Here is a 57,671-nt window from a genome sequence, read left to right as displayed (position 1 = left end):
GTGTAGGAGTGAGCCTGCTCGCGATGAGGCCCTGACAGCCAGTAAATACGCTTCATTCCCCTCCGAAATTTTACTCTAAGCCCCTCTCGTCTCCCTCAAGCCTGTCACCGGTCAACTAACTATGCTCCATGCGCGTCTGGGGGATAGGTGCGTGGCGGCTCTTGTGATAACATCCGGCGTTTTCCGAGGCAGTCCCGCGGGGTTGTCTTTACTGCGCAAATCCATGGTTAATCTTGTTGATTTGTCGTAAGTCGGTGTATGGCACTCAGCCTGCAGCGGCGAGCTTCGTTCGTCCCATATGGATGTGACGAAGTTTCACCAGAAAAAGGAATCGAGCTTCTCATGGGCGAACTGGCCAAAGAAATCCTCCCGGTCAATATCGAAGACGAGCTGAAGCAGTCCTACCTCGACTACGCAATGAGCGTAATTGTCGGGCGGGCCCTGCCGGATGCGCGCGATGGCTTGAAGCCCGTGCACCGGCGTGTGCTGTTCGCGATGAGCGAGCTGGGCAACGACTTCAACAAGCCGTACAAGAAATCTGCCCGTGTTGTCGGTGACGTGATCGGTAAGTATCACCCGCACGGTGATACCGCGGTGTACGACACCATCGTCCGCATGGCGCAGCCGTTCTCGCTGCGCTACCTGCTGGTAGACGGCCAAGGCAACTTCGGTTCGGTGGACGGCGACAACGCCGCGGCCATGCGATACACCGAAGTGCGCATGACCAAGCTGGCGCACGAGCTGCTGGCTGACCTGCACAAAGAAACCGTGGACTGGGTGCCGAACTACGACGGCACCGAAATGATCCCGGCGGTCATGCCGACCCGTATTCCCAACCTGCTGGTCAACGGCTCCAGCGGTATCGCCGTGGGCATGGCGACCAACATTCCGCCGCACAACCTCGGTGAAGTCATCGACGGTTGCCTGGCGCTCATCGACAACCCTGAGTTGACCATCGATGAGCTGATGCAATACATCCCCGGTCCGGACTTCCCGACCGCCGCGATCATCAACGGTCGCGCCGGCATCATCGAAGCCTACCGCACCGGTCGCGGCCGCATTTACATGCGCGCCCGCTCGACGATCGAAGACATCGACAAGGTCGGTGGTCGCCAGCAGATCGTCATTACCGAACTGCCTTACCAGCTCAACAAGGCCCGTCTGATCGAGAAGATCGCCGAGCTGGTCAAAGAGAAGAAGCTTGAAGGCATCACCGAACTGCGCGACGAGTCCGACAAGGACGGTATGCGCGTCGTGATCGAATTGCGTCGCGGCGAAGTGCCTGAGGTGATCCTCAACAACCTCTACGCCCAGACCCAGTTGCAAGCGGTGTTCGGTATCAACATCGTTGCGTTGATCGACGGTCGTCCGCGGATCCTGAACCTCAAGGACCTGCTGGAAGCCTTCGTTCGTCACCGTCGTGAAGTCGTTACCCGCCGTACCGTGTTCGAACTGCGTAAAGCCCGTGAGCGCGGTCACATTCTGGAAGGTCAAGCGGTTGCCCTGTCGAACATCGACCCGGTCATCGCCCTGATCAAGGCCTCGCCAACGCCGTCGGAAGCCAAGGAAGCGCTGATCAGCACTGCCTGGGAATCCTCCGCCGTAGTGGCCATGGTCGAGCGCGCCGGTGCCGATTCCTGCCGCCCGGAGACCCTGGACCCGCAATACGGTCTGCGCGACGGCAAGTACTTCCTGTCGCCAGAACAGGCGCAAGCCATTCTGGAACTGCGTCTGCACCGCCTTACCGGTCTGGAACACGAAAAACTGCTGGCCGAGTATCAAGAGATCCTCAACCAGATCGGCGAGCTGATCCGCATCCTCAGCAGCGCCACGCGCCTGATGGAAGTGATCCGCGAAGAGCTGGAAGTGATCCGCGCCGAATACGGCGATGTGCGTCGCACCGAGATCCTCGATGCCCGTCTCGACCTGACCCTGGGTGACATGATCCCGGAAGAAGAGCGCGTCGTGACCATTTCCCACGGTGGCTATGCCAAGACCCAGCCATTGGCTGCGTACCAGGCTCAGCGTCGTGGCGGTAAAGGCAAATCAGCGACCGGCGTGAAGGATGAGGATTACATCGCTCACCTGCTGGTCGCCAACAGCCACACTACGCTGCTGCTGTTCTCCAGCAAAGGCAAAGTGTACTGGCTGAAAACCTACGAAATTCCGGAAGCATCCCGCGCTGCCCGTGGTCGTCCGCTGGTCAACCTGCTGCCGCTGGACAGTGATGAATACATCACCACCATGCTGCCGGTCGAGGAATACACCGAAGGTCACTTCATCTTCATGGCGACCGCCAAAGGCACTGTGAAGAAGACCCCGCTGGAATCCTTCAGCCGTCAACGCAGCGTTGGTTTGATCGCGCTGGAGCTGGACGAAGGTGACGTACTGATTTCTGCCGCCATTACCGATGGCGAGCGCGAAGTCATGCTGTTCTCCGACGGCGGCAAGGTCACTCGCTTCAAGGAAACCGACGTTCGCGCCATGGGCCGTACCGCTCGCGGTGTTCGCGGCATGCGTCTGCCGGAAGGCCAGAAGCTGATTTCCATGCTGATCCCGGAAGAAGGCAGCCAGATCCTCACCGCTTCGGCGCGTGGTTTCGGCAAGCGTACGGCGATCACCGAGTTCCCTGAGTACAAACGTGGCGGCCAGGGCGTTATCGCCATGGTCAGCAACGACCGTAACGGCCGTCTGGTCGGCGCGGTCCAGGTGCTGGATGGCGAGGAAATCATGCTGATTTCCGACCAGGGCACCCTGGTTCGTACCCGTGTCGACGAAGTGTCCAGCCTGGGTCGTAACACCCAGGGCGTGACCCTGATCAAGCTGGCCAGCGATGAAACACTGGTCGGCCTGGAGCGGGTTCAGGAGCCATCGGAAGTCGAAGGTGAAGAGCTGGAAGGTGAAGAGGGTGCAGAGTTCATCGGCGAAGTCGTGATCGACGACGTCGTTGACGATCAGCAACTCGATGCCGCCGCTGACGAAGAGCCACAAGAGTAAGCGAACACACAGGGGGCGGATGAGAATTCGCCCCCTTGTTGTTTGTTCGTACGGAAAATTTCGATATCAGTGGAGATCCCTTGTGGGAGCGAGCCTGCTCGCGATGCAGGCGCTGCGGTACCTCTGAGACACCGCGGTGATGCATTCGCGAGCAGGCTCGCTCCCACAGGTTTTCTGCTTTGGCAGAGACTCTGTGTCGATTGATGTTGTGATTTATTGCGTGATTACCACCAAATCAGAGCGAGATTGGATGTGAGCAAGAGAGCCTATAACTTCTGTGCCGGTCCTGCGGCACTTCCCGAAGCTGTCCTGCAGCGCGCCCAGGGTGAACTCCTTGACTGGCACGGCAAGGGCCTGTCGGTCATGGAAATGAGCCATCGCAGTGATGAGTTCGTGTCCATTGCCACCAAGGCCGAGCAGGATCTGCGTGATCTGCTGAATATCCCTTCGAACTATAAAGTGCTGTTTCTGCAAGGCGGCGCCAGCCAGCAATTTGCTCAGATTCCTCTGAACCTGTTGCCGGAAAACGGTACTGCCGACTATATCGACACCGGTATCTGGTCGCAGAAAGCCATCGAAGAAGCTTCGCGCTACGGCAACGTGAATGTCGCCGCGACCGCCAAGCCTTACGACTATTTCGCTATTCCCGGTCAGAACGAATGGAACCTGTCGAAAAACGCGGCCTACGTTCACTACGCACCGAACGAAACCATTGGCGGCCTGGAATTCCAGTGGATCCCTGAAACCGGTGATGTTCCGCTGGTGGCCGACATGTCTTCGGACATCCTGTCGCGTCCGGTGGATGTTTCGCGCTTCGGCATGATCTACGCCGGCGCCCAGAAAAACATCGGCCCGAGCGGCATCGTGGTCAACATCGTTCGCGAAGACCTGCTGGGGCACGCCCGTTCCCTGTGCCCGACCATGCTCAACTACAAGGTCGCGGCCGACAACGGCTCGATGTACAACACCCCGCCGACCCTGGCCTGGTACTTGTCCGGCCTGGTATTCGAGTGGCTGAAAGAGCAGGGTGGCGTCGAAGCCATCGGCAAGCTCAACGAAGTGAAGCAGCGCACGCTGTATGACTTCATCGACGCCAGCGGCTTGTACAGCAACCCGATCAACCCGTCGGATCGCTCGTGGATGAACGTGCCGTTCCGTCTGGCTGATGACCGTCTGGACAAGCCGTTCCTGGCCGGTGCCGACGAGCGTGGCCTGTTGAACCTCAAGGGTCACCGTTCCGTGGGCGGCATGCGCGCCTCCATCTATAACGCCGTCGACATCGTTGCGGTCAACGCACTGGTTTCGTACATGGCAGAGTTCGAGAAGGAACACGGCTAATGTCTGAGCAAGAACTCAAGGCACTGCGCGTTCGCATTGATGCCCTGGACACTAAAGTCCTGGAGCTGATCAGTGAGCGCGCACGCTGCGCCCAGGAAGTTGCGCGAGTAAAGATGGCTTCGCTGGCCGAAGGCGAAGTGCCGGTGTTCTATCGTCCTGAGCGTGAAGCCCAGGTGCTCAAGCGCGTGATGGAACGTAACCAGGGGCCGCTGGGCAACGAAGAAATGGCGCGGTTGTTCCGCGAAATCATGTCTTCGTGCCTGGCGCTCGAGCAGCCGCTGAAAGTGGCTTACCTCGGCCCTGAAGGCACCTTCACCCAAGCCGCAGCCATGAAGCATTTCGGTCACGCGGTGATCAGCAAGCCGATGGCGGCGATCGACGAAGTGTTCCGCGAAGTGGCGGCCGGTGCGGTGAACTTTGGCGTGGTCCCGGTGGAAAACTCCACCGAGGGCGCGGTCAACCACACCCTCGACAGCTTCCTCGAACATGACATGGTCATCTGTGGCGAAGTCGAGTTGCGGATTCACCACCACCTGTTGGTCGGTGAAAACACCAAGACCGACAGCATCAGCCGCATCTATTCCCATGCCCAATCGCTGGCCCAGTGCCGCAAGTGGCTGGACGCACACTACCCGAATGTCGAGCGCGTGGCGGTGTCCAGCAACGCCGAAGCGGCCAAGCGGGTTAAAGGTGAGTGGAACTCGGCAGCGATTGCCGGCGACATGGCCGCAGGCCTGTACGGGCTGACCCGTCTGGCCGAGAAAATCGAGGATCGCCCGGATAACTCCACGCGATTCCTGATGATCGGCAGCCAGGAAGTGCCGCCGACCGGCGACGACAAGACGTCGATCATCGTCTCGATGAGCAACAAGCCGGGCGCGCTTCACGAGTTGCTGGTGCCGTTCCACGACAACGGTATCGACCTGACTCGAATTGAGACGCGTCCGTCGCGCAGCGGTAAATGGACCTACGTGTTCTTCATCGACTTCGTTGGCCACCATCGCGATCCGTTGGTCAAAGGTGTGCTGGAAAAGATCAGTCAGGAAGCAGTGGCACTCAAAGTGCTGGGTTCCTACCCGAAAGCAGTTCTCTAAGGGGTAGCAAATGAGTGATGACTTCCTCGCCCTGGCACAGCCGGGCGTACAACAACTTTCGCCGTACGTCCCGGGCAAGCCTGTGGACGAACTGGCGCGCGAGCTGGACCTTGATCCGGCAAGCATCGTCAAGCTGGCCAGTAATGAAAACCCGTTGGGCGCGAGTCCCAAGGCGCTGACGGCGATTCAAAATGCGCTGGCCGAGCTGACCCGTTATCCGGACGGCAACGGTTTTGCGCTCAAGACCCTGTTGGCCGAGCAGTGCCGTGTCGAACTCAATCAAGTGACACTGGGCAATGGCTCCAACGACATTCTGGAACTGGTCGCGCGTGCCTATCTGGCGCCGGGCCTGAATGCCGTGTTCAGTGAGCACGCGTTTGCGGTCTATCCGATCGTGACCCAGGCCGTCGGTGCCCAGGCCAAAGTGATTCCGGCCAAAGACTGGGGGCATGACCTGTCGGGCATGCTGGCGGCGATCGATGCCGACACTCGCGTGGTCTTCATCGCCAATCCGAACAACCCGACCGGAACCTGGTTCGATGCCGAGGCGCTGGACGAATTCCTGCAGGATGTTCCGGCGCATGTGCTGGTGGTTTTGGACGAGGCCTACATCGAATACGCCGAGGGCAGCGACTTGCCGGATGGCCTGGATTATCTCGCGGCTTATCCGAACCTGCTGGTTTCGCGCACGTTCTCCAAGGCCTACGGTTTGGCGGCGTTGCGGGTCGGTTATGGCTTGTCCACTGCTGTGGTCGCGGACGTGCTGAACCGTGTGCGTCAGCCGTTCAACGTTAACAGCCTGGCCTTGGCCGCTGCGTGCGCTGCGCTGCAAGACGTCGATTACCTGGCGCAAAGCCGTCGCCTGAATGAGTCCGGCATGCTGCAACTGGAAGCCGGTTTCCGTGAGTTGGGGCTGAGCTGGATCCCGTCCAAGGGCAACTTCATCTGCGTCGATCTCGGTCGCGTGGCTGCGCCGGTGTTCCAGGGCTTGTTGCGCGAAGGCGTGATCGTGCGTCCGGTGGCCAACTACGGCATGCCGAACCACCTGCGAGTCACTGTCGGTTTGCCGGCGGAAAACAGCCGCTTCCTAGAGGCGCTGACCAAGGTTCTGGCTCGTGGTTGATGTCACTGCACTGCAATCTGCTGCACCTATGATCGGTCGCCTGGTGGTGGTCGGTCTGGGATTAATCGGTGGTTCGTTCGCCAAGGGCTTGCGTGAAAGCGGCCTGTGCCGCGAAGTGGTCGGGGTCGATCTCGATCCGCAGTCGCGCAAGCTGGCGGTCGAGTTGGGCGTGGTGGATCGCTGCGAAGAAGACCTGGCTGCTGCTTGCGAAGGTGCTGATGTGATTCAACTGGCCATCCCGATCCTGGCCATGGAAAAAATGCTTGCACGCCTGGCGGCCATGGATCTGGGGTCGGCGATTTTGACCGACGTCGGTAGCGCCAAAGGCAATGTCGTCCGTGCGGCAACCGAAGCGTTTGGCGGCATGCCGTCGCGTTTTGTGCCGGGGCATCCGATTGCCGGTTCCGAGCAGAGCGGGGTGGAAGCCTCCAACGCCGAGCTGTTCCGTCGTCATAAAGTGATTCTGACGCCGCTGGATCAAACCGATCCGGCCGCGTTGGCAGTGGTCGACCGTTTGTGGCGCGAATTGGGCGCCGATGTCGAGCACATGCAGGTCGAGCGCCACGATGAAGTGTTGGCGGCGACCAGCCATTTGCCGCACCTGTTGGCGTTCGGTTTGGTCGATTCGTTGGCCAAGCGCAATGAAAACCTTGAGATCTTCCGTTACGCTGCCGGCGGTTTCCGCGATTTCACAAGAATCGCGGGGAGCGACCCGGTCATGTGGCACGACATCTTCCTCGCCAACCGCGAAGCTGTCCTGCGCACACTCGATACATTTCGCAGCGACCTCGACGCCTTGCGCGACGCGGTCGATGCAGGGGATGGGCACCAATTGTTGGGCGTGTTCACTCGCGCCCGGGTTGCCCGCGAGCATTTCAGTAAAATCCTGGCCCGCCGGGCCTATGTGGACGCTATGAACTCCAACGACCTGATTTTCCTGGCACAACCTGGTGGCCGCCTGACTGGGCGGATTCGTGTACCGGGCGATAAATCGATTTCCCACCGTTCGATCATGCTTGGCTCCCTGGCCGAAGGCGTCACCGAAGTCGAAGGCTTCCTTGAGGGCGAAGACGCTCTGGCGACCCTGCAAGCCTTCCGCGACATGGGCGTTGTGATCGAAGGTCCGCACCATGGTCGCGTGACCATTCACGGGGTCGGCCTGCATGGTTTGAAACCGGCACCTGGCCCGATCTATCTGGGCAACTCCGGCACTTCGATGCGTCTGCTGTCTGGCCTGTTGGCTGCGCAGAGCTTCGACAGCACCCTGACCGGTGACGCTTCACTGTCCAAGCGCCCGATGAATCGCGTGGCCAATCCACTGCGTGAAATGGGCGCCGTGATCGAGACCGCTGCTGAAGGTCGTCCACCGATGACCATTCGTGGCGGCAACAAGCTCAAGGGTTTGACCTACACCATGCCGATGGCCAGTGCCCAGGTTAAATCCTGCCTGCTGCTGGCGGGTCTGTACGCCGAAGGCAAGACTACCGTTACCGAGCCTGCACCGACGCGCGACCACACCGAGCGCATGTTGCAAGGTTTTGGCTATCCGGTCAGCGTCAGCGGCGCGACTGCATCGGTCGAGTCCGGGCACAAGCTGACCGCGACCCACATCGAAGTGCCGGGCGACATCTCGTCCTCCGCGTTCTTCCTGGTGGCCGCGTCGATCGCCGAAGGTTCGGAACTGGTGCTTGAACATGTCGGCATCAACCCGACCCGTACCGGCGTGATCGACATCCTGCGCCTGATGGGCGGCGACATCACTCTGGAAAACCAGCGTGAAGTTGGCGGCGAGCCAGTCGCGGACTTGCGCGTACGTGCAGCTAAACTTAAAGGTATCGAGATTCCCGAGGCCCTGGTTCCACTGGCCATTGACGAATTCCCGGTGCTGTTCGTGGCCGCGGCCTGTGCCGAAGGGCGCACGGTATTGCGTGGCGCTGAAGAGCTGCGGGTCAAGGAGTCGGACCGGATTCAGGTCATGGCCGATGGCTTGCTGGCACTGGGCGTCAAGTGCGAGCCGACCCCGGACGGCATCATCATCGACGGCGGCCAGATCGGCGGCGGCGAAGTGCATGGTCATGGCGATCACCGGATTGCCATGGCGTTCAGCGTGGCATCGCTGCGCGCAACTGCACCGATCCGCATCCATGATTGCGCCAACGTTGCGACGTCGTTCCCGAACTTCCTCGCGCTGTGCGCGCAGGTCGGTATCCGGGTTGCTGAAGAGGCTCAGTCGTGATCAACAAGTCGCCAGTCATTACCATCGATGGCCCGAGCGGTTCCGGTAAAGGCACGATCGCCGGGATCCTGGCGAAACGTCTGGGCTGGAATCTGCTGGATTCCGGTGCGCTGTACCGCCTGCTGGCGTTTGCTGCGCACAATCATGGTGTTGACCTGACCAATGAAGAATTGCTGAAGGCGCTCGCGGCGCATCTGGACGTGCAGTTCATCGCTGCGACGGACGGTCAACTGCAGCGAATCATTCTGGAAGGCGACGAAGTCAGTGATGTGATTCGCACTGAAAGTGTTGGCGCCGGGGCGTCCCAGGTCGCGGCATTGCCCGCCGTACGCGAGGCGTTGCTGCAGCGCCAGCGTGCTTTCCAGGAAATGCCGGGGCTGGTAGCCGATGGCCGGGATATGGGCACGGTGGTCTTTCCGGATGCGACTTTGAAGATTTTCCTCACTGCCAGTGCCGAGGAGCGTGCGCGCCGTCGATACTTGCAGTTGAAGGGCAAAGTCGATGGTGTTAGTCTGTCGAGTCTGCTAGATGAGATACGTGTCCGCGATGAGCGTGACACCCAGCGAGCGGTAGCCCCGCTTAAACCGGCGGCTGACGCCATACAGCTGGATTCCACGGAATTATCCATCGATCAGGTGCTGGAACGCATCATGAGCGAGATCGCCATTCGCGATATCGCCGGGTGACCAAGAAGGCCGCGGGGGACCAGTCATAGTCCTGCGGTGGCTTCTTTTAAATGAAACTAACCCATACCGTCTGGGGTGTGGAGATGGGCGTAGTCTTCGCCCTCATCAACAGGAATTAAAATGAGCGAAAGCTTTGCGGAACTCTTTGAAGAAAGCCTAAAAACCCTGAACCTTCAGGCAGGCTCCATCATCACCGGTGTTATCGTTGATATCGATTACCAAGCTCGCTGGGTAACCGTTCACGCTGGCCTGAAGTCTGAAGCACTCATCCCGCTTGAGCAGTTCTACAACGACGCTGGCGAACTGAACATCAACGTCGGTGACGAAGTTCACGTTGCTCTGGACTCGGTTGAAGACGGCTTTGGTGAAACCAAGCTGTCCCGTGAAAAAGCCAAGCGCGCTGAATGCTGGATTGTTCTGGAAGCAGCCTTCGCAGCCGAAGAAGTGGTCAAGGGCGTTATCAACGGTAAGGTTAAAGGCGGCTTCACTGTCGACGTTAACGGCATCCGTGCGTTCCTGCCAGGTTCTCTGGTTGACGTCCGTCCTGTGCGCGATACTACGCACCTGGAAGGCAAAGAGCTGGAATTCAAGGTCATCAAACTCGACCAGAAACGCAACAACGTTGTCGTTTCCCGTCGCAGCGTCCTCGAAGCCGAGAACTCCGCCGAGCGTGAAGCTCTGCTGGAGTCCCTGCAGGAAGGTCAACAAGTCAAAGGTATCGTCAAAAACCTCACCGATTACGGCGCATTCGTCGATCTGGGTGGCGTCGATGGCCTGCTGCACATTACCGACATGGCTTGGAAGCGTATCAAGCATCCTTCCGAAATCGTCAACGTTGGCGACGAGATCGATGTCAAGGTTCTGAAGTACGATCGCGAACGCAATCGTGTTTCCCTGGGCCTGAAGCAACTGGGCGAAGATCCATGGGTTGCTATCAAAGCCCGTTACCCAGAAAGCACTCGCGTTACCGCTCGTGTAACCAACCTGACCGACTACGGCTGCTTCGCTGAGCTGGAAGAAGGCGTTGAAGGTCTGGTACACGTTTCCGAAATGGACTGGACCAACAAGAACATCCACCCTTCGAAAGTCGTACAAGTCGGCGACGAAGTGGAAGTTATGGTTCTGGACATCGACGAAGAGCGTCGTCGTATCTCCCTCGGCATCAAGCAGTGCAAATCTAACCCATGGGAAGATTTCTCTGGCCAGTTCAACAAGGGCGATAAAATCTCCGGCACCATCAAGTCGATCACCGATTTCGGTATCTTCATTGGTCTGGACGGCGGCATCGACGGTCTGGTTCACCTGTCCGACATCTCCTGGAACGAAGTGGGCGAAGAAGCCGTTCGCCGCTTCAAGAAGGGCGACGAGCTGGACACCGTTATCCTGTCGGTTGACCCAGAGCGCGAGCGTATCTCCCTGGGTATCAAGCAACTGGAAAGCGATCCGTTCTCCGAGTACGTTCAAGAGAACGACAAAGGCGCAATCGTTAAAGGCATCGTGAAAGAAGTTGACGCTAAAGGCGCCATCATCACTCTGGCCGACGATATCGAAGCGACTCTGAAAGCCTCCGAAATCAGCCGTGACCGCGTTGAAGACGCGCGTAACGTTCTGAAAGAAGGCGAAGAAGTAGAAGCCAAGATCATCAGCGTTGACCGTAAGAGCCGTGTAATCCAGCTGTCGATCAAGTCGAAAGACGTTGAAGACGAGAAAGAAGCAATCCAGAGCTTGAAAGACAAGCCTGCTGCTGACGTCGCTGCTGGTCCTACCACTCTGGGCGACCTGTTGCGTGCACAAATGGAAAAACAGAACTAAGTTCTGTCTGACCATAGAAAAAGGGCGACTTCGGTCGCCCTTTTTTGTGCCTGCGATTTGATGGGGTCGCTGATGCTGTTTGGATGCAAAGGTTGCTTGTGAAACCAATATCCCCGATACGCTGTCTCTTTCTTTAATCGGATCAATCGTTTGTTTGCAGCTAACCTTTAGCTTGAAGTGAACGACAGTCGGGCAAGCCGCCCGGCCTAAGGAAGTGAATGAACAAGCTCATTGTCGTAATAGCAGTACTGACATTGGCGGGTTGCACCACTAATGCCAAGACTCACGTCGTGCGCGGGGTCAGTGGTATAGAGATCGACTGTTCCGGGCTGGGGTCCGGGTGGGAAAAGTGCCGCAAGCGCGCGGATAAGGAGTGTAAGGCGGCAGGGTATAAGGTCGTCGCAAGGTCTGATGACGCGAAGGATGAGGATGAATTCCCTTTTGGCTTTAATCCGGCGGGATACCTGACGCGGACCATGTTGGTTATCTGTCGGTAAATGGGGAGGTGTCGGGAGTCGGGGTTTTGTATGGCATCCCCGAGGCTTGAAAATATATGTGAAAACTCGGGCTGTTCAAATTCTTTCGAGCATGCTAAAACCTTTGAAGCGCTTTTCCTAGCTGCTTGAAAAAGAAGGGAAAAATATGACGAAGTCGGAGTTGATCGAACGAATTGTCACCCATCAAGGGCTGCTCTCATCCAAGGATGTGGAGCTGGCCATCAAGACCATGCTTGAGCAAATGTCCCAATGTCTGGCCACTGGGGATCGTATCGAGATCCGTGGGTTTGGCAGCTTCTCCTTGCACTACCGCGCGCCGCGTGTAGGGCGTAATCCTAAGACTGGTCAGTCGGTTAGCCTGGATGGCAAGTTTGTTCCGCATTTCAAGCCGGGGAAGGAGCTGCGCGATCGGGTCAATGAGGAAGAGGAGGAGGGTTTTGGCCTTCATAACTAAAGGATGGGCGCATGCGTAACCTCAAGCGCGTACTACTCGGAATAGTTGTCCTGTTGCTGGTTCTGGCAGTTTTGGCTTTCATGCTTGAAAATCAGCAATCGATTTCACTGCTGTTCTTCGGTTGGTCAGGTCCGCAAATGCCAGTATCGCTAGTCATGGTTCTTGCGTTGCTGTTTGGTATGCTGATTGGGCCTATTCTAGGGTGGTTTCTGGGGCGGGCGTCCAGATCTTCCCGCAAGCGCCTTGTCTGATCACGCAAACCATAAGGTGTATCAAGAATTCGCTTCGCAGCTTGTCTATATCCATTAGTAAAAGCGTCATTAAGCTGTAAAATGCTGCGCTTGTCCGATGATGGCACTTTCCTCCGTCGGTACAGACTGACTCTGTCAGAAGCCTCAGCTTAGTAGACGGCTTTTGCATTCATGGATTAGACAGCGCTCGGTTGGCGGCCCTGTCAGTAACTCAAAGGGTGTGTTTTCGCGTGAAAATTCTAGTAACCGGCGGCGCCGGGTTCATCGGCTCGGCAGTCATCCGTCATATCATCTCCAATACTGCCGACTCCGTCGTTAACGTCGATAAGCTGACTTACGCCGGTAACCTTGAGTCATTGGCCGATGTTAGCCAGAACGAGCGTTATGTGTTCGAGCGCGTCGACATCTGCGATCGTGATCAAATCGACCGCGTACTGCGTGAACACCAACCAGATGCCATCATGCATTTGGCCGCAGAGTCCCACGTTGACCGCTCGATTTCGGGGCCATCTGAATTTATCCAGACCAATATCATCGGCACTTACACCCTGCTGGAAGCATCACGCCACTACTGGGCTGCACTGGACGATGGGCGCAAAGCCAATTTCCGCTTCCACCATATTTCGACTGATGAGGTTTACGGAGACCTTGAAGGTCCGGAAGACCTTTTCACCGAAACGACGCCATACCAACCGAGCTCACCTTACTCCGCCAGTAAAGCGAGTTCTGACCATCTGGTTCGTGCCTGGAGCCGGACCTATGGTCTTCCGACATTGGTCACCAACTGCTCAAACAACTACGGTCCGTGCCATTTCCCTGAAAAGCTGATCCCGCTGATCATCCTCAACGCGCTGGACGGAAAACCACTGCCGGTTTACGGCAAAGGCAACCAGGTTCGCGATTGGCTTTATGTCGAAGACCATGCTCGTGCTTTGTACAAAGTTGTGACTGAAGGTGTTATTGGCGAGACGTACAATATCGGTGGCCATAACGAAAAGCAAAACATCGAAGTCGTACACACACTTTGCGCTTTGCTTGACGAATTGCGCCCGGACTCTGCCCATCGCCCGCACGCTAGTCTGATTACCTATGTGCAGGATCGCCCGGGCCATGATCAGCGTTACGCAATCGATGCCAGCAAAATTCAGCGCGAGCTAGGCTGGACGCCGGAAGAAACATTTGAAACCGGTATTCGCAAGACCGTCGAGTGGTACCTCAGTAACACTGAATGGGTAGCGCATGTGAAGAGCGGTAGCTACCAGCAGTGGATCGACCAGAACTACGCGGATCGTTCCTCGAGCAAAGCATGAAGATCCTACTCCTGGGAAAAAATGGCCAGGTAGGCTGGGAGCTGCAACGCTCCTTGGCGCCCCTTGGTGATTTGATAGCGCTTGATCGTCACAGCGTTGACGGTTTATGCGGTGATCTGTCTCAGCCTGATGCATTGCGCGCAACGATTCGTCAGGTCAAGCCTGACGTTATCGTCAATGCCGCGGCTTACACTGCAGTCGATAAAGCAGAGTCCGAGACTGAACTGGCGGATCGTGTGAACAGTCAGGCGATTCAAGTCTTGGCTGAGGAAGCCGTAACCTTGGGCGCGTGGTTGATCCATTATTCGACCGACTACGTTTTCAACGGGCAGGGTTCGTCGCCTTGGCAAGAGTCCGATGCGGTTGCGCCGGTGAATCACTACGGCGCCAGCAAACTGTCAGGTGAACAGGCGATCACTGCGTCTGGCTGCAAGCATTTGATCTTTCGCACCAGTTGGGTTTACGGCGCTCGGGGCAACAACTTCGCCAAGACAATGCTTCGATTGGCTTTGGATCGCGAAACTCTGAGCGTTATTGCCGATCAGGTTGGCGCGCCCACGGGTGCAGATCTGATCGCCGACGTGACAGCTTTGGCGATCCAGCAGGTCATGCAGCGTCCCGAACTGGCAGGCTTATATCATCTGGCTGCTGGTGGCGAGGTGTCGTGGCATGGCTATGCAAGTTATGTCATTGACTTCGCCAAGGCCAACGGTCAAACGTTGGCCGTCACCGCGATCAATCCTATTGCCACGACCGCTTATCCAACACCTGCACGTCGACCTCTGAATTCACGTTTGAATACTGAGAAGCTGCGTGACAATTTTTCTCTACACTTGCCGGATTGGCAAAGTGGTGTAACCCGAATGCTTAGGGAAGTCCTGAATAAATGACCACGACAAATCGTAAAGGCATCATCCTGGCCGGCGGCTCAGGCACTCGTTTGCACCCGTTGACTCTCGGCGTGTCCAAACAGATGCTGCCCATCTACGACAAGCCGATGATCTTCTATCCGCTGTCAGTATTGATGTTGGCAGGGATGCGAGAAATTCTCATCATCTCCACGCCTGAAGACTTGCCTTGTTTCCGAAAACTGTTGGGTGATGGCAGCATTTACGGGATCAAGCTGACCTACGCCGAGCAGCCAAGCCCTGACGGCCTGGCTCAAGCATTTATTATTGGCGAAGAGTTCATTGGCAAGGACCCGTGCTGCTTGATCCTCGGCGACAATATCTTCTACGGTCAGCACTTTTCGGACAACTTGCGTTCCGCTAGCTCTCAGCAGGTGGGCGCAACTGTTTTTGGCTATCACGTTTCCGATCCTGAACGGTTCGGCGTGGTCGAGTTCGATGCAACGGGTCGCGCGCTGAGTATTGAAGAGAAACCGCTAAAGCCCAAATCCAACTACGCGGTAACCGGGCTGTATTTCTACGACAATGATGTTGTCGAAATTGCCAAGGGTATCCAGCCGTCCGAACGTGGTGAACTGGAAATCACGGATGTGAACCGTGCTTACCTCGCGCGTAAGAGCCTGAACGTCGAGATGCTGGGTCGCGGCTTCGCCTGGCTGGACACCGGTACCCACGATTCGCTGCTGGAAGCCAGTCACTTCGTTCATACTATTGAGCAGCGTCAAGGCCTTAAAGTGGCTTGTCTGGAAGAGATTGCCTTTACCAATGGCTGGATCGACAGGACACAGTTGGCAGAGCAAGCGGACCGGCTTAAAAAGACGGGGTACGGCCAGTACCTGGCAAAATTGCTGAATTGAGATTCCTTATTGCGGTGACGGGGTCGGTGCTCTGTCATGCTTGGGTTCAATTCCAACGCGATGGACGCTATTGATTGTCGAAGCATCCGTACGAAAGAGTTGGGCAAAAGACCGTAATGCTGCGATCTCCTGTTAGATGTAGACAGATTAAAACAAGGCTCAACGACCATGCGAAGTGATGCAACAAATAACCAATACCAAGATGACATTGATATTTTTTCGATAGCACGTGGACTCTGGAATCGCGTGTGGGTAATTATTGCCGTCACATTGATCGCTGGGGTTTTGGGTCTAATGTATGCGTTCTTGAGTGAGCGTGTGTATGAAGCCAGAGCCTATTTGGTCCCTCCTACCCAGAGTGATATTGCGGATCTGAATACTGGGCGCACTGCAAGAAACGAACTTACTCCTTATTCAATTGGAGATGCCTACCGTTTGTTTTTGCGGAATCTCCAATCCGAATCGTTGCGTCAAGATTTTTTTGCTGAGGAATACCTGCCATCGCTGAGCGATGATCAAAAGACTCGGCCGCAAGACGCTTTGTACGCGGAGTACTCAAAAAAGCTTCAGGTTAATCCAGTGACTGCTGATGAGGCAGGCCGGTTTTCTGTGGTCGTTCAAACCACCAGCCCTCAACAAGCTGTTGAATGGGTGAAGAGCTACATAGAAAAAGCCGCAGTGTTGGCCGCTGATGAAATCACAAAAAACGTATCTTATGAGGCTAAGGTTCGCTCCAGGGGCATTAGCCAGGAAATAGATACTCGACGTGAAACAGGTGAGTTTTCGCGTGGGGATTCCATCGTCAAATTACGGGAGGCACTCAGTGTCGCTACGGCAGCTGGTGTGCAAAAACCAACTGTGATATTTGGCGCAGCGACGACTGCGGTGGCTGGAAAAATGGATGGTGAAGTGAGTTTCCTGAGAGGTGCAGAAGCACTCAATGCGGAAATAAAGAATCTGGAAAGCAGGTCGTCCAACGACGCGTACATCAAAGAATTACGTGATCTTCAGGCCAAGAAAAGCTTCTACGACAAGTTGGCGGTCGTGTCGCAGGATTTTAGATTGTTCCGGTATGACGGTAATGTCGAAACGCCGCAAAGCGCAGTCAAGCCTAAGAAAGCTTTAGTGATCTCTCTGGCGCTGGTGTTGGGGCTGATGCTTGGCGTGCTTTTTGCCTTTACTCTGTACCGCTTGGATGAGTCACGAAAAGTTTTACTCACGTGATATAGAATCGCAGCAGCGCTGTTTTAATAAGCGTTGCAGAGGCCGCGAAAGTCGTGCCTTTGAGTTGTTTATAAGTCATTGTCGGCAGGGCGTTTCACTGCCGTTTAAGGTGTAACTACATGAAAGTACTAAAAACCGATTTACAGGAAGTAATTATAATAGAGCCAACGGTTTTTAGAGATGATCGCGGCTGGTTTGCTGAAAGTTTCAACGAGCCGCGTTTTCATGATGCGCTGTCTCAGTCGGGATTGCCCGTGCCGAGAAGTTTTATTCAGGATAATCATTCTTGCTCTCAAAAGGGCGTACTTAGAGGGTTGCACTATCAGTTATCACCTCATGCTCAGGGGAAACTGGTCAGAGTTGTTTCCGGCGCTGCGTACGATGTTGCGGTTGATATTCGAAAGGGATCCCCTACTTATGGTCAATGGGTCGGCGTCGAATTGAGTGCAGACAACCATAAAATGTTATGGATTCCTGAGGGGTTTGCTCACGGGTTTGTAGCGCTTGAGGATGACACTCACTTTCTTTACAAAACGACAGATGTCTACTCGAAGGAGTCCGAGCGCAGTATCCGCTGGGACGATCCGGATATCGCCATAACGTGGCCGGAAGGCCTCGACTTCATCGTGAGTGAAAAAGACAGGCAAGCGAACACTTTGAGTGACGCGGATTTACCGACTTTTTACGAAGCAGGCACCACGCAGCTAATCGAATTGGCCGTGATAGGCGACAATCGTGGAAGCTTGATTGCGCTGGAGAAAGGCGGACAGATTCCGTTTGAGATAAAACGTGTCTATTATATTTTCGGCACGCTGCCAGATGTCAGCCGTGGATTTCATGCGCACAAACAGTTGCGACAACTAGCCGTCTGCGTGGCAGGGAAGTGCCGCATGCTGATGGATAACGGCGTCTCTAAGGAAGAAGTCTGGCTTGATTCTCCAACGAAAGGGGTCCTTATTAATAATCTCATCTGGCGAGAGATGCATGATTTTAGTGAGGACTGTGTCTTGGTCGTCTTTGCCAGTCAAGAATATGACGAATCGGACTATATACGCGACTACGAAGAGTTTGTAAGTGTTGTAGCAAGTCGTATGACAACGGATAGCGCGCATTGATCGGAATCCAGGCTCTGGAAACATTGCCATGGGTTTTAGTAAGACGAAAAGACAGGTGACCTGATGATTGAGTTTTTAAGTTTAAAAGATGTGAACGCAGCCTACGCTGATGAACTCAAGGCTGCCTGTGCGAGAGTCATTGATTCTGGTTGGTATATTCAGGGTAAAGAGTTGGAGCAGTTCGAGGCAGACTTTGCTGCTGCCTGTGGCGCGGAGTTTTGCTTCGGCGTAGCGAATGGTCTGGATGCGCTCACATTGACTTTGAGAGCCTGGAAGGTTCTCGGTAAGTTGAATGTTGGCGATGAAGTGATCGTCCCTGCCAATACCTACATAGCCAGTATTCTCGCCGTCACCGAAAATGGCCTGATACCGGTTTTGGTTGAGCCGGATGAGTCGTTGAATATTTCTCCTGCCCTTATCAAGGCTGCCATTGGCCCAAAAACCAAGGCGATTATTCCGGTCCACTTGTATGGACAATTGGCTGATATGCCAGCGATCATGAGTATTGCGAAAGAGCACGGTCTGTTGGTGCTGGAAGATTCTGCTCAGGCGCACGGTGCTAGTATTGACGGGAAAATTGCCGGTAGTTGGGGGGATGCATCCGGATTCAGTTTTTACCCAGGGAAGAACCTGGGTGCGCTTGGAGATGCAGGTGCCATTACCACAAACGATCCGGAGTTGGCGCGAGTTGTAAAAGCGCTGCGAAATTATGGATCACACGAAAAATATAAAAATATTTTTCAAGGTGTGAATAGTCGTCTGGATGAGATCCAGGCGGCGATGTTAAGTGTAAAGCTGAAATACCTGTCAGAAGATATTCAAAAGCGCAGAGCAATAGCAGAACTTTACATGGCGGGCATTAACAACGACCTGATTCAGCTGCCCCTCAGCAAGGCAGTGTCGCCGCTGTCTCTTCAGAGTCATGTATGGCATCTTTTCGTAGTTCGGTCGGAAAAGCGTGACCAATTACAGAAGCACTTGGCCGCCTCCGGTATTCAAACACTTATCCATTACCCGATTCCCCCTCACAAGCAGCAAGCTTATAAAGACTGGAATGAAATGTCCTTTCCTGTTACAGAAGCCATTCATGACCAAGTGTTGAGCCTTCCAATCGGACCGACGATGTCTCTGGATGATGCAGCGAAAGTCATCAGCGCTTGTAATAGCTTCAACGGTAATGGTTGAAGGATAATGACGCTGATAAAAACGAGCCTGCTGAACGGAATTGCTGTTCTCGTCAAAATGCTCACTTTGCTTGGGATCAATAAAGTACTGGCAATTTATGTTGGTCCTGTCGGCTACGCGGCGCTTGGTCAGTTTCAAAATGCCATACAGATGATAACCACATTTGCCAGTGGTGCGATCAATACTGGCGTTACCAAGTACACAGCTGAGTATCACTATAGTGAAGAAAAGCAGCAAGCCGTATGGCGCAGTGCAGGCACTATCGCCATCGCCGGTTCGTTAATATCCAGTGTCATTATCTTTGTTTTCAGCGAGGCCCTTGCTGGTTGGATACTGAAGAACAAGGAGTTCTCAGGTGTTCTCAAGTGGTTTGCAGCCACGTTGGTGTTCTTCACCCTGAATACACTTTTACTTGCCATACTTAATGGTAAAAAAGACCTTATTCGCTACGTGGCTGCCAATATTGTCGGAAGTTTGTTTGCGTTCGTGGTGACCACGGCCCTGTCAATATTTTCGGGGCTTTATGGCGCGTTGATAGCGTTGGCCATTTATCAGTCAATTAGCTTCTTTGTTACACTGATGATTTGTTGCAAGGCGCCTTGGTTTCGTTTGGCCTACCTGTATGGTCGAGTGGATAAAGAGGTTGCAAAGAACTTCTTTAAATTTACGGCGATGGCCCTTACTTCAGCAGTTTGCGTCCCAATCAGTCATATTTTGGTGCGTAACCATTTGGGCGCAACTTTGGGCTGGGAAGCCGCAGGTTACTGGGAGGCGATGTGGCGATTAAGTGCGGCTTATCTAATGCTTGTGACGACCACGTTAAGTGTCTACTACCTGCCCAAACTATCTGAATTAACTCATCAGTCGGAGATCAAGGATGAAATACTTCAAGGCTACAAGTTTATACTGCCGTGCGCGGCCGTATGCGGGCTTCTGATGTATGTGTTGCGTGATTTTATTATCCAGGTGTTGTTTACCGCTGACTTTCTGCCCATGAGAAATCTGTTCGCTTGGCAAATTGTTGGCGACACTCTGAAAATCGGTAGCTGGATACTGGCGTACGTGATGCTTGGTAAAGCGATGTTCAAGTTGTTCATTGCTTCTGAAATTTTCTCCGCGATAAGTTTTTATGTTTTAACGGTGATATTGACGAAGTACATGGGGTTGGAGGGGGTCTCCCTCGCTCACGCTTTAAATTATGCAATCTACTGGTTTATGATGATTTTATTTGTTACAAGCGCGCTCAAAAGGATGAAGCCTGAGACATTAACTGGCTGACAGTAGTTGGATACTTGATTATTTTTGCTTATTGAGGCGCAAAGTTGAACACTTATAATCCAAAAGTTTCTGTGATGATCATAACCTACAATCAATGTCACTTGATTGCAGAAACTATAGAAAGCGTAATTTCACAAGATTATAAAAATCTTGAAGTTGTGGTTGCTGACGACGCGTCGACCGATGGAACGCAGGACGTTATATTGGATTTTCAACGCAGGTACCCTAATACAGTGGTGCCTGTTTTGAACGAAAAAAATATCGGGATCACCGGTAACTCAAACGCGGCTTTTTTTGCTTGCACTGGTGAACTGGTGGCGATCCTCGGCGGCGATGATCTATTTCTGCCAGGAAAAATTACCGCTCAGGTAGCACAGTTCGAGGATCCGAAAGTAGTTCTTTCCTATCATCCCGTCGATATCTTCAATCATGCGGATGGTCGTCTTATTTTTCGGACCAATACCACCGAGAAAGAAAAAATCCATAATGCCTACGACTTGATTGCCAAGGGCGGTATACCGGGCGCATCGTCTGTAATGGTGAGACGTTCAGCGTGTCCAGCACACGGCTTCGATCCACTTATTCCTATGGTGTCGGATTGGATCTTCAACATCGAAGTTGCCCTGCGTGGTGAAGTTCGCGAGCTTCAGGGCGTTTATGGAAAATACCGTAAGCATGGCCTCGGAGCGAGTGACAGAACATTTGAACTACTCGCAGAATCCTTGTTGACTTTAGATGTCATTTCGCAACGTTATGCTGGTGACCCGCTTCTTCATGAAGCTTGTCAGCAGGGAGGCTACCGTTATCTGTTGGGAGAACTCTTCCGGCAGGTGGTCAAAAAAAATAAAGCGAATGTAGAGGCGTTGCATCCTTTGTTTTTGAAATACTCGTCCGGTAACAAGAGATTTTTGACCAATGTAATGTTTAAAGTGTTGAATAATTCTCTGATTTTTAAGTTTGTGTCTGAGCTTCTTCCAAAGCTGAAGAATGCTATAAAGCGGAATGTATAATTTATGCTAAATCCCGCATTTGTTTATATTTCCATGTGGTCTTTGGTCCTGCTGCTGTATTTTTTTGGGTTGACCAGTAATCTGGTCGCCCCATCAGTGGTAGGGCTGATGGTTATATTGATGAATATGGTAAGTATTTTTTTACTGTATGTGTTGTTGAAGAACCGGAAAAAATCAGAGCCGGTAAGTCTGGAAAGAGCAGCATTCAATATACGAGTGGTTAGTCGGTTTTTTCGTGTTTTGTTTGCTCTTTGGGTTGTAGGAACCCTTTTTGAAATTTATTACTCGGGTGGCGTTCCACTTTATTGGCGGCTTGTCGGTATCGATAAGCTGTATACAGAATTTGGCGTGCCGTCACTCCATGGCGTGATGAACGCTTGCTATTTGCAAGTACTGTCCATGGCGACTTATCTGTCAATAAGAACCAAGTCAAAATCGCTGGCGTTGTTTATAGCATTGCTGCTGTTTTGGCCTGTGCTCATGTTGGGGCGCGGGATTCTGTTAAGTGGATTGATCCAGATAGTTTGCGTCTCCCTTTTGCTTACCAAGGTTTCTTATAAAAAAATATTAAGTCTGGTTGTGGTGGCACTCTCTGTGGTCGTCGTGTTCGGCTATCTTGGGGATATGCGACAAACATCCAATCCATTTTCGTACCTGGTTTCTGGCAGGTCGGCAGCCGTATTCGATGCTCTACCTAGCGGCTTTCTTTGGTTTTATGTTTACTTAACTGCGGGGTTAAGTAATTTCTTTCATAATATCGATATCGTTACACCGGCTTGGTCGTTTTCGTATTCGATGTCCAACATGTTGCCGTCGATAGTAAGGGATTTTTTTGGATTGGATGCCAGAAACGATCTTTTTACCTTCGTTGATAGAAACTTGAATACTTCAACTATTTATGCTGGCTTCGTGTCGGATGTGGGGGCGATGGGTGGTTTCATCTTCGTTGCCGTTATTCAGTTAGTGTGTTGCTGCATTTATAATGCCTCGCTGAAGGGTAAACCCTGGGGGATATTTGCTTATTCGGTTGCTTTCCAGATTCTGGTTTTTTCAATATTCTATGACATGTTTTTCTTGCTTCCTACCCTGTTTCAGTTGTTCATCTGTTTTTCGCTTTATGTTTTTGCAAATCTGCGACTCATCCATCAGACAAAGGAAGCGGCTCCAGGCGCATAATTCGATCTGTAGGTGGGATACGAGCGTGGCAAAACTGTTTCACTGTCGATTTCTAAAGGTACCATCATGAAAAAAATTCTCATCACCGGCGGCGCAGGATTCATAGGCTCACACCTTGTTCCCAAGTTGCTGAGCACCAACCACGCTGTCAGGATTCTTGATCCTTTGACCGTGCAGGTGCATGGCCAGATCCCCGTTGATCTTGATTGGCTCAGTCAAGACGGTGTTGAATTCATCCGAGGAAGCGTCACGTCCAGAGAAGACTGGATAAAGGCGCTGGACGGTGTCGATGGGATCGTCCATCTTGCCGCCGAGACCGGCACTGGCCAATCGATGTATGAGATCGCCCGTTATAATGAGGTGAATTCGCAAGGCACTGCGCTGATGTTTGACGTGTTGGGTAAATTGCCTAGCCACCAAGTCACGCGAATTGTGCTGTCATCAAGCCGATCGGTTTACGGCGAAGGTGCCTATATCAACCCCGTAACCAACCAGCGAGTCTCACCTCTAGCGCGTTCGGCAGAGGTTCTGAGCCAATCGAAGTGGGAGCCATTGTGTCCTTCGACGGGGGCCCCGTTGCGGTTGGTGCCTACGTCGGAGTCAGATCTGATTGCGCCGTCTTCATTTTATGCTGCTACTAAATATGCGCAGGAAGATCTTGTTCGTATTGGCTGTCAGTCGATGGGCATTGATTTCACGATTTTCCGTTTGCAGAACGTGTATGGCGAGCGTCAGTCGCTCAATAACCCCTATACCGGTATATTGTCCATTTTTTCCACGAAGATCCGCCGTGATAGCGTCCTCCCACTCTTCGAAGACGGGTTGGAAAGTCGCGATTTTGTTCACGTTGACGATGTTACTGATGCATTGCTCGCGGGCTTGCTCGTCGACAAATCGCCAAACACAGTGGTTAACGTGGGCAGCGGTATAGCGACATCTGTCAAGGAGGTTGCTGAGGAGCTGACACGGGCATTCGGTAAAGAACCTAATGTAACGGTCACAGGCCAGTTCCGGGTGGGGGACATTCGGCATAACTACGCAGACGTTACTCGTCTTAAAGATTTGTTGGGCATTTGCCCGAAAGTGTCTTTGAAGGAAGGCTTGAAACGATTTGCTGAGTGGGTGCTTGCGCAGCCTCTACCTGAAGATCAGCTCGAAAGAGCAAATCAAGAGTTACGTGCCCGAAAGTTAATGAATTAAGGAATATGTCTATGGAGCAGCACGACGCCGGGATGAGAGCTTTACTGCGAGCGGATTTGGAGCGACAGAGAGTTTTGTTCAATGCGCCTCCCGTCGCATCAAAATTGAAACTGCTCTTGAGTATGTTTTCGCCACGATTCGCCCCCGTGCTGCTTTACCGACTTGCTTTCCAATCCAATACCAAGGGCCTTAGAGTCCTGGCGCGCTTTTTTTCATTGCTGAATTTCACTGTATTCGGCATTGAGATCGCAGTCGTGTGCAAGATTGGCCCCGGCTTGTTTTTCCCTCATACCCAAGGAACAGTGATCGGCGCGGTGAGCATTGGCAGCAATGCAATCATCTATCAAGGAGTGACGCTAGGCGCCAGAGATCTGGATTTTACCTACGATAGCGATCACAGGCCCGTCGTCGGGGACAACGTTGTTATTGGCGCGGGAGCAAAAATACTGGGAGGGCTGGTGTTGGGCAACAACGTAACCGTCGGTGCTAATTCGGTGCTGCTGATGAGTGTCCCATCCGATGTCATTGTGGCCGGAATGCCCGCAAAAATTGTTAAAGAACGGACGATGTTGTCGTGAATGATCTGCTTGAAAACAAGAAAGTGTTATACGTTGCTCCGGTCTTCTTTGGTTATGAGAATGAAATCAAAGGGGAATTGGAGCGCCAGGGGGCGCAGGTCACGTTTCTTTTAGATCGTCCATTTAATTCCCCGTTTCTTAAGGCGCTCACTCGTGTGCGACGTGAATGGGTGATCGGCGCTGCGGATCGTTATTACAAAAAAGAACTCGCTTCGATTAATGCTGAATTTGATTATGTATTTGTAGTGAACGGCCAGACTCTTTCTAAACCAACTCTCAGCGGATGGCGCCAACAGTTTCCTTCTGCAAAATTTATTCTTTACATGTGGGATTCATTTTCCAATCGGCAGCAAACGGTAGAGAATCTCGAGTTTTTTGATAGTGTGTTTTCTTTCGATAAAAATGACGCTCAAGAATTTGGCGTACATTTTCGACCTCTTTTCTTTTCCAAGGGGTTTGAGACGACTGAACAAGTCACTCCTGAATTTGATATAAGCTTTATTGGGACGGCCCATACCGATCGATTTTCTATCGTTCAGAAAATCGATCGGCAGTTAGGTGGTTCTGTAAAAAAATACTGGTATCTCTTTTTGCAAGCGAATTGGGTCTACTGGTTTTATCGACTCACCAATACTTCGTTTCGTCGTGCCAAACGCGCCGACTTTCAATTTGACTCGATTTCCAAAGCTGAAGTCCAGCGCGTATTTAATCGGTCTAAGGTTGTGCTTGATATTGAGCATCCTCATCAGACCGGGCTTACCATGCGAACATTAGAAACATTAGGTGCGCGTAAGAAATTGGTGACAACCAATTCCAGCGTCAAATCATATGATTTTTATAATGAAGAGAATATCTACGTTATTGAGCGCGCCGAGCCAAGTATTCCAATGGCTTTTTTTGAAAAGCCTTACAAACCAGTTGAGCCGCAGATCTACCGCAAATATAGTCTGGTTGGCTGGGTCGAAGAGATTATCAATTTGGTGAACTCAAAATGAAGATACTGGTAACTGGGGCTAGCGGATTTATAGGCCGGGCTTTATGTCTGGATCTCCAGGCCAACGGATTTTCAGTTCGCGCAGCGATGCGGCAGACGTCTTCGGCGGGCGCCGAGTATGAGTGCTGTTATGGTGCGTTGGATGACGAAAACTTTCTCCTCAAAGCGCTGGACGGGGTGGATGTCGTCATTCATCTGGCAGGGCGAGCACATCAGTTTGGTCAAGCGTCCAACAACTTGGAAGCCATGCTCGATGTGAACAAGAGACTCACGCTCGAGCTCGCTTCATCCGCGGCGAAGGCTGGGGTCAAGCGATTTGTGTTTGTCAGTTCTATCGGTGTGAATGGCGTCGAAACCGGCTCAACCCCTGTGGACGAGCTTTCAGAAGTCAATCCGGTAAAAGATTATGCGGTATCCAAGTATCAAGCTGAACTTGGGCTCGTCGAGCGTTACATAACGATTGACAGCACGATGGAGCTGGTCATAGTGCGCCCGCCGTTGGTGTATGCAGGGAACGCACCTGGCAATTTTCAGCGATTGTTAAAACTTGTCGATCTAGGTGTGCCGCTGCCGTTCGCCGGGGTCAACAATAAGAGAAGTATGATTTCTCTGAATAATCTTACTGACTTTTTAAGGACCTGTGCAGTTCATCCCGGTGCCCGCGGGCAGTTGTTCCTGGTTTCGGACGGAGAGGATCTGTCGCTGCCTGAGATAATCCAGGGGCTCGCTTCGGGAATGGGACATAAATCGCGGCTGTTTTATTTTCCCGTTTCAGTAATGTCCGCGCTTAGCAAGATGTTGGGTAAGAGTGCGCTTATGACGCAGTTGTGCGGTTCATTTGTATTGAACTCGACTAAAGCACGAGTCTGTTTGAATTGGACACCGCCATTTTCGTCTCGTGAGGAACTTGTTAAAGCGGCTCATGATTACAAAATGTCCAGTGAGGCACGTAGTTTAAAATCGGCGAAGTCCGAGTAGGGAGCAGTCTTCATGTTGTGGTTATTCTTGCTGGTCATTGCAATATTTTCTTTCGGGCTGACGTGGGTTCTTCGTCGGTACGCGTTGTCTCGTAGCTTAATTGACGTTCCTAATGCCCGCAGTTCCCACACGATCCCCACTCCAAGAGGCGGCGGTGTGGCGATTGTGCTGTGCTTTATTGCAGCTGTCGTGGTCATGAATGTGTTGAAAATGATGTCTTTCAACGATTCTCTGGCATTGCTCGGCGCGGGTGCGGCGGTAGCGATCCTTGGCTTTTTGGATGACCATGGGCATATCGCTGCCAGATGGCGTCTATTGGGGCATTTTTTGGCGGCGTTTTGGGCCCTGTACTGGATCGGCGGACTTGCGCCCATTTCTGTCTTCGGAGTGTCGATTGAATGGGGAATATTCGGTTACGTCGTAGCAGCCATGTTTCTTGTCTGGATGCTGAATCTCTATAACTTTATGGACGGTATCGACGGAATTGCCAGCGTTGAGGCCGTTACGGTTTGCGTTGGGGCCGCAGTCTTATATGAGGTGCAGGGCGGCATCTCCATCGTGGGGCCGTTATTGCTCGCTTGTTCCGTGCTAGGTTTCCTTTGCTGGAATTTTCCTCCTGCAAAGATTTTTATGGGTGATGCCGGTAGCGGTTTTCTTGGCGTTACCCTAGGCATACTCGCTCTGCAGTCGGCATGGATATCGACGAATTTATTCATGGGGTGGTTGATTCTCCTGGGGGTATTCATCGTCGACGCCACCGTTACGTTGATCCGTCGGTTGGTAAGAGGTGACAAGGTATACGAAGCTCATCGTAGCCATGCCTACCAGTTTGCTTCTCGCCAATACAAAAGGCATCTACCGGTAACGTTGGTGACAGGTGCGCTTAACATTGCATGGTTGTTTCCAATTGCCTGGCTGGTCGTCGAAGGCAAACTGGAAGGACTGATAGGACTGCTCATTGCGTATATACCTTTGATGCTTCTGGCATTAAAATTTCGCGCCGGGGATTTGGAAGGTCGCTGATCCTCGAAGCCTACGACAGTGCTGACTGATTGCCATCGACCCTGACCACCCTCAGGCGTGAGTGGGTTGATATACCAAGCGGTTGCACTGTCCATTGGCACCTCAAAGGCACGAAAAATAGTGTTAGTGTAGGCCTTATATCTCGTCCCTTTTCAGGGCTTTCGTCATTTTTAGGGGCGTGTGTTTTGCTGACCTTGGTCATTCCCGTTTATCGCAACGAAGGTTCGATTCCGCAGTTACTCTCGGCAGTTGACCAACTTAACGAGCGTTTAAAAAACGATCTGGAGGTTGTTTTCGTCGTAGATGGCAGTCCGGATAACTGTTACGAGCTTTTAAGGCACGATCTGCCCAACAGAGCTTTTCGTTCCCAGCTGATCCTCTTGTCGCGAAATTTCGGCTCGTTCATGGCAATCCGCACCGGCTTCCAGTTCGGCTCGGGTCAACGATTTGCTGTAATGGCAGCGGATCTCCAAGAACCACCCGAACTGGTACTGGAGATGAATTCGCGCCTGATGGCACAGGACGTGGACGTTGTTGTGGGCGTTCGAGAAGGGCGAGACGATCCGTTACTCAGCCGGATGGCTTCAACGATTTTCTGGGGACTGTATCGTCGCTACGTTGTGCCTGAAATACCGCTAGGTGGCGTAGACATGTTCGCCTGCAATAAGCCTTTTCGCGATACATTGCTGACGCTTGAGGAGCGGCACAGTTCGCTCATAGCGCAAATTTTCTGGCTGGGATTTCGACGGACCACGGTAAAGTACACGCGCCAAAAACGAGAGCATGGCGTGTCTGCCTGGACGTTGCGCAAAAAAATAAACTACATGATGGACAGCGTATTTGCATTTACGGATTTGCCAATTCGCCTGTTGACACGCGTAGGCGCCGCCGGGTCAATGTTGGCATTGTTGTTTGGCCTGGTTGTTGTTTTGGCGAAACTGGAAGGTAACATCACGGTGCCTGGTTACGCCGTCACCATGCTGATGATCACATTGCTGGGTAGCTTGAACCTGATGGGTTTGGGGGTTGTCGGGTCATACGCGTGGCGTACATACGAAAATACGAAAAACAGGCCACTGGCGATCCCCATGCGAGTTGATAAATTTGGAAAAGCACATGAGTGACTTGGATATACAGCAAACTACGGTGGCGGGTGTAACGCTACATAAATTACCCGAGGTCAATGATCCCAGGGGTAGTTTGTCGGTGGGTGAATTTGGTCGTACTGTGCCCTTCATGGTTTCGCGGTATTTTCTTGTTTACGGCGTTCCTGAGGATGGCGTGCGCGGTGATCATGCTCATTTTCGATGCCATCAATTTCTCATTGCCGCAAAAGGCACCATCCATGTTACTGCCGATGATGGGGTAAACAAGGAGGAGTTCATATTGGATAAAGCCAATATGGGGGTTCATATCCCACCCATGACATGGGGTAGTCAATATAATTATTCTTCGGATGCGGTGCTGTTAGTGCTGGCTTCTGATTATTACGATAACGAAGATTATGTGACAAGTTATGAGGAGTTCCTGGCGCACGTAAAGTTACGTGTGGAAGGTGGTGGTGCATAAAATAATTATGGGCTCAGGCGCGTTCGGACGGTTTTTGTTATCCGGTGGTGTTAATACGCTAGTCACGTATTTGCTATATCTGTTGCTGTTGGTTTTCTTTTCTTATCAGATTAGTTATACGATTTCTTATTGTCTAGGTGTGGTGTTGGCGTATTGCCTGAACAGGGTGGTGGTTTTTAGAAGTCATCGTGGTTTACGATCACTCCTGCTATTCCCACTTGTGTATGTTGTCCAATATTTGTTGACGAGTGGTGTTTTGTGGGGGCTGGTTGTAGTGCTGGGTGTGGACGAGCGCTTGGCTTTGCTTGTAGCTATCGCATTGATGGTTCCTGTTAACTTTCTACTGTCGAGAAAGATTTTTACTCGAAAGATTTAAATTGTCTGGAGCGATAACGTGAACAGGGTTTCTACAATATGCGGATTGGCTGTTGCGGCTTTGCTTCTACTGGCCCATCTGGTGGTTGGCTTTGTGCCAGTCGGCGATGGTGCGGGATGGGACGGTTCAGTTTATGTTCAATATATCCAAACCTTGGGCCAGGGAAACCCTATTCTGAATGACCCTTACCGGTCTGTTCGTATGTCGGGATTCCTGCCGGTAATATTTGCATCCGCTTTGGGCGCGTCCAAGGCAGGGCTGATCTGGACTCAGCTTTTTCTTAATGTAGTCATGCTGTCGGTAGGCGCTGCATTGCTTCATGACACCATGTTAAGGCTCAACGTTAAAAAATCCGTTGCCACAATATCCATAGCGATATTGACCTGCAGTTGGGTGTTTTTGTGCATGCCGATGTTCTATCCGATCCTGAGCGACAACGTCGCGTTAGCCATGGTCTGCATCTGCTTGTGGTGCTGGGTTCGTTCATATCATTGGGCGGTGTACGCTTTTTGTGCATATTTTACTTGGCTAATGCCTGGGTTGTTTCTGATTCCCTTGATACTGGCCACGTTCCCCTATGAATGTCCTCAGAAGCCAGAAAGCGGCCTTTCAAGGTCTAAGTTATCACTGTGGTTATTTACAGCAGTTGCTTTGCCGGCATCTGTTGCAATGCTGCTTATGATTTACAAGGTGCCGCTATCAGCCGTGGTTGCGCATGCTGCCAGCGCGAGCGGCAAAACCGCCAGCCTGGACATGATATTTTTGTCGGTCGCGGCGATGCTGGTTTCGCTGTTGTTGATTGTTTGGCTGGGTATAAGGTTGTTACTGGATCCCGTTACGTGGCGCGCGATAAGCTTTAGCGGTCTTCTTGCCGCAGGTTTGTCCTTTGTTGCGTCCGCAATATTGATCAAGACTTGTTTTGATTGGAGTGGTGATTTCACTGGTCCGCCGCTACTCGATTACCTGTTTTATCAGTCGCTCGCGGCTCCATTTAAACCGTTCGTTGCCCACTTCATCGGTTTCGGACCGATTATATTACTTGCCATATTTGCTTGCCTGGCTTGGGGGTTTGGATACAGACACTCGATCCCCAAGGCATTGGTCGTTGTCTGCTTTGCTTTCTTGCCGTTGCTGGCTTACGGGTCTGAAACTCGGCAGTGGGTCGGTGTACTGCCAATCGCGGTCCTTATTTTTGCCGTTTCAGACTTTGCCTGGTTGACACGAGTATGGTGCCTGGTTATTTCGGCCGTAGTCTTGGCGCCGTCCTTGTGGATCAAGGGCTACGTTGGAATGGCTGCGACAGCCGGATTGAGTTTTCAGAGCTACCAGTGGCAATTTTATTTCGGTCGACAAGGGCCATGGATGTCCATGACCGTGTATCAAATCGGCTTGATCCTGGCGCTGGGTTTTATCGCTGTGGCGGTATTGTTGCAAAAGCGGGCGAAGGGGCAGGTTGCAGTGTCTGTTCCTCCACTCAAATAAACCCTTGGCGGCGATGCGCGACTATTCTGCGCATTGCCGCCGAGCGTTGTGTTACTCGTGGGATTTCAGGATTCTTGCGGGGTTGCCTACGACGGTCACGTTGGCAGGTACAGATCGAGTGACCACGGCACCAGCACCGATCATCGCATTTTCTCCAATGGTGATGCCCGGGAGGATAGTGCAGTTGGCGCCTAAGGACGCCCCCTTGCCGATCACGGTTCTATCGAAACTGTCAGGATAGACTTTGCTTCTTGGGAATCTATCATTGGTAAAGGTCGCGTTAGGGCCGATGAATACGTCATCCGCGATGGAAATCCCGTCCCAGATTTGCACGCCACATTTAATCGTTACCCGGTCACCAATGACGACGTCGTTCTCGATGAAAACGTGATCGCATACGTTGCAATCCTGACCAATTTTCGCCTGCGGCAACACATGTGTAAAAGCCCAGATTCGAGAGCCTTTGCCTATGTTGGTGGATTCGCACAAGGCGTGGGAGTGGACGAAATAGTCTTTGGGCTCACTCATGTTTCGTTCGATCCATACAAGGTTTAGCGGCATAGTTTCCTAGAAATCATGCAGCGCTTCCAATGTTTTTCCAGCGTTGCAAACTCGCACGTTGTAAACGCCGTGAGCGATTCGCTCTATCCTTCAGGATCCACAACCTCGTGCAGAGGCGTCTACGCTCATGACGTTGACTCTTGGCGCGGAACCTGACCTTGCGACGCCTGTCGAAGATTCCAGGCAGCGAAAGCCCGTTATCGCTCAAGTGTTGTCCGATGGGCCAAATAAATGCGGTCAGCGGCGTCCGCAATAGCAGTTTTTTTCTGTTACGGCGATGGCTACCTACGTACAATGAACGTCAATGAGTTCAGGCAAGGGAGTAGGGGACATTGGGACATGGCTATATGGATAAGCTGAGGATGTTTTTGTTGGGACTTCCGCGCCGGCAGAAGCGGTTGATCCAAGTGTTCACGGACGTCATTCTCGTTTGGATTGCGCTGTGGATGGCATTCGTCGTGCGGTTGGGGGTTGATGAGATGATCAATCCCTTCAAAATTCATATCTGGTTGTTCGTCTGTGCTCCACTTGTCGCGATTCCCTTATTCATTCGATTCGGCATGTACCGCGCCGTAATGCGATATTTTGGTAACGACGCGCTTGTTGCCATTATCAAAGCTGTCAGCCTTTCATCGCTGATCCTGGCTTTGGTGGTCTATTGGTATAGCAACCACGAAGCGGTTGTTCCTCGCTCCATCATTTTCAATTACTGGTGGTTGAGCCTTGTAATCATTGGTGGCCTGCGCCTGTGTATGCGTCAGTATTTCATGGGCGACTGGTTCACGGCTGTTCAACACGTGCCTTTCACCAACCGTGATGACGGGTTGACCAAGGTTGCCATCTACGGTGCCGGAGTCGCTGGTAATCAGCTGGTTGCAGCATTGCGCATGGGGCGTGTCATGCGGCCGGTCGCGTTCATCGACGACGACTCAAGCATCGCCGATCGTTCCATATCCGGCTTGCACGTCTACAAACCCAAACACATCCAGCAGATGATCGATGTGACCGGTGCCCAGGAAATCCTTCTGGCACTGCCATCCTCTACCCGGGCTCGTCGCCGGGAAATTCTGAATGTGCTGGAAAGGTTTCCGCTTCACGTTCGCAGCGTGCCCAACTTTACTGATTTGGCCAGCGGCCGTGTGAAGGTCGAGGATATCCGGGAAGTTGACATTGCCGACTTGCTCGGGCGCGACTCCGTACCTGCGCAACCCGAGTTGCTGGAACGTTGTATTCGGGGCAAAACGGTGATGGTGACGGGCGCTGGCGGCTCGATCGGGTCAGAGCTGTGTCGGCAAATATTTGCTCTGGAGCCTACAACGCTCATTTTGTTTGAGCACAGTGAGTTCAATCTCTACAGCATTCTGTCCGAACTTGAGCAGCGTAGCTGTCGCGAGTCCGCAGCTGTTCAGCTGTTGCCGATTCTCGGATCTATCCGTCATAAGGATAAACTCCTGGATGTGATGAAGACCTGGCGTGTCGATACGGTTTATCACGCGGCCGCTTACAAGCACGTGCCTATGGTCGAGCACAACATTGCTGAGGGTGTGCTGAACAACGTAATCGGGACGCTTAACACGGCTCAGGCGGCATTGCAGACGGGTGTAGCCAACTTTGTGTTGATCTCTACCGACAAGGCAGTCCGCCCTACCAATGTGATGGGCAGCACCAAGCGTCTCGCCGAATTGACACTTCAAGCGCTCAGCCGTGAGATTGCCCCCGTGTTGTTCGGCGACAAAGCGAACGTCTCTCGCGTTAACAAAACCCGTTTTACGATGGTTCGTTTTGGCAACGTGCTGGGCTCTTCAGGTTCAGTAATTCCGCTTTTCCACAGCCAGATCAAATCGGGCGGCCCACTAACGGTCACCCACCCGAAGATCACCCGCTATTTCATGACCATTCCGGAAGCGGCGCAATTGGTTATCCAGGCGGGTTCCATGGGACAGGGTGGCGATGTGTTCGTTCTGGATATGGGCGAGCCGGTAAAAATCGTCGAATTGGCGGAGAAAATGATTCACTTGTCCGGCTTGAGCATTCGTTCAGACAAGAACCCGCACGGTGACATTTCCATCGAGTTCTCTGGATTGCGTCCAGGAGAAAAGCTCTATGAGGAGTTGCTGATCGGAGACAACGTATCGGCTACCCAGCACCCGATGATCATGAGCGCAAACGAAGATCACCTTGGGTGGGATGTTCTGAAGGGGCGTTTGACTGAGTTACTGGTCGCTGTTGATCTGGACGACTACTCACGCGTCCGCCAACTTCTGCGCGAAACAGTCAGCGGTTACAGCCCCGATGGCGAAATCGTCGACTGGATCTACCAACAACGACGCCTTGAGCCCTGATTGTTTCACATCCTGCAATAGACACATTTTTGACAAGCTCCCACCATCGCCTAAGTTTGGAGAGCAGCTTCGGAAAAGCTGCTTTCTCAAACGATGTTATGGAGCTTCATCTATGCGTACTGGCTATTTCTACTCCTTGGTTTTTGCCCTGCTCACCAGCGTTTCTGTTGCCACAATTGCTGCGCCTGCGGCGAAACCCGAAGTGGGCAATGCACCTGTGGTGCTGGAAGTTTCCCCTAAGGCACAGTCCGGCAAAGTCGATCTCAATCAAGCCGATGCACCAACATTGCAGCGTGAGCTGTCCGGTATCGGTGAGGCCAAAGCCAAGGCGATTGTTGCTTATCGTGAGAGTAATGGGTCATTTTCGTCGGTAGACGAACTGCTGGAAGTAAAAGGGATAGGCAAAGCGATTCTGGACAAAAACCGCGAAAAACTTCAGGTGAACTAAGCTTGTAACTCAACGCCAGGGGCCGGTCATTGACCGGCCTTTTTGCATTCTGGCAATAGAGGTGTGAGACGCCTTTCATCGGCTGATAAAAAATTATGGCTGTCATATGCATCTAATATTATGCCTATAATTCATTCGCGTGCCGCTGAAGCGTGCCGCTGTTCAGACGCTCACTTTCTCAAATATTTACTTGGAGCACAGTCATGACTTCCACCCAGTCCCAAGGTACGGCCCTTGTCACCGGCGCCTCTTCCGGTATCGGTGCGATTTACGCCGAGCGGTTGGCGGCGCGTGGTTTTGATTTGTTATTGGTCGCCCGTGATCAAGAGCGACTGGAAGCGGCAGCAAGCAAGTTGCGCACCGAGCACGGCGTTCAGGTGGAAGTGCTCAAGGCAGACCTGACACAAAAGGATGATGTGCTGAAGATCGAACAACGACTTCGCAGCGATTCGAGTATTAGCCTGCTGCTGAACAACGCTGGCGTCGCGTCGGATGGTCTCCTCGCGAATGCCGACATGGATTATCTGGAAAAGCTGATCCAACTGAACGTCACTACAGTCACACGCCTGGCATCGGCGGCAGCTGCCAGTTTCGCCAAGGCGGGACGGGGTTCAATTATCAATATCGCGTCGGTGGTGGCCTTGTTTCCCGAGCGCTTCAATGCGACCTACAGCGCCAGTAAAGCGTATGTGTTAAGCCTGACCCAATCCTTGAATGCCGAACTGGATGGCACCGGGGTCAAGGTCCAGGCCGTGTTGCCGGGTGTCACGCGCACCGAGATCTGGGAACGCTCCGGCATCGACGCCAGCCAGATTCCGGCGGAGATGGTCATGGAAGCCGGGGAAATGGTTGATGCGGCGTTATCCGGCCTGGACCAGGGTGAACTGATCACCATTCCATCGTTGCCGAACGCCTCGGACTGGGACGACTTTGTAAAGGCCCGCCTGGTCATGGCGCCGAATCTTTCCAAAAGTACCGCCGCCGCGCGTTACAAATGAAACACCTTCAATCGTATTGAGGTAATTACGGCATGAGTGATCGTCGAGTAGTTGTCACCGGCATGGGCCTGGTGTCTCCATTGGGTAGCGGTGTAGAGGCTGTCTGGGAGCGTCTGCTGGCCGGGCGTTCAGGGCTGCGGAATTTGCCGGACGAGGTGGTCGCCTATTTGCCGGCAAAGGTGGGCGGTGTGGTGCCGACTGCCGAGGAGGATGCCGAGGCGGGGTTTGACCCGAATCGGGCGACGCCACCCAAAGAGCAGAAGAAAATGGACCGTTTCATTCTGTTTGCCATGGAAGCCGCGCGGCAGGCGTTGGAGCAGGCGGGTTGGCAGGCGCTGGACGCGCAAGCCCAGGAACGTACCGCAACCATCATCGGTTCAGGGGTCGGCGGATTCGGCGCGATTGCCGACGCGGTGCGCACCACCGACAGCCGTGGCCCACGGCGATTGTCGCCGTTTACCATTCCTTCGTTCCTGGTCAACCTCGCTGCGGGTCATGTGTCGATCCAGCACGGTTTCAAAGGCCCGTTGGGCGCTCCGGTGACGGCGTGTGCGGCGGGGGTTCAAGCAATTGGTGATGCGGCGCGGCTGATTCGTTGTGGCGAAGCGGACATTGCCGTGTGCGGCGGCGCGGAGGCGTCGATCGATCGGGTCAGTCTTGCCGGGTTCGCGGCGGCGCGTGCCTTGTCCAGCGGTTTCAACGAAACCCCGGAGCGTGCTTCCCGGCCGTTCGACAGTGATCGTGACGGCTTTGTGATGGGTGAGGGCGCGGGCCTGCTGGTGATTGAATCCCTGGAGCATGCCTTGGCGCGCGGGGCTCAACCGCTGGCCGAGTTGGTTGGCTACGGCACCAGCGCCGATGCCTACCATCTCACTGCGGGCCCTGAAGATGGCAATGGTGCGCGCCGGGCGATGTCGCTGGCATTGGCGCAGGCCGGTGTTTCAGCGGCGCAGGTGCAACATCTCAATGCGCACGCCACGTCGACGCCGGTGGGCGACCTCGGCGAGTTGGCGGCGATCAAGTCGTTGTTCGGTTCGGACAACAAGGTGGCAGTGACGTCGACCAAATCGGCGACCGGGCATTTGCTCGGGGCCGCTGGCGGGATAGAGGCGATCTTCACGCTGTTGGCGATTCGCGATCAGATCGTGCCGGCCACCTTGAATTTCGATAACCCGGACCCGGCGGCGCAAGGGGTGGACATCGTCCACGGTCAGGCGCGCCCAATGGCTATTGAGTACGCGTTGTCCAACGGCTTTGGGTTTGGCGGGGTCAATGCCAGCGTGCTGTTCAAGCGCTGGCAGGGTTAACCCTGGGGTGGTTTAAGAAACGTGCGGGTCACGTCGAGAATCCGCTGAGCCAGTTCCGGGCTCTCGACACTGCGTGATAGCAACAAAGCGCCGACCAGAGCGGACATGATGAAGACGCTCTGGTCAGCGGCATCTTCGCCCTCAAGGGTGTTTTCTATTTGTTGGAGTCGTGAGTTCAGCACCACGTCTGATGTCGAGCTTGGCTGCCCGCGCAAGCCGAGTTCCGAGGACATGGTCGGTAACGGGCATCCTTCATGCGGCGAAGTCTGGTGCCATTCAGACAAATAGGCGTCGATGAATGCCTCCAGCGGGCGATCCTGAGCAAACAGCTCGGCACAGACGGCGTCGCACTGATCGCCAGCCGCTTGCAACGCCTTTTCAACCAGTTCGTCCTTGGACTTGAAGTGCGAGTAAAAGCCACCGTGGGTCAACCCCAGCGCTTTCATCAGTGGTTGCAGGCCAGTTGCATCAATTCCGTCGCGGCGGAATCGCGCTGACGCTTCCTTGATAATGCGCTGGTGGGTCTGGGCTTTATGGTCCTGCGAGTAACGCATCTGAAATCTCCGCAACAATGCGCCATCTTAACCAATGAAAATGGGATGGTGACTGTACTTCTACTTCTAAAAAGCATGCAGATGCGTCCAACTTCATCCTAAACACGACGTGATCTGGCACGGATAGTGATTACTCATTAGTCGGAGATTGTTGAACAATCATAAGGCGAAGCGCATGAGTAACGGACAGTCCCTGGCCGACCACATCACACTGGAACTGCGTGCCGACATCATTGGCGGCCGATTGGTGCCCGGCATGGCATTGGTGGAAAACGATCTGGTGTCTGCCTATAACGCTTCCCGCAACACGATCCGCGAGGCCTTGCACCGCTTGGGTCAGGAAGGGTTGACCGTGTATGTCCGCAACAAAGGTGTGAGCGTACGCCGGCTAGGCGTCGTGGACGTGCGGGACCTGTTCAAGGTTCGACGCACCCTTGAGTTGCAGGCCATTAACGCCAGTCAGCCGCTGCGCGACGATCAGTCCGAACGGATGCTGCAGGCCCTGGAAGCCACCGAGCTGGCCAGGGAGCGCGAGGACTGGCGTGCCGTCGGCACTCACAGCCTGGCCTTTCATCAGCACATTGTCGGGTTGCTGCGCAGTCCGTTGTTTGATGAGTTCTTCACCAACGTTGTCGCGCAATTGCGCCTGGTGTTCTCCACCGCTCCCGATGAATCACGTTTTCAGGCGCCATGGCTGGCGCGTGACCGGCAGATCCATGCCTTGCTGGCCGAGGGTGACACTCGCGCAGCAGCGGATGCCATGAGCCTTTACCTGGATGATTCGGAACACCTCCTGTTACAGATATGTACCCCTTCTTCCCATCACTGATCGAGGATTCGTGCCATGTACAAAGACTATCCGGCGGCTTATCAAGTCAGCAAAGGCTCGGCGTTGCAGGTGGATACAGCCTTCTACGAACGGATTCGTGATGCGAAGGACGGCCGTACGCTGATCGAGCAGTTCGAAGTACCGATCCGCACCGGCCGCGCCTGGAACGTGCCGGCCGGGCATGTGTTTCGCGTCACCACACCGGTCGGGCCGCAAGTGGGGGATTTCAACGTCTGGAATGCCCATGACCCACGGGAACGCTTGTGGGCGGCACGTACCCGTCAATTGCAGGGCGCCCACGTCAGCACCCACGACCGGCTCTGGTCGAACCTGCCCTTTCTACGGCCGCTGGTGACCATTACCGACGACAGCCTGGCGAGTTATGGCATCGACGAACATGGCGGTCGCTTGCACGATTTACTCGGCACCCGTTGCGATCCCTATGTGAACAAAATGCTCACCGGCGAGGATTTTCATCATCACTGCCACTCCAACCTGACTCGTGCGGTGTTGCCCCATGGCCTGACCGAGTTCGACGTGCATGACGTGCTGAACATTTTTCAGTGCACCGGCCTCAACCACGACGACTTGTACTTCATGAAAGCCTGTCCGGCGCAGAAGGGCGATTACCTGGAGTTCTTTGCCGAAATCGATTTGCTGTGTGCGCTCTCGACCTGTCCCGGCGGTGATCTGTCGTTGGCCATGTGGGGGCCGGATGCGCAGGATCCGCTGACGGTATGTCGGCCGCTGGGCGTGGAGATTTATCGGTTGGAGGAGTCGTTGCTGGAAGGCTGGAGCCAGCCGGAGCGTGCGGCCTACAAAGGGCTGCATGGCTTGCACATTGCCAAGGCCGATTGGGAAAAGTAGACACGCAAAACCCTGTCATTCACTGAGAATGACAGGGTTTTCGGGTTAGCGGTCCTGTGCTTCCTTGGCATCCATTTCCGCATTGCGTTCAGCGACGCGTTTACGTTGCTCTTCGGTCAGGTCCACCTTGGTGGCGGTGTCGCGCAACATCATCAAGCCACCAACGATCGAGCCGATTGCAACGACCAGAATCAACCAGGCATACCAGGGCATAGGGCTCTCCTTGAGGGCAGGCCGATTGGCGGAGGTCGCCAATCGATCGTGCATACCACTTTGAGCGATGGATTTTCGCAGTGGTTCCATTCTATGCCTGATAAGCCAACCGCACCTGAACCGTTTACAGCCCGGTCAGCATCGCGTCCGCCGGCGCATCTGCGCGCAACTGCGCGGTCAGCAGGAAATACACGAAACCTGCCGCCATGAAGCCGAGGAAGATCAGCCCGATCAACATGTTGAACCAGGCCATCGCCACCAGGCACACCACCGCCAGTACCAGCGCAATCATCGGCACCAGCGGATAACACGGCGCACGGAACGTACGCTCCAGATTCGGTTCGGTTTTGCGCAGTTTGAACAGACTGAGCATGCTCATGATGTACATCACGATCGCACCGAATACGGCCATAGTGATCATCGCCGCGGTCAGCGTCATGCCGCCGAGGTTGATCAGGCCATCGCTGTAAATCGCCGCGATGCCGATTACGCCGCCAGCGATGATTGCCCGGTGTGGCGTCTGGAAGCGCGACAACTTGGCCAGGGAGGTTGGCAGGTAACCGGCCCGGGCCAAGGCGAAGAACTGCCGCGAGTAGCCGAGAATGATCCCGTGGAAACTCGCCACCAGCCCGAACAGGCCGATCCACACCAGCATGTGCAACCAGCCGGAGCTCTCGCCAACCACGGTTTTCATCGCTTGCGGCAACGGATCGTTGATGTTCGACAGGGTGCGCCAGTCGCCGACGCCGCCGGCGAAGAACATCACGCCCATGGCCAGCAACACCAGGGTCAGGATGCCGCTGATGTAAGCCTTTGGAATCGTGCGTTTCGGGTCCTTGGCTTCTTCGGCGGCCATGGCGGCGCCTTCGATGGCGAGGAAGAACCAGATCGCGAACGGAATCGCCGCAAACATCCCGGCAATCGCCGGAGCACCGAACACGTCGCTACCGGCCCAGCCATTCAGCGCGAAGTTGCTGAAGCTGAAGGCCGGCGCAACCACGCCCATGAACACCAGCAGTTCAGCCACGGCCAGTACGCAGACGACCAGCTCAAACGTGGCCGCGAGTTTTACCCCGAGGATGTTGAGGCCCATGAACACGATGTACGCACCGACTGCCGCGTGTTTCGGGTCGAGCGCCGGAAACTGCACGTTCAAGTAAGCACCGATCGCCAGGGCAATCGCGGGCGGCGCGAAGACGAACTCGATCAGCGTCGCCAATCCTGCGATCAATCCGCCTTTTTCGCCAAAGGCGCGGCGACTGTAGGCAAAGGGGCCACCGGCATGGGGAATCGCCGTGGTCAGCTCGGTGAAGCTGAAGATGAAACAGGTGTACATCGTCGCGACCATGAACGAGGTCACCAGAAAGCCCAATGTACCCGCGACGCCCCAGCCGTAGCTCCAGCCGAAATACTCACCGGAAATCACCAGCCCGACGGCAATGCCCCACAGGTGCAACGTGCCCAGCGTGGGTTTGAGTTGTGTGTTCATGCGGTTGCTCCCTGAACGGTTTGGAATGCTCGGGGGAGGGTGTTTGCAGTGGGCGTGCCAGTGTTGTGATAGCAGTCGTAAAGGGTAAAAAGGTGTCGTATCGGGGATGTTCGCGGCTGGATGTGCGCATTTTTGTGCGCCAGTTCAGAGCGTTGTGGCCTGTAATGCCGCCTTCGCGAGCAGGCTCGCTCCCACAAGGGCATGCGATTGCCCTGACTACACCGATCCCCTGTGGGAGCGAGCATGCTCGCGATGAGGCCCGCCAAAACACAGCTGTAACGCCCGCATAAACCCACTCTTTACGCTTTCTTTATGCCCCGCCCGCACCCTCGGTCTCGTTCCTTTACAGCCTCCCTGCCGACAATGACTCCACACGCGGCAATACGCCGTAACACGGAGAACTTCCATGAGCGTTCTGGACGGAGTGTCACTGCTACTGGCAGTGGGGCTGTTCATTTATCTGTTGGTTGCGCTGTTGCGCGCGGACCGGAACTAGGAGCGGCTATGCACAGTTATGACTATTGGCTGATCCTCGCGTTTTTCGCGGTGGTATTGGTCCCGGCGCCGTTTCTCGGGCGCTTCTACTACAAGGTAATGGAAGGTCAGCGCACGTGGCTGACGCCGATTCTCGGGCCGGTGGAACGCGGCTGTTATCGCGTGGCCGGCGTTGATCCCCAGGCCGAACAGAGCTGGCAGAAATACACTCTGGCCTTGCTCGCCTTCAACCTCGCGGGCTTCTTGCTGTTGTTCGCGATCCTGTTGTTCCAGGATCACCTGCCGCTGAACCCGCAAAACCTGCCGGGCCAGGAATGGACGCTGGCGTTCAACACCGCCGTCAGCTTCATGACCAACACCAACTGGCAGGCCTACAGCGGCGAGGCGTCGTTGAGCTACCTGAGCCAGATGGTCGGTCTCACCGTGCAAAACTTCGTCAGCGCCGCCACCGGTCTCGCGGTATTGGTTGCGCTGTGTCGCGGTATCGGTCGCAAGTCGACGAAGACCCTCGGCAACTTCTGGGTCGACATGACCCGCGCCACCCTCTACGGTCTGCTGCCGCTGTGCCTGCTGCTGGCGCTGTACCTGGTCTGGCAGGGCGTGCCACAAACGTTCGCCCAGTACGTGAATGCCGTGACGATGCAAGGCGTCGATCAAGTGATCCCGCTCGGCCCGGCCGCCAGCCAGATTGCGATCAAGCAACTGGGCACCAACGGTGGTGGCTTCTTCGGCGTCAACTCGGCGCACCCGTTCGAGAACCCGACGGCATGGAGCAACCTGTTCGAGATGGCCTCGATCATCCTGATCCCCGTTGCCCTGGTGTTCACCTTCGGCCATTACGTCAAAGACCTGCGTCAGAGCCGCGCGATCATCGCCTGCATGCTGGCGCTGTTTCTGATCGGCGGCGCGACGTCGCTGTGGGCTGAATACCAACCGAACCCGACCCTGAACAACGTCGCCGTCGAACAGACCGCGCCGCTGGAAGGCAAGGAAGCGCGTTTCGGCACCACCGCCACCGTGCTGTGGTCGGTGACCACTACCGCGGCGTCCAACGGCTCGGTCAACGCCATGCATGACAGCCTCAACCCGCTGACCGGCATGGTCGCGCTGGTCAACATGATGGTCGGCGAAGTGATCTTCGGCGGTGTCGGCGCTGGCCTCTACGGCATGTTGCTCAACGTGCTGATTGCGGTGTTCCTCGCCGGCCTGATGATCGGCCGCACCCCGGAATACCTCGGCAAGAAACTGCAAGCCCGGGAAGTGCAACTGCTGGTGGTGACCTTGCTGGTGATGCCGGTCGGCGTGCTGGTGCTCGGCGCGATTGCCGCCAGCCTGCCGGGTCCGGTCGCGGCGGTGAGTAACCCTGGCGCCCACGGTTTCAGTCAGTTGCTCTATGCCTACACCTCGGCCAGTGCCAACAACGGTTCGGCGTTCGGCGGCTTCGGCGCCAACACCGCGTTCCACAACCTGATGCTCGGTCTTGGCATGTTGATCGGTCGCTTCGGTTACATCCTCCCGGTACTGGCATTGGCCGGCAGCCTGGCGATGAAGAAAACCGCACCGATCGGCCAGAACAGCTTCCCGACCCATGGCCCGCTGTTTGTGACTTTGCTGACCGTGACCATTTTGCTCGTGGGTGGTTTGACCTTCCTGCCAACCCTGGCGCTGGGTCCAATCGCTGAACACTTGAGCATGGGCTTCTAAGGAGTCAATGATGAATATGCCCGCAACAAAACCGGTCACCGTGAAGGCGCCGGAACAACCGAAAACCGCGATCTCGGCCCTCTGGCGCCCGGCGCTGGTGCAAGCCTTCGTCAAGCTCGACCCACGGCAATTGCAGCGTGCGCCGGTGATGCTGGTGGTCGAACTGACCGCTGTGCTGACCACCGTGCTGTGCTTCATTCCCGACAGCGCCGTGCCGACGTTTGTCGCCGCGCAAATCGCTTTGTGGCTGTGGTTCACCGTGCTGTTCGCCAACTTCGCTGAAGCCCTGGCCGAAGGTCGCGGTAAGGCCCGCGCCGACAGCCTCAAGTCCGGCAGCGAGGGCTTGAGCGCCCGTCGCAAAACCAGCAACGGCACCTTTCAGGTAGTGCCGGCCACGAGCCTGCGAAAAGGCGATGTGGTACGCGTCGAAGCCGGGGAAATGATCCCCGGTGATGGCGAAGTGATTGAAGGCATCGCGGCGGTCAACGAAGCGGCGATTACCGGTGAATCCGCGCCGGTGATTCGTGAGTCCGGGGGCGACCGTTCGGCCGTCACCGGCAACACTCGACTGGTGTCCGACTGGCTGCTGGTGAAGATTACCGTCAACCCCGGCGAGTCGACACTGGATCGCATGATCGCCCTGGTCGAAGGCGCCAAACGCCAGAAAACGCCGAACGAAGTGGCGCTCGACATCCTGCTGATCGGCCTGACGCTGATCTTCCTGCTGGTGGTCGTGACCCTGCAACCGTTCGCCCACTTTGCCAATGGCAGCTTGCCGCTGGTGTTCCTGGTGGCGTTATTGGTCACGCTGATTCCGACCACCATTGGCGGATTGCTGTCCGCCATCGGTATCGCCGGGATGGACCGTCTGGTGCGCTTGAACGTGATCGCCAAGTCCGGTCGTGCCGTGGAAGCGGCGGGGGACGTGCATGTCCTGTTGCTGGACAAGACCGGCACCATCACTTTCGGCAACCGTCGTTGCACGGCGGTGCATCCGGCCCCGGGCGTCACCGCCAAGGAACTGGCCGAGGGCGCGTTGTTCGCCTCGCTGGCCGATGACACGGCGGAAGGCAAGTCCATCGTCGAGTACCTGCGCGGCACTCAGCCACAACCAGAACCTGCCGCCGAGTTGCTGACAGCGGTTCCGTTCAGCGCTGAAACCCGCTTGTCCGGTGTCGATTATCAGGGCCGCGTGTATCGCAAGGGCGCGGTGGATTCGTTGCTGGCCTTCGTCGGCCTCAAGCGCGCTGACCTGGCCGCATCGCTGTCCCGGGAAGTCGACAAGATTGCCCAGAGCGGCGGCACCCCGCTGCTGGTCTGCGCCGACGGCAAGTTGCTCGGTGTGATTCACCTCAAGGACGTGGTCAAACCCGGCATCCGCGAGCGTTTCGCCGAGCTGCGCAAACTGGGGATTCGCACGGTCATGGTGACCGGCGACAACCCGCTGACCGCCGCCGCGATTGCCGCCGAAGCGGGTGTCGACGATGTGTTGGCCGAAGCTACGCCGGAGAAAAAACTGGCGCGCATCCGCCACGAGCAAAACGACGGTCGCCTGGTCGCCATGTGCGGCGACGGCGCCAACGACGCCCCGGCATTGGCCCAGGCGGACGTCGGTATGGCAATGAACGACGGCACCCAAGCGGCGCGCGAAGCGGCCAACATGGTCGACCTCGACAGCGACCCGACCAAGCTGCTGGACGTGGTGCAGATCGGCAAGGAATTGCTGGTGACCCGTGGTGCGTTGACGACGTTTTCCATCGCCAACGACGTGGCCAAATACTTCGCGATTTTGCCGGCGCTGTTCGCCTCGATCTACCCGCAACTGGGCGTGCTGAATGTCATGCACCTGACCAGTCCGCAGAGCGCGATTCTGTCGGCGATTGTGTTCAACGCCTTGATCATCGTCGTGCTGATTCCATTGGCTTTGCGTGGCGTGCGAGTGCAAGCGGCGAGTGCGGCGGCGTTGCTGCGACGCAATCTGTTGATCTATGGGCTGGGCGGGATTCTGGTGCCGTTCGTGGGCATCAAGGCAATCGACATGCTGTTGACGGCGTTGCATCTGGTTTGAGCTTGAGCGGTGTGCCAGTCACACCGCCTTCGCGAGCAGGCTCGCTCCCACGTTGAAATGCATTCCCCTGTGGGAGCGAGCCTGCTCGCGAAGAACACGACACGGTCCATCTGACTGAACGCTGTATTTGTTCTGCGAATTCGAGGATTTTGAAATGTCCACAATGATACGTCCGGCCTTGAGCCTGTTGGTCCTGATGACCCTGATCACCGGCGTCGCCTACCCCTTGGTGGTCACCGGTGTCGCCCAGGTCGCGTTCCCGGATCAAGCCAATGGCAGCCTGGTGCATGACGCCGACGGCAAGGTCCGTGGCTCGTCGCTGATTGCCCAGGATTTTGTCGGTGACGCCTGGTTCCATCCACGCCCATCGGCCGGTGCGTTTGCCACCGTGTCGAGCAGCGCGAGTAACCTTTCACCGAGCAACCCGGCGTTGGCAACACGAGTAATCGACGATGCCACCAAACTGCTGGTACCGGGGCAGGGGCCTGTGCCATTGGCCATGCTGACCACCTCCGGCAGCGGCCTCGATCCGCACTTGCCACCGGCCGCGATTGCCTATCAACTGGCGCGTGTTGCCGCTGCGCGAAATCTGCCGGTGTCTACGCTCCAACAACTGCTGGACGCGCATATCGAACAGCCACTCGTTGGTCCGCCGGTGGTGAATGTGTTGGCGCTTAACATCGCGCTGGAAAACTTGTAAGTCGGTGGCGCTGCCATTCGCGAGCAGGCTCGCTCCCACAGGGAAATGCATTCCAACCGTGGGAGCGAGCCTGCTCGCGAAGACGGCCGAATAATCACCACATCAATATCTGAAAAAGAGAGCTCCAAGCATGAGTGACTCCGGCCGCGCCGACGCGTTGTTAGCAGACTTGCCCCGCGATGGCCGTGGCCGGCTCAAGGTTTTCCTCGGCGCCGCGCCCGGTGTCGGTAAAACCTACGCCATGCTGCAAGCCGCTCATACCCAACTGCGCCAGGGCGTCAAAGTCATCGCCGGCGTGGTCGAAACCCATGGCCGTGCCGAAACCGAAGCGCTGCTCGGTGGCTTGCCGCAACAGCCCTTGGTGCGCTCGGAATACCGTGGCGTGATGCTCGAAGAAATGGACCTCGACGGTCTGCTCGCAGCCAAGCCGAAACTGGTGCTGGTCGATGAATTGGCCCACAGCAATGCCCCCGGCAGCCGCCATACCAAACGCTGGCAAGACATCCAGGAATTGCTCGCCGCCGGCATCGACGTGTTCACCACGGTCAACGTCCAGCACCTCGAAAGTCTCAACGACCAAGTACGCGGCATCACCGGTGTGCAGGTGCGTGAAACCCTGCCGGACTGGGTGCTGCAAGAAGCCTACGAACTGCTGCTGATCGACCTGCCACCACGGGAATTGCTTGAGCGTTTGCGCGACGGCAAAGTCTATGTGCCGGAGCAGGCGCGAGCGGCCATCGACGCGTTTTTCACCCAGACCAACCTGACCGCCCTGCGCGAAATGGCGATGCAAACCGCTGCCGCACAGGTCGACAATGACCTGGCCCAGGGTTATCGCCAACTCGGTCAAGCAGCGCCGGCGGTACGCGGTCGTCTGTTGGTGGGGGTCGATGGCGATGCCCAGGCCGAGCGCCTGGTGCGTCACGCCAGTCGCGTCGCCCAGCGTCGGCATTTGCCGTGGAGCCTGGTGCACGTCGACAATGGCAGCGTGCGTGACGAGCAATCGCGCCTGCGTCTGCAAAGTGCCCAGCAATTGGCCGAACGCCTCGGTGGCGAAGTGGTGTTGCTGCGCGCCGGCGAAGTCGCGAAAACCCTGATTCAGCACGCCGCCGAACGCCGCGCCAGTCTGGTGCTGGTCGGCCAGTCCCGGCAGCGTTTGCGCCGACGTTTGTTCGGTGGTGGCTTGGCGTCACGCCTGTTGCGCGATGCACGCGGGCTGGAAATCAACGTCCTCGACAGTGATCACACACCGCATCAGCCGCGCCAGCGTTCGGCACAATCGCTGGTGTGGTTCGACTACGCGCTGGCGCTGGTGGCGACCATTTTGGCCAGTGCGTTGGCTTGGGGCGTGGCGAGTATTTTGCCGTTGCCCAACATATCGCTGGTGTTCCTCGCCGCGGTGCTGCTGGTGGCGGTGCGCAGCAGCCTCGGTCCGGCGCTGGCCTGTGCGGCGCTGTCGTTTCTGACCTACGACTTCCTGTTCATCCCGCCGAATTTCTCTTTCAGCATCCAGCGCGAAGAAGACGTGCTGACCTTGCTGTTCTTCCTGTTGATGGCGGCCCTTACCGGCAACCTTGCGGCGCGGCAACGCAGGCAATTGCAGGCACTGCGTGACACCCAGGAAGAGACCACTGAGTTGCTCGACCTGTCGCGCAAATTGACGGCCGCCACCGATCGCCAAGCCGTGGTCAGCGCCGCCGCCCAGCACCTCAACGGCTGGAGTGACTTGCAGTTGTGCCTGCTCAATCAAGACGGGCAGGGTGGCTGGAAAGTCGAAACCGGCGGCCCGCTGGAGTTTTCCGAAGCCGAGCGCGCGGCCGCCGATTGGGCCTGGCAACACGATCAACCGGCGGGTGCAGGCACTGGCACGTTGCCCATGGGGCGTTGGTGGTGGTGGCCGTTATCGGTGGAAGACGGGCCGTTGGCATTGATGGGCGTGTGCGCCAAAGAAGGCCAGACATTAAGCGGTCAGCGCCGGCGCTTGTTGACCGCGTTGAGCCAACCGCTGGCCCAGGCGCTGGCGCGCGCGCAACTGGCCGAAGATCTCGAAGCCGCGCGACTGCACGGCGAAACCGAGCAACTGCGCAGCGCGCTGTTGGCGTCGGTGTCCCACGATCTGCGCACGCCGCTGACATCCATGCGCGGCAGCATCGACAGTCTGTTGGCCCTCGGTGAAGCCATTCCGCTGGAGGATCGCCGCGAATTGCTCGAGGGCACGCGTGACGAAGCCGAGCGCCTGGATCGCTACATTCAGAACCTGCTGGACATGACCCGCCTCGGTCACGGCGCGCTGAAGCTGGCGCGTGATTGGGTGTCGCCGGCCGATATCGTCGGCAGTTCCCTCAACCGACTGCGCGCCGTGCTGGCGCCGTTGCAGGTCAGCACGGACGTGCCGCCGGAGTTGCCGCTGTTGTTCGTCCACGCGGCGCTGATCGAACAGGCGCTGGTCAACGTGCTGGAAAACGCCGCGCGATTTTCACCGGCGCACGGGCGTTTGCAATTGCGCGCCGGGGCAGATGACCACGAGCTGTTTTTCTCGGTGAGTGATGAGGGGCCGGGCATTCCGGAGGAGGAACGGGCGAAGATTTTCGACATGTTCTACACCGCCGCGCGCGGTGATCGGGGCGGGCAGGGCACCGGGCTGGGGCTGGCGATCTGTCAGGGCATGGTCGGAGCGCATGGCGGTCGGATCAGCGTCGCCGATGGCATTGATGGACGCGGCACATGCATCACGCTGCACTTGCCCTTGCAGGAACAACCTGCCTTTGAAAGTGAGCGCTGAAGTGAAGCCTGATACCCTTTGGACATCCCCATGCCGCGATCAGAAACCATGAGCCAGACCGCGACCATTTTGGTCATTGACGACGAACCGCAAATCCGCAAATTCCTGCGCATCAGTCTGGTCTCCCAAGGCTACAAAGTGCTGGAGGCCGGCACCGGCACCGAAGGCCTGGCGCAAGCGGCGCTGAACAAACCGGACTTGCTGGTGCTCGACCTCGGTCTGCCCGACATGGACGGCCAGCAAGTGCTGCGCGAGTTTCGTGAATGGTCGACGGTGCCGGTGCTGGTGCTGTCGGTGCGTGCGAGCGAAGGGCAGAAAGTCGAAGCACTCGATGGCGGCGCCAATGACTACGTGACCAAACCTTTTGGCATTCAGGAGTTTCTGGCTCGAGTGCGCGCTTTGTTGCGCCAGGCACCCGTCGGTGAAGCCCAGCAAGCGGCGTTGACATTCGGGCCGTTGACCGTGGACCTGGCTTATCGGCGGGTGCTGCTCGAGGGCGTCGAAGTGGCGCTGACGCGCAAGGAATACGCGGTGCTGGCGCAACTGGCGCGGCATCCGGGGCGGGTGATTACCCAGCAGCAACTGCTCAAGGATATCTGGGGGCCGACCCATACCGAGGACAGTCATTACCTGCGGATTGTGGTGGGACATTTGCGCCAGAAGCTGGCGGATGATCCGACTCAGCCGCGGTTTATCGTGACTGAGGCGGGGGTTGGGTATCGGTTGTTGAGTGAGGGTGGCCTTTAGTTCTGCGATGTCTGATCTGGCGTCTTCGCGAGCAGGCTCGCTCCCACAGTGGATATGTGTACGCTTTCCATTGTGGGAGCGAGCCTGCTCGCGAAGGGGCCCTTGGATTCATCGAGAACCTCAGGAATCCCGCTCATTCTCATACCGGTCCAGCGTATCCCGCGCAATCTCCCGCCCCAGCGCGATCAACTCCGGCGCCTTGTAAAACTCGAAAAACCGGCAAACCCTTTTCGGCACGTTGATCAGGATGTCCGGCGGATACCCGGCGATCTTGTACTGCGCCAGTGACGTTTGCATCACCTCGAAACTCTGGTTGATCAGGTCCAGCAAAGACGCCGGCCCGACGTTATCGATGATGAACGAACCGGTGGCCGACTTCGGCGCGCCTTCGCGTTCCGGGGCGGCGGCAGGTTGCTGCGCTTCAGGTTCGGCGGATTCGATCCAGGGGTTGATGTCAGCCGCTTCGGCCATCAACGCTTCCTTTTCCAGCAGCAGTAATTGTTCGGCCTGTTTACGCCGGAACGGCAACTTCGAACCCAATGAATTGATCAGGCTGTCGAAACGGCTCTTGAATGCCGGAGGGCGCTGGATAACGGGTAATTGGTAGTGACGTTGGTTGGTGGAATTGAGGTTGACCGCGATGATCAGGTCGCAATGACTCGACACCACCGGCACGATCGGTAAAGGGTTGAGGATGCCGCCATCCACCAGCATCCGGTTGCCTTGCATCACCGGGGTGAAGAGGCTGGGGATCGCCGCCGAGGCGCGCATGGCCTGGTGCAGACAACCCTCCTGGAACCAGATTTCCTGCTGGTTGGTCAGGTCCGTGGCCACGGCCGTGTAGGGAATGCGCAGGTCTTCGATATTGATCTCGCCGACGATCTTGCGGATCTGCCCGAAGACCTTCTCTCCGCGAATCGCCCCAAGCCGAAAGCTGACGTCCACCAGGCGCAACACATCGAGGTAATCCAGGCTTTCGATCCAGTTGCGATACTCGTCCAGTTTGCCTGCGGCATAAATCCCGCCAACCACCGCGCCCATGGAACAACCGGCGATGCAGGCGATGTCGTAACCACGCCGTTCGAGCTCTTCAATGACACCGATATGGGCATAGCCACGGGCTCCACCTGAGCCCAGTACCAGTGCGATACGCTTTTTCATGAATCGCCCTCGTCTGACAAGGTTCAACAATGCACCCATCAAGGGGCGGGCTCAATCGCCAAGGTCGCTCGATGGGCCGAGGGCGTCGTTTTTTCGACACTCCATGGCGGCACTTGGCTATTCTTGCCCGCGCTATAGTGAGTTTGCTTCGAGCGGCCAAGGCACTTTTCACGCGCCGGGCCGTCTTACCTGCACGACTGTTGACCTATCTTGAGGTGGTATTGATGAAAGCCTGGATTTGCGTACCTTTGATTGCGCTGGCGCTCGCCGGTTGTGCCGGCAAAACGGCTTACCGTGAAAGCTGCGGCAGCCAGATTGACGCCGCGTGGCATGAGCTAGACTTGGCCAAGGCCGAAGGTTTCGCCGGGACAGTCAGCTACTCCAAGGCCCTGTCGCTGCTGACCGGCGCCAAGACCCAGCAACAATTCGAAGCTTACGAAGGCTGCACCAGCAAAGCCGAGAAAGCGCGCTTCTATATTCGTGAGTCGCGTGCCGGTCGTTGAAGCAGTGATATAGAGGACACTCGATTCAGGGAGTAAACGATGTCTGATTTGGTTGATCGGTTGGTGGCTCATGTCCTGGGCCTTGAAGTCCGCTTGTTGGCCTGTCAGGCGCGTTTGACTGCCCGCACTGACCCTGAAGCGTTGCACGACCTGCGCACCACGGTTCGCCGTTTGCGCAGCCTCTTGCGCCCCTTGCGTGGCCTGCCCGGCGTCGAGCAGGTAGAAGTGGCGGCCTCTCGGGTCGGCGAGCTGACTACGCCGTTGCGCGATCGGGAAGTGCTGGCGGCGTATTTGCTCGAGCACGGTCAAGTCGAAGCCGCACACCGGCGCATGGCGCTGATGGCCGAGGCGTATCCGGCGGTGGCGGTCAGTCCCGAGCTGGCGCAGTTGCTGATGATCTTCGACGCCTTTCCGCGTTTTTTGCGCGCGTCCCAGCGTCAGGGTTTGCTCAAGGGCTTGCGCAAGCGCATTGAAAAACGCTTGGGCAAACAATGGAAAAAACTCGACGTTGCCTTGCACGACCCGGCCCACGACCGTCATCGCTTGCGCCTGTTGATCAAGCGTGTGCGCTACGGCATCGAGGCCTATCCCGAGCTGGACCGATTGCCGAAGGCGGCCTTGCCCCGATTGAAAGCGGCGCAGGGCGCGTTGGGGGATTGGCACGACAGTTGGCAATGGCTGGCCAGGGCGCAAGAAGAAGCTGACTTGCAGCCTTGTGTCGCGGTCTGGAAAACCACAATGGCTGACGCTGAAGCCCGCGCCGACCGTGTGCTCGACAAACTCAGCGCCCGCTGCTTCAAATCCTGAAAACACCAAGGTCAAATTGTGGGAGCGAGCCTGCTCGCTCCCACATGGGGTTGGTGTTGGATGCAGATTCGTATTCCTCGGCCATACGCGGCTCTTCTGTCAGTACTTTTGGCCGGAACAGGTGCTGTATCCACATCGCTGGCTGGTTAAGATCCTCCTCTCCTTTTCCCGTTTCCGAGGTCTTCATGCGTTTTTGCGATCTGCTCGACGCCGTCCGCCAGCAACCGCTGGAGCTGTCTATTCCGGCCGGATGGGCGCAGGGGCGGGCCAGTTTTGGTGGTTTAGTGGCGGCGTTGCAATACGAAGCCATGCGCGCAAAAGTCCCGGCAGACCGGCTGGTACGTTCGCTGGCGATTACCTTTGTCGGACCGGTCGAGCCTGAAGTGCCAGTCAGCTTTGAAGTTGATGTCTTGCGCGAAGGCAAGGCCGTCAGCCAGGTGCTGGGCCGGGCGATGCAAAAGGGGCAAGTGGTCACGTTGATTCAGGGCAGCTTCGGTGCCTCGCGGCTTTCCGAAGTGGCGATCACGGCTGAACCTGCCCCGCAAATGAAGCACTGGGACGAGTGTCAGGAATTGCCCTTCATCCCCGGCGTGATTCCGGAGTTCATGCGCCATCTGGCCATGCGCTGGGCCGTCGGAGGCATGCCGTTCACCGGCAACACTTCCCGTCAAATGGGCGGTTGGGTGCGGTTACGTGGGGATGTGAAGGAGGAGGCTGTCACCGAGTCGCATCTCCTCGCGCTGGTGGATGCTTGGCCGCCGTCCTTGTTGCCGCACCTGAAAAAAACCGCGATGGGCAGTACGCTGACCTGGACCATCGAATTCGTTCAGCCGTTGCTGGAACTGAGCACACTGGACTGGTGCAAATACCTGGTCGAAACCGAGCATGCCGCAGACGGCTATGGTCATGCGGCTGCGAAGTTGTGGAGCGCGGACGGCCGGTTGATCGCCATGAGCCGGCAGACGGTAACGATTTTCGCCTGATCAGTGCCGACGATGGCGCTCACGCCAGGCGCGCCACCAGCCGCCACTGAGGAAAAACCGCGGAAAGGTCAGGAACTGCTCGACCATCAAGCGTGATACCGCGTCTTTGCGATCACTGAATGGCTCGGCGGTTTGCGCCTCCAGGCTGTGACCGTGACGTTGCAGACCCAGCGCCGCGAACAGGCCGATCACGCCGATGGCGATGTTCAACAGGCTCAGGCTGAATACCCCGGAAACAATCAGCAGAAACGCGACGATGAACAGCGGCACGGCAATCAGGTGCAGTACCAGGTTGGTCGGGTGCTGGTGATTGTTCGGGTACGCGCGCCATTGCCAGGCGGGTAGGTTGGGGTGACGTTTGCCCATGTTGAAACTCCTCAATCCGTGTTGACCATATGATTGAAGAATAGGCGGGGGGAGGGCGGTCGGCGAATCGAGGTTGGCTATGGGGGTGATAGGTCGGGATTGATGTTGGCCGGGCTGACGCCTTCGCGAGCAGGCTCGCTCCCACAGTTGACCGAGTTCTTACAGGTGAATGCGATTAAATGTGGGAGCGAGCCTGCTCGCGAAGGGGCCCTCAGAGTTTGAGCTGCCCGATCGCCTTGCTCAACTCCCCAGCCAACGCCGCCAGTTCATGACTGGTCGTCGCTGAATTGATGGTCTGCTGCACAGTGTTCTCGGTCACATCGCGAATACTCACCACCGCCCGATTCATCTCCTCCGCCACCTGGCTTTGCTGCTCGGCCGCCACCGCAATCTGTGTATTGCTTTCACGCATCTGCGCCACGGCGCTGGTGATTTCAGCCAGCGCGGCGCCCGCTTCTTGAGCCTGCTTAACGCAGTCATCGGCCTTGAAGGAGCTTTCCTGCATGAAGTCCACCGCGTCCCGGGTTCCGGCTTGCAAGGCAGACACCATCAGGGTGATCTCGTCGGTGGAGGTCTGCACACTCTTGGCCAGATTACGCACCTCATCGGCCACCACTGCAAAGCCCCGACCCATTTCACCGGCGCGTGCCGCTTCGATGGCCGCATTCAGGGCCAGCAAATTGGTCTGCTCGGCAATGCTGTGTATCACGCCGACCACGCCGTTGATTTTCTGACTGTCCTCGGCCAAGCGTTGGATCATCTCCGCCGTTTGCTGCACACCGCTGGACAACCCGGCAATCGACTTCTGAACGCGGCTTACCACCTGCTGCCCACTGCCCGCCAATGAGTCCGCCGTTTGCGAGAGGTCGCGGGTGGCGCCAGCGTGCTGGGCGATGTGATAGACGGTGGCGGTCATTTCATTGATCGCCGTGGCGGCCTGATCGGTTTCGCTTTGCTGGCCGAGCATGCCGTGGCGCACTTCGTTCATGCTCGAAGCGAGGCGCGCGGCACCGACATCCAGTTGTCGCGCCGTGCTGGCGACGGTGTTGACCACCCGCTGGTAACCGGCCTGCATCGCGTTGAAGGCGTTGGCCATCTGCCCGACTTCGTCCTTGCAGGCCAGCGGCACACGGGCCGACAGGTCGCCGGTTTTTTCGACGTGGAGCATCACGTCTTTCAAGGTGTTGAGCTGGCTTAGCAGGAAGCGGATCAACAGTTGCGAAGCGCCCAACATCGCCAGCATCAGGATAAATACAGCCACCGCGTACTGGGCGAAGCGTTCGCCGAAGACTTGGCTCAGGCTCGGGCCAAAAGCGATCACCGCGACTTGCTGGCCGTCGGTACGGTTGATCACTTCGGCACCCATCAATGGGTTGTCGCCGAACAGCGGCAGTGGGTTGATCTCGACCCAGCCGTGGCTGTCAGTCAGTTCCAGGAGTAGCTGACCGTTCCACGATGGTGCCTGCCGTCGCCCGAAGATCAGCAAGTTGTCGGCCTCGGGCAGCGGTTGCCCGGAGGGCCAGGCACTGAGCAATCGCGCCTGCGCCTGAGCGGATACTTGTGCGGCGTGACGGCGGGCCTGTTGTTCGAGCTGCACGGCGTACAGCACCAGCAACAGCGTGGTGAAGAAGGCGACCGCGTTGACCGCCCAGAATTTGTATTTCAGCGAGATGTTGCTAAGCCAGGCACCCATGGAAGGTCTTCTCTGATAGCGGAAACAGCATTGGCAAGGTGCCAGCATTGTGCCGCTATCGAAGATTCTGAAATTGATATGAGTCAATGTGGGAGCGAGCCTGCTCGCGAAAGCGGTATGACATTCAACATTGATGTCGACTGACACAATGCTTTCGCGAGCAGGCTCGCTCCCACAGGGGGATTGTGGTTACCGGGGGATTGTGGGCAAGCCGAAAAATGCTCGTGCGCAGGCAGTGGTGTGATCCGCCAGATCCTCCACCGTTTCCCCACGATGCAACGCCACTTCCCGCAACACTTCAGTCAAATACGCCGGCTCGTTGCGACCGTTTTTCGGCTTCGGCCGCAAGCTGCGTGGCAACAGATACGGCGCATCGCTTTCCAGCATCAAACGCCCGCGTTTGATTTCCTTCACCAGCGGATGCAGGTGAGTGCCCCGGCGCTCATCGCAGATCCAGCCGGTGATACCGATGTGCAAATCCAGATCGAGGTAGCTGAACAGGGCTTTCTTTTCGCCGGTGAAGCAATGCACCACGGCGGCCGGCAATTGATCACGGTAATCACGCAGGATTTCCAACAATCGCTGACTGGCATCGCGCTCATGCAGGAACACCGGCAATTGCAACTCGACCGCCATCGCCAGGTGCTCTTCGAGAACTTTTTCCTGCTGCGGGCGTGGCGAGAAGTCACGATTGAAATCCAGCCCGCACTCGCCCACGGCCACTACGTTTGGCTCCTTGAGCAAAGTGCGCAAACGCTGCGCGCTGTCAGCGTTCCAGTCGCTGGCCGCATGCGGGTGAATGCCCGCCGTGGCGAACAGGCGTTGAGCGCTTTCGTCCAGCTGTTGGCACAGTTCCAAAGCCTGTTCGCTGCCCTCGACACTGGTGCCGGTCAGGACCAATTGGCAAACCCCTGCGGCGTACGCGCGGTCGAGTACGGCCTGGTGTTTGTCGGCAAAACTGGGGTTGGTCAGGTTGACGCCGATATCGATGAGTTGCATGGTGCTACCTCGGACCAAAGGCCGGAAAGCATATCAGAGCTGTAGATTTATAAGAAAAGCCAAGAACTACAACGAGTTAAAGCTGTCTCTTGATGCCGCGAGACAGGCCGGGGTGGCCAAGGTGCCATCACTGTGCCAGTCTTTCGCACTTTGCCAGCGCTCATGGCGCTCTGTTTCTGACGTTCGATTTCGTGATTTTTTTAGAAATCGGCCCAGTATTCTTTCCGGAGAGTGGATGACACGTCCCTCGATTTTGCTACTGTTGTGCTGTTCGTTGCTGCTGCCGATGCCGGCGGTCGCGCGTCTGGCCGGACCGCTGCAAGCCGTGCCGGCGGCCAAGGTGCGCGATCTGGCGGAAATTCGCAGCAGCCGCGTGTTGCGAGTGCTGGTCAATCAGAGCCGCAACAGCTCCGGTGAAGTCCAGGGCCAGGCCATCGGCGTGGAATACCACCGCTTGCGCGCCTTCGAGCAGTACCTCAATGGCCACGCCCGCGACGGTCAGGAAGTCACCCTCAAGATCATCCCCAAAGCCAAGGATCAACTGCTCGGCGCCTTGCAGCGCGGGGAAGGGGATCTGGTCGCGCCCGGGGAGTTGCTCGATTTGCAGCCTGGCCACGCAGTCAGCAGCAGCGAACCGATCGCCAGCAACATCCCGTTGGTGCTGGTTGGGATCAAGGGCGAGCGGCGTTACACGCGGGTCGAACAACTCGCGGGCAAGACCCTGGCGTTGCCCACCGGCAGCGCGGCCGGCGATGCCGTGAGCCAGCTCAATTCAAAACTCGCCCTGCACAAGTTGGCACCGATAAAGATCGAGTGGGTCGATCCCAGCCTGGCCGTCGAAGACGTGCTGGAAATGGTTCAGGGCGGGATCTTTCACCTGACCATCGTCGAGCAACCGATTGCCGAGCGCTGGGGCAAGATCCTGCCCAAATTGCGCTTCGACAAGCAGCTGTTGATCAGCGAGCCGGGCGAAGAGTTCTGGTTTGTGCGCCGCGATGCCTCGATGCTGCGGGCGAGCATCGATCGTTTTCTAACGACGTACAAGAAGCCGTCGGACCAGGACGTGGCGTTTCTGCGGATCTATCGCCGGCTGTACCAAGTGCACTATCCACTGGCCAAGGCCGACCGTCAGCGCCTGGAAAAACTGCGACCGGTGCTGCAGAAGCACGCCGATGCCCAAGGCATGGACTGGTTGAACCTGGCGGCGCTGGCGTTCAAGGAGTCGGCGCTGCAACCCAACGCCCGCAACGGTGGTGGCCCCACCGGCCTGATGCAAATCACCCCGTCTGCCGCCCAGCGGGTGGGGGTCAACAACATTCAGGACCTTGACGCCAACGTGCAGGCTGGGGCCAAGTACCTGGCCATGATCCGCCGCAAGTTCTTCGCCAGCCCCAAGCTCAACGAACGTGAGCGCATGGCGTTCGTGCTGGCGGCCTACAACATCGGCCCGGAGCGGGTTCAGGGCATGCGCGCCGAAGCCCGGCGACGTGGCCTGAATCCCAACCAGTGGTTTTTCCAGGTCGAGCGCATTGCCATGGAACAGGTGGGGATGGGCCCCGTCAGCTATGTTAATAGCGTGAACAAGTATTACCTGGCGTTCGATCGTGAGAGGGAGTCATTGGAGCCGCAGGGACAAAAAGTCGTCTCTCGTAAATAATCGACTAAACTGATTGTTATGTCGCAATTATTGCGTTTTTTACATTTGTTTTATCGATTAATATGGCGCCCAACGAACACACACTCACAATGGATGACACAGCATGAGTTCACTGATCAACAAGGTACTGTTTACCCGCGCCGGTTTCGGCCTGACCGCGATACGGATTGTCGTAGGGGTCATCTTCGCCGCTCATGGCGCACAGAAACTCTTCGGGATGTTTGGTGGCTACGGCATTGCCGGCACCGCGCAGTACATGGAAAGCCTCGGTCTGGCACCCGGTCACCTGATGGCGATTCTGGCCGGTGGTACCGAGTTCTTCGGTGGCCTGGCGTTGATCATCGGTCTGCTGACACGTCCGGCAGCACTGGGCCTGACCTTCCTCTCGCTGGTCGCGATTTTCTCGGTGCACATCCATAACGGCTTGTTCATGGCCAACAACGGCTATGAATTCGCCCTGGCCTTGCTGGGTGGTAGCATCGCGGTATTGATCGAAGGTGCCGGCAAGCTGTCGCTGGACCGCGCCATTACCGACTGACCGCTCTGGCTCAACGAAAAGGCCCGCATTGCGCGTAATGCTGTTCACTTAAGTATTTGAGTCTCAGCAAGGCTTCATCGAAAATCCGATGCCAGACCTCTGGCATCGG

Annotated in this window: 53 protein-coding genes and 1 pseudogene; 46 read left to right on the top strand and 8 right to left on the bottom strand. The window is 55.9% G+C overall.

The features are described 5' to 3' along the window. The first annotated feature begins 342 nt into the window (after positions 1-342). The 29 genes and pseudogenes from gyrA (at position 343) to AC07N8_RS17785 (ending at position 30,751) form a co-directional block, all read left to right on the top strand. The gene (gene gyrA / locus AC07N8_RS17925) at positions 343-2,997 is read left to right on the top strand and encodes a DNA gyrase subunit A (protein WP_027924108.1); all 2,655 of its coding nucleotides are present in this window, start codon (positions 343-345) and stop codon (positions 2,995-2,997) included. 252 nt (positions 2,998-3,249) lie between these two features. Continuing rightward, positions 3,250-4,335: a 3-phosphoserine/phosphohydroxythreonine transaminase gene (gene serC, locus AC07N8_RS17920; RefSeq protein WP_483841304.1), complete on the top strand. Its 1,086-nt coding sequence runs from the start codon at positions 3,250-3,252 to the stop codon at positions 4,333-4,335. Next, positions 4,335-5,429, top strand: coding sequence for a prephenate dehydratase (gene pheA, locus AC07N8_RS17915; RefSeq protein WP_029298704.1), 1,095 nt, complete (start codon positions 4,335-4,337; stop codon positions 5,427-5,429). Before serC ends, pheA begins: the two co-directional genes overlap by 1 nt. Before the next feature lie 10 nt (positions 5,430-5,439). Further along, positions 5,440-6,552: a histidinol-phosphate transaminase gene (gene hisC / locus AC07N8_RS17910; protein WP_483841303.1), complete on the top strand. Its 1,113-nt coding sequence runs from the start codon at positions 5,440-5,442 to the stop codon at positions 6,550-6,552. Positions 6,553-6,580: 28 nt separating this feature from the next. Beyond that, positions 6,581-8,788, top strand: coding sequence for a bifunctional prephenate dehydrogenase/3-phosphoshikimate 1-carboxyvinyltransferase (locus AC07N8_RS17905; protein ID WP_483841457.1), 2,208 nt, complete (start codon positions 6,581-6,583; stop codon positions 8,786-8,788). Beyond that, entirely contained in the window at positions 8,785-9,474 is a 690-nt protein-coding gene (gene cmk / locus AC07N8_RS17900; RefSeq protein ID WP_493145179.1) for a (d)CMP kinase, read from the top strand. The genes AC07N8_RS17905 and cmk overlap by 4 nt, the downstream gene beginning before the upstream one ends. Positions 9,475-9,594: 120 nt before the next feature. After that, complete coding sequence (gene rpsA / locus AC07N8_RS17895; protein WP_046031753.1) at positions 9,595-11,286, top strand: 30S ribosomal protein S1; 1,692 nt, start codon at positions 9,595-9,597, stop codon at positions 11,284-11,286. 218 nt (positions 11,287-11,504) lie between these two features. Next, positions 11,505-11,783, top strand: a complete 279-nt coding sequence (locus AC07N8_RS17890) for a hypothetical protein (protein ID WP_483841302.1) — start codon at positions 11,505-11,507, stop codon at positions 11,781-11,783. A 145-nt stretch (positions 11,784-11,928) separates the two neighbouring features. Then, positions 11,929-12,237: an integration host factor subunit beta gene (gene ihfB, locus AC07N8_RS17885; RefSeq protein WP_140667269.1), complete on the top strand. Its 309-nt coding sequence runs from the start codon at positions 11,929-11,931 to the stop codon at positions 12,235-12,237. An 11-nt stretch (positions 12,238-12,248) separates the two neighbouring features. Next, positions 12,249-12,488 (top strand): LapA family protein, encoded by a 240-nt coding sequence (locus AC07N8_RS17880; protein ID WP_493145177.1) that lies wholly within the window; start codon positions 12,249-12,251, stop codon positions 12,486-12,488. Positions 12,489-12,718: 230 nt separating this feature from the next. After that, positions 12,719-13,798 (top strand): dTDP-glucose 4,6-dehydratase, encoded by a 1,080-nt coding sequence (gene rfbB, locus AC07N8_RS17875; RefSeq protein WP_493145175.1) that lies wholly within the window; start codon positions 12,719-12,721, stop codon positions 13,796-13,798. Further along, positions 13,795-14,688, top strand: a complete 894-nt coding sequence (gene rfbD, locus AC07N8_RS17870) for a dTDP-4-dehydrorhamnose reductase (RefSeq protein WP_493145174.1) — start codon at positions 13,795-13,797, stop codon at positions 14,686-14,688. Before rfbB ends, rfbD begins: the two co-directional genes overlap by 4 nt. Then, positions 14,685-15,563: a glucose-1-phosphate thymidylyltransferase RfbA gene (gene rfbA, locus AC07N8_RS17865; RefSeq protein WP_493145172.1), complete on the top strand. Its 879-nt coding sequence runs from the start codon at positions 14,685-14,687 to the stop codon at positions 15,561-15,563. Before rfbD ends, rfbA begins: the two co-directional genes overlap by 4 nt. Before the next feature lie 168 nt (positions 15,564-15,731). After that, entirely contained in the window at positions 15,732-16,787 is a 1,056-nt protein-coding gene (locus AC07N8_RS17860; RefSeq protein WP_493145170.1) for an LPS O-antigen chain length determinant protein WzzB, read from the top strand. A gap of 119 nt (positions 16,788-16,906) precedes the next feature. Then, positions 16,907-17,458: pseudogene (gene rfbC, locus AC07N8_RS17855) on the top strand (dTDP-4-dehydrorhamnose 3,5-epimerase); the annotation flags it as partial. Continuing rightward, the gene (locus AC07N8_RS17850) at positions 17,444-17,902 is read left to right on the top strand and encodes a sugar 3,4-ketoisomerase (protein WP_493145292.1); all 459 of its coding nucleotides are present in this window, start codon (positions 17,444-17,446) and stop codon (positions 17,900-17,902) included. The pseudogene rfbC and the gene AC07N8_RS17850, both read left to right, overlap by 15 nt. Positions 17,903-17,965: 63 nt before the next feature. Beyond that, positions 17,966-19,087, top strand: a complete 1,122-nt coding sequence (locus tag AC07N8_RS17845; RefSeq protein WP_493145168.1) for a DegT/DnrJ/EryC1/StrS family aminotransferase — start codon at positions 17,966-17,968, stop codon at positions 19,085-19,087. Between the two features lie 6 nt (positions 19,088-19,093). Further along, positions 19,094-20,365, top strand: a complete 1,272-nt coding sequence (locus tag AC07N8_RS17840) for an O-antigen translocase (RefSeq protein ID WP_493145166.1) — start codon at positions 19,094-19,096, stop codon at positions 20,363-20,365. A gap of 44 nt (positions 20,366-20,409) precedes the next feature. After that, the gene (locus AC07N8_RS17835) at positions 20,410-21,375 is read left to right on the top strand and encodes a glycosyltransferase family 2 protein (protein WP_493145164.1); all 966 of its coding nucleotides are present in this window, start codon (positions 20,410-20,412) and stop codon (positions 21,373-21,375) included. A 3-nt stretch (positions 21,376-21,378) separates the two neighbouring features. Further along, complete coding sequence (locus tag AC07N8_RS17830) at positions 21,379-22,551, top strand: O-antigen polymerase (protein WP_493145162.1); 1,173 nt, start codon at positions 21,379-21,381, stop codon at positions 22,549-22,551. Between the two features lie 66 nt (positions 22,552-22,617). Further along, positions 22,618-23,751 carry an NAD-dependent epimerase/dehydratase family protein gene (locus AC07N8_RS17825; protein ID WP_493145160.1) on the top strand — a complete coding sequence of 378 codons (1,134 nt, stop codon included), beginning with the start codon at positions 22,618-22,620 and terminating at the stop codon, positions 23,749-23,751. 11 nt (positions 23,752-23,762) lie between these two features. Continuing rightward, the gene (locus AC07N8_RS17820; protein ID WP_493145158.1) at positions 23,763-24,329 is read left to right on the top strand and encodes a serine O-acetyltransferase; all 567 of its coding nucleotides are present in this window, start codon (positions 23,763-23,765) and stop codon (positions 24,327-24,329) included. Then, on the top strand, positions 24,326-25,324 hold the full coding sequence (locus tag AC07N8_RS17815) for a WaaS/CpsH family glycosyltransferase (protein ID WP_493145156.1): 999 nt from the start codon (positions 24,326-24,328) through the stop codon (positions 25,322-25,324). Before AC07N8_RS17820 ends, AC07N8_RS17815 begins: the two co-directional genes overlap by 4 nt. After that, complete coding sequence (locus AC07N8_RS17810; RefSeq protein ID WP_493145154.1) at positions 25,321-26,301, top strand: NAD-dependent epimerase/dehydratase family protein; 981 nt, start codon at positions 25,321-25,323, stop codon at positions 26,299-26,301. The genes AC07N8_RS17815 and AC07N8_RS17810 overlap by 4 nt, the downstream gene beginning before the upstream one ends. A gap of 12 nt (positions 26,302-26,313) precedes the next feature. Continuing rightward, the gene (locus AC07N8_RS17805) at positions 26,314-27,324 is read left to right on the top strand and encodes an MraY family glycosyltransferase (RefSeq protein ID WP_493145152.1); all 1,011 of its coding nucleotides are present in this window, start codon (positions 26,314-26,316) and stop codon (positions 27,322-27,324) included. 185 nt (positions 27,325-27,509) lie between these two features. After that, complete coding sequence (locus AC07N8_RS17800) at positions 27,510-28,448, top strand: glycosyltransferase family 2 protein (RefSeq protein WP_493145150.1); 939 nt, start codon at positions 27,510-27,512, stop codon at positions 28,446-28,448. Continuing rightward, positions 28,441-28,893 (top strand): sugar 3,4-ketoisomerase, encoded by a 453-nt coding sequence (locus AC07N8_RS17795; RefSeq protein ID WP_493145149.1) that lies wholly within the window; start codon positions 28,441-28,443, stop codon positions 28,891-28,893. Before AC07N8_RS17800 ends, AC07N8_RS17795 begins: the two co-directional genes overlap by 8 nt. Before the next feature lie 7 nt (positions 28,894-28,900). Further along, the gene (locus tag AC07N8_RS17790; protein ID WP_493145290.1) at positions 28,901-29,269 is read left to right on the top strand and encodes a GtrA family protein; all 369 of its coding nucleotides are present in this window, start codon (positions 28,901-28,903) and stop codon (positions 29,267-29,269) included. 18 nt (positions 29,270-29,287) lie between these two features. Next, the gene (locus tag AC07N8_RS17785; RefSeq protein ID WP_493145147.1) at positions 29,288-30,751 is read left to right on the top strand and encodes a hypothetical protein; all 1,464 of its coding nucleotides are present in this window, start codon (positions 29,288-29,290) and stop codon (positions 30,749-30,751) included. A 51-nt stretch (positions 30,752-30,802) separates the two neighbouring features. On the opposite strand, the gene AC07N8_RS17780 is transcribed toward AC07N8_RS17785, so the two are convergent. Continuing rightward, a complete protein-coding gene (locus tag AC07N8_RS17780) occupies positions 30,803-31,279 on the bottom strand; it encodes an acyltransferase (RefSeq protein WP_493145145.1) in 477 nt (158 codons plus the stop codon). A 380-nt stretch (positions 31,280-31,659) separates the two neighbouring features. Here AC07N8_RS17780 and AC07N8_RS17775 point away from each other — a divergent pair, with 380 nt between their 5' ends. The 4 genes from AC07N8_RS17775 (at position 31,660) to fabF (ending at position 36,407) form a co-directional block, all read left to right on the top strand. Then, entirely contained in the window at positions 31,660-33,654 is a 1,995-nt protein-coding gene (locus tag AC07N8_RS17775; RefSeq protein WP_493145143.1) for a polysaccharide biosynthesis protein, read from the top strand. A 112-nt stretch (positions 33,655-33,766) separates the two neighbouring features. Continuing rightward, positions 33,767-34,102, top strand: a complete 336-nt coding sequence (locus AC07N8_RS17770) for a ComEA family DNA-binding protein (RefSeq protein WP_493145141.1) — start codon at positions 33,767-33,769, stop codon at positions 34,100-34,102. A gap of 203 nt (positions 34,103-34,305) precedes the next feature. Then, entirely contained in the window at positions 34,306-35,100 is a 795-nt protein-coding gene (locus tag AC07N8_RS17765) for an SDR family NAD(P)-dependent oxidoreductase (RefSeq protein ID WP_493145140.1), read from the top strand. Positions 35,101-35,132: 32 nt separating this feature from the next. Further along, positions 35,133-36,407: a beta-ketoacyl-ACP synthase II gene (gene fabF / locus AC07N8_RS17760; RefSeq protein WP_493145138.1), complete on the top strand. Its 1,275-nt coding sequence runs from the start codon at positions 35,133-35,135 to the stop codon at positions 36,405-36,407. Here fabF and AC07N8_RS17755 read toward each other — a convergent pair. Beyond that, positions 36,404-36,961 carry a TetR/AcrR family transcriptional regulator gene (locus AC07N8_RS17755; protein ID WP_483841282.1) on the bottom strand — a complete coding sequence of 186 codons (558 nt, stop codon included), beginning with the start codon at positions 36,959-36,961 and terminating at the stop codon, positions 36,404-36,406. The two genes, fabF and AC07N8_RS17755, sit on opposite strands and share 4 nt — an antisense overlap. Positions 36,962-37,136: 175 nt before the next feature. Between AC07N8_RS17755 and AC07N8_RS17750 the strand changes: the two genes are divergently transcribed. After that, the gene (locus AC07N8_RS17750) at positions 37,137-37,790 is read left to right on the top strand and encodes a GntR family transcriptional regulator (protein ID WP_483841281.1); all 654 of its coding nucleotides are present in this window, start codon (positions 37,137-37,139) and stop codon (positions 37,788-37,790) included. 15 nt (positions 37,791-37,805) lie between these two features. Beyond that, the gene (locus AC07N8_RS17745) at positions 37,806-38,657 is read left to right on the top strand and encodes an urea carboxylase-associated family protein (protein ID WP_493145136.1); all 852 of its coding nucleotides are present in this window, start codon (positions 37,806-37,808) and stop codon (positions 38,655-38,657) included. A gap of 45 nt (positions 38,658-38,702) precedes the next feature. Here AC07N8_RS17745 and AC07N8_RS17740 read toward each other — a convergent pair whose 3' ends face one another. Both AC07N8_RS17740 and eat read right to left on the bottom strand, forming a co-directional pair. Further along, positions 38,703-38,870 (bottom strand): DUF2897 family protein, encoded by a 168-nt coding sequence (locus AC07N8_RS17740; RefSeq protein WP_081744012.1) that lies wholly within the window; start codon positions 38,868-38,870, stop codon positions 38,703-38,705. A 124-nt stretch (positions 38,871-38,994) separates the two neighbouring features. Next, positions 38,995-40,359, bottom strand: a complete 1,365-nt coding sequence (gene eat / locus AC07N8_RS17735; RefSeq protein ID WP_483841279.1) for an ethanolamine permease — start codon at positions 40,357-40,359, stop codon at positions 38,995-38,997. A gap of 406 nt (positions 40,360-40,765) precedes the next feature. Here eat and kdpF point away from each other — a divergent pair, with 406 nt between their 5' ends. The 6 genes from kdpF to AC07N8_RS17705 all read left to right on the top strand — a co-directional run bounded on the left by kdpF (position 40,766) and on the right by AC07N8_RS17705 (position 48,855). After that, positions 40,766-40,855: a K(+)-transporting ATPase subunit F gene (gene kdpF, locus AC07N8_RS17730; protein ID WP_007899818.1), complete on the top strand. Its 90-nt coding sequence runs from the start codon at positions 40,766-40,768 to the stop codon at positions 40,853-40,855. Positions 40,856-40,863: 8 nt separating this feature from the next. After that, positions 40,864-42,558: a potassium-transporting ATPase subunit KdpA gene (gene kdpA, locus AC07N8_RS17725; RefSeq protein WP_483841278.1), complete on the top strand. Its 1,695-nt coding sequence runs from the start codon at positions 40,864-40,866 to the stop codon at positions 42,556-42,558. 10 nt (positions 42,559-42,568) lie between these two features. Further along, positions 42,569-44,626, top strand: a complete 2,058-nt coding sequence (kdpB, locus tag AC07N8_RS17720; RefSeq protein WP_493145134.1) for a potassium-transporting ATPase subunit KdpB — start codon at positions 42,569-42,571, stop codon at positions 44,624-44,626. A 154-nt stretch (positions 44,627-44,780) separates the two neighbouring features. Beyond that, a complete protein-coding gene (kdpC, locus tag AC07N8_RS17715; RefSeq protein WP_493145132.1) occupies positions 44,781-45,326 on the top strand; it encodes a potassium-transporting ATPase subunit KdpC in 546 nt (181 codons plus the stop codon). 130 nt (positions 45,327-45,456) lie between these two features. Then, positions 45,457-48,108 carry a DUF4118 domain-containing protein gene (locus AC07N8_RS17710; RefSeq protein WP_493145130.1) on the top strand — a complete coding sequence of 884 codons (2,652 nt, stop codon included), beginning with the start codon at positions 45,457-45,459 and terminating at the stop codon, positions 48,106-48,108. Positions 48,109-48,156: 48 nt separating this feature from the next. Continuing rightward, positions 48,157-48,855, top strand: a complete 699-nt coding sequence (locus AC07N8_RS17705; RefSeq protein WP_483841455.1) for a response regulator — start codon at positions 48,157-48,159, stop codon at positions 48,853-48,855. Positions 48,856-48,975: 120 nt separating this feature from the next. On the opposite strand, the gene AC07N8_RS17700 is transcribed toward AC07N8_RS17705, so the two are convergent. Then, entirely contained in the window at positions 48,976-50,016 is a 1,041-nt protein-coding gene (locus AC07N8_RS17700; protein ID WP_493145128.1) for a patatin-like phospholipase family protein, read from the bottom strand. Between the two features lie 224 nt (positions 50,017-50,240). Here AC07N8_RS17700 and AC07N8_RS17695 point away from each other — a divergent pair, with 224 nt between their 5' ends. The 3 genes from AC07N8_RS17695 (at position 50,241) to AC07N8_RS17685 (ending at position 52,309) form a co-directional block, all read left to right on the top strand. Next, complete coding sequence (locus AC07N8_RS17695) at positions 50,241-50,519, top strand: hypothetical protein (RefSeq protein WP_027925691.1); 279 nt, start codon at positions 50,241-50,243, stop codon at positions 50,517-50,519. Between the two features lie 39 nt (positions 50,520-50,558). Further along, a complete protein-coding gene (locus tag AC07N8_RS17690; RefSeq protein WP_493145126.1) occupies positions 50,559-51,326 on the top strand; it encodes a CHAD domain-containing protein in 768 nt (255 codons plus the stop codon). A 185-nt stretch (positions 51,327-51,511) separates the two neighbouring features. Beyond that, positions 51,512-52,309, top strand: coding sequence for an acyl-CoA thioesterase (locus AC07N8_RS17685; RefSeq protein WP_493145124.1), 798 nt, complete (start codon positions 51,512-51,514; stop codon positions 52,307-52,309). Here the strand turns inward: AC07N8_RS17685 and AC07N8_RS17680 are convergent, their stop codons facing one another. The 3 genes from AC07N8_RS17680 to AC07N8_RS17670 form a co-directional block, all read right to left on the bottom strand. Continuing rightward, the gene (locus tag AC07N8_RS17680; RefSeq protein ID WP_483841271.1) at positions 52,310-52,675 is read right to left on the bottom strand and encodes a terminase; all 366 of its coding nucleotides are present in this window, start codon (positions 52,673-52,675) and stop codon (positions 52,310-52,312) included. Positions 52,676-52,886: 211 nt separating this feature from the next. After that, a complete protein-coding gene (locus tag AC07N8_RS17675) occupies positions 52,887-54,368 on the bottom strand; it encodes a methyl-accepting chemotaxis protein (protein ID WP_483841270.1) in 1,482 nt (493 codons plus the stop codon). A 189-nt stretch (positions 54,369-54,557) separates the two neighbouring features. Beyond that, on the bottom strand, positions 54,558-55,367 hold the full coding sequence (locus tag AC07N8_RS17670) for a TatD family hydrolase (protein ID WP_493145120.1): 810 nt from the start codon (positions 55,365-55,367) through the stop codon (positions 54,558-54,560). Between the two features lie 235 nt (positions 55,368-55,602). Between AC07N8_RS17670 and AC07N8_RS17665 the strand changes: the two genes are divergently transcribed. Continuing rightward, positions 55,603-57,024: an MltF family protein gene (locus AC07N8_RS17665; protein WP_483841268.1), complete on the top strand. Its 1,422-nt coding sequence runs from the start codon at positions 55,603-55,605 to the stop codon at positions 57,022-57,024. Positions 57,025-57,127: 103 nt separating this feature from the next. After that, on the top strand, positions 57,128-57,562 hold the full coding sequence (locus AC07N8_RS17660; protein WP_123432655.1) for a DoxX family protein: 435 nt from the start codon (positions 57,128-57,130) through the stop codon (positions 57,560-57,562). Positions 57,563-57,671 lie beyond the last annotated feature (109 nt).

This window comes from Pseudomonas sp. GW821-FHT10C09 (genome assembly GCF_059415465.1).
Note: the sequence above shows the minus strand (reverse complement) of the source record. Positions and strands in the feature narration are given on the sequence as shown.

Excerpts from the sequence above, each read along its gene's own strand:
- gyrA (WP_027924108.1), top strand. The coding sequence starts at position 343 with ATGGGCGAACTGGCCAAAGAAATCCTCCCGGTCAATATCGAAGACGAG.
- pheA (WP_029298704.1), top strand. The coding sequence starts at position 4,335 with ATGTCTGAGCAAGAACTCAAGGCACTGCGCGTTCGCATTGATGCCCTG.
- hisC (WP_483841303.1), top strand. The coding sequence starts at position 5,440 with ATGAGTGATGACTTCCTCGCCCTGGCACAGCCGGGCGTACAACAACTT.
- AC07N8_RS17905 (WP_483841457.1), top strand. The coding sequence starts at position 6,581 with ATGATCGGTCGCCTGGTGGTGGTCGGTCTGGGATTAATCGGTGGTTCG.
- rpsA (WP_046031753.1), top strand. The coding sequence starts at position 9,595 with ATGAGCGAAAGCTTTGCGGAACTCTTTGAAGAAAGCCTAAAAACCCTG.
- AC07N8_RS17890 (WP_483841302.1), top strand. The coding sequence starts at position 11,505 with ATGAACAAGCTCATTGTCGTAATAGCAGTACTGACATTGGCGGGTTGC.
- ihfB (WP_140667269.1), top strand. The coding sequence starts at position 11,929 with ATGACGAAGTCGGAGTTGATCGAACGAATTGTCACCCATCAAGGGCTG.
- AC07N8_RS17880 (WP_493145177.1), top strand. The coding sequence starts at position 12,249 with ATGCGTAACCTCAAGCGCGTACTACTCGGAATAGTTGTCCTGTTGCTG.
- rfbD (WP_493145174.1), top strand. The coding sequence starts at position 13,795 with ATGAAGATCCTACTCCTGGGAAAAAATGGCCAGGTAGGCTGGGAGCTG.
- rfbA (WP_493145172.1), top strand. The coding sequence starts at position 14,685 with ATGACCACGACAAATCGTAAAGGCATCATCCTGGCCGGCGGCTCAGGC.
- AC07N8_RS17860 (WP_493145170.1), top strand. The coding sequence starts at position 15,732 with ATGCGAAGTGATGCAACAAATAACCAATACCAAGATGACATTGATATT.
- AC07N8_RS17845 (WP_493145168.1), top strand. The coding sequence starts at position 17,966 with ATGATTGAGTTTTTAAGTTTAAAAGATGTGAACGCAGCCTACGCTGAT.
- AC07N8_RS17840 (WP_493145166.1), top strand. The coding sequence starts at position 19,094 with ATGACGCTGATAAAAACGAGCCTGCTGAACGGAATTGCTGTTCTCGTC.
- AC07N8_RS17830 (WP_493145162.1), top strand. The coding sequence starts at position 21,379 with ATGCTAAATCCCGCATTTGTTTATATTTCCATGTGGTCTTTGGTCCTG.
- AC07N8_RS17825 (WP_493145160.1), top strand. The coding sequence starts at position 22,618 with ATGAAAAAAATTCTCATCACCGGCGGCGCAGGATTCATAGGCTCACAC.
- AC07N8_RS17820 (WP_493145158.1), top strand. The coding sequence starts at position 23,763 with ATGGAGCAGCACGACGCCGGGATGAGAGCTTTACTGCGAGCGGATTTG.
- AC07N8_RS17810 (WP_493145154.1), top strand. The coding sequence starts at position 25,321 with ATGAAGATACTGGTAACTGGGGCTAGCGGATTTATAGGCCGGGCTTTA.
- AC07N8_RS17805 (WP_493145152.1), top strand. The coding sequence starts at position 26,314 with ATGTTGTGGTTATTCTTGCTGGTCATTGCAATATTTTCTTTCGGGCTG.
- AC07N8_RS17795 (WP_493145149.1), top strand. The coding sequence starts at position 28,441 with ATGAGTGACTTGGATATACAGCAAACTACGGTGGCGGGTGTAACGCTA.
- AC07N8_RS17790 (WP_493145290.1), top strand. The coding sequence starts at position 28,901 with ATGGGCTCAGGCGCGTTCGGACGGTTTTTGTTATCCGGTGGTGTTAAT.
- AC07N8_RS17780 (WP_493145145.1), bottom strand. The coding sequence starts at position 31,279 with ATGAGTGAGCCCAAAGACTATTTCGTCCACTCCCACGCCTTGTGCGAA.
- AC07N8_RS17775 (WP_493145143.1), top strand. The coding sequence starts at position 31,660 with ATGGATAAGCTGAGGATGTTTTTGTTGGGACTTCCGCGCCGGCAGAAG.
- AC07N8_RS17770 (WP_493145141.1), top strand. The coding sequence starts at position 33,767 with ATGCGTACTGGCTATTTCTACTCCTTGGTTTTTGCCCTGCTCACCAGC.
- AC07N8_RS17765 (WP_493145140.1), top strand. The coding sequence starts at position 34,306 with ATGACTTCCACCCAGTCCCAAGGTACGGCCCTTGTCACCGGCGCCTCT.
- fabF (WP_493145138.1), top strand. The coding sequence starts at position 35,133 with ATGAGTGATCGTCGAGTAGTTGTCACCGGCATGGGCCTGGTGTCTCCA.
- AC07N8_RS17755 (WP_483841282.1), bottom strand. The coding sequence starts at position 36,961 with ATGCGTTACTCGCAGGACCATAAAGCCCAGACCCACCAGCGCATTATC.
- AC07N8_RS17750 (WP_483841281.1), top strand. The coding sequence starts at position 37,137 with ATGAGTAACGGACAGTCCCTGGCCGACCACATCACACTGGAACTGCGT.
- AC07N8_RS17745 (WP_493145136.1), top strand. The coding sequence starts at position 37,806 with ATGTACAAAGACTATCCGGCGGCTTATCAAGTCAGCAAAGGCTCGGCG.
- AC07N8_RS17740 (WP_081744012.1), bottom strand. The coding sequence starts at position 38,870 with ATGCCCTGGTATGCCTGGTTGATTCTGGTCGTTGCAATCGGCTCGATC.
- eat (WP_483841279.1), bottom strand. The coding sequence starts at position 40,359 with ATGAACACACAACTCAAACCCACGCTGGGCACGTTGCACCTGTGGGGC.
- kdpF (WP_007899818.1), top strand. The coding sequence starts at position 40,766 with ATGAGCGTTCTGGACGGAGTGTCACTGCTACTGGCAGTGGGGCTGTTC.
- kdpA (WP_483841278.1), top strand. The coding sequence starts at position 40,864 with ATGCACAGTTATGACTATTGGCTGATCCTCGCGTTTTTCGCGGTGGTA.
- kdpB (WP_493145134.1), top strand. The coding sequence starts at position 42,569 with ATGAATATGCCCGCAACAAAACCGGTCACCGTGAAGGCGCCGGAACAA.
- kdpC (WP_493145132.1), top strand. The coding sequence starts at position 44,781 with ATGTCCACAATGATACGTCCGGCCTTGAGCCTGTTGGTCCTGATGACC.
- AC07N8_RS17710 (WP_493145130.1), top strand. The coding sequence starts at position 45,457 with ATGAGTGACTCCGGCCGCGCCGACGCGTTGTTAGCAGACTTGCCCCGC.
- AC07N8_RS17705 (WP_483841455.1), top strand. The coding sequence starts at position 48,157 with ATGAGCCAGACCGCGACCATTTTGGTCATTGACGACGAACCGCAAATC.
- AC07N8_RS17700 (WP_493145128.1), bottom strand. The coding sequence starts at position 50,016 with ATGAAAAAGCGTATCGCACTGGTACTGGGCTCAGGTGGAGCCCGTGGC.
- AC07N8_RS17695 (WP_027925691.1), top strand. The coding sequence starts at position 50,241 with ATGAAAGCCTGGATTTGCGTACCTTTGATTGCGCTGGCGCTCGCCGGT.
- AC07N8_RS17690 (WP_493145126.1), top strand. The coding sequence starts at position 50,559 with ATGTCTGATTTGGTTGATCGGTTGGTGGCTCATGTCCTGGGCCTTGAA.
- AC07N8_RS17685 (WP_493145124.1), top strand. The coding sequence starts at position 51,512 with ATGCGTTTTTGCGATCTGCTCGACGCCGTCCGCCAGCAACCGCTGGAG.
- AC07N8_RS17680 (WP_483841271.1), bottom strand. The coding sequence starts at position 52,675 with ATGGGCAAACGTCACCCCAACCTACCCGCCTGGCAATGGCGCGCGTAC.
- AC07N8_RS17675 (WP_483841270.1), bottom strand. The coding sequence starts at position 54,368 with ATGGGTGCCTGGCTTAGCAACATCTCGCTGAAATACAAATTCTGGGCG.
- AC07N8_RS17670 (WP_493145120.1), bottom strand. The coding sequence starts at position 55,367 with ATGCAACTCATCGATATCGGCGTCAACCTGACCAACCCCAGTTTTGCC.
- AC07N8_RS17665 (WP_483841268.1), top strand. The coding sequence starts at position 55,603 with ATGACACGTCCCTCGATTTTGCTACTGTTGTGCTGTTCGTTGCTGCTG.
- AC07N8_RS17660 (WP_123432655.1), top strand. The coding sequence starts at position 57,128 with ATGAGTTCACTGATCAACAAGGTACTGTTTACCCGCGCCGGTTTCGGC.